Annotated in this window: 33 protein-coding genes and 2 tRNA genes; 17 read left to right on the top strand and 18 right to left on the bottom strand. The window is 67.2% G+C overall.

The genetic code is table 11. The features are described 5' to 3' along the window. Positions 1–60: 60 nt before the first annotated feature. The 6 genes from Q368_RS25975 (at position 61) to Q368_RS0121110 (ending at position 5,681) form a co-directional block, all read left to right on the top strand. Positions 61–186: transfer RNA gene (locus Q368_RS25975), tRNA-Val, on the top strand. A gap of 722 nt (positions 187–908) precedes the next feature. Then, positions 909–1,559, top strand: a complete 651-nt coding sequence (locus tag Q368_RS0121130) for a GAF domain-containing protein (protein WP_162179667.1) — start codon at positions 909–911, stop codon at positions 1,557–1,559. Continuing rightward, positions 1,510–1,830, top strand: coding sequence for an HD domain-containing phosphohydrolase (locus Q368_RS27355; protein WP_156955808.1), 321 nt, complete (start codon positions 1,510–1,512; stop codon positions 1,828–1,830). The genes Q368_RS0121130 and Q368_RS27355 overlap by 50 nt, the downstream gene beginning before the upstream one ends. A gap of 256 nt (positions 1,831–2,086) precedes the next feature. Continuing rightward, the gene (locus Q368_RS0121120) at positions 2,087–3,289 is read left to right on the top strand and encodes a hypothetical protein (protein WP_156955807.1); all 1,203 of its coding nucleotides are present in this window, start codon (positions 2,087–2,089) and stop codon (positions 3,287–3,289) included. Beyond that, a complete protein-coding gene (locus tag Q368_RS0121115) occupies positions 3,286–4,185 on the top strand; it encodes a hypothetical protein (RefSeq protein WP_029461025.1) in 900 nt (299 codons plus the stop codon). Before Q368_RS0121120 ends, Q368_RS0121115 begins: the two co-directional genes overlap by 4 nt. Positions 4,186–4,217: 32 nt before the next feature. Further along, entirely contained in the window at positions 4,218–5,681 is a 1,464-nt protein-coding gene (locus Q368_RS0121110) for an MBOAT family O-acyltransferase (RefSeq protein ID WP_029461024.1), read from the top strand. Positions 5,682–5,821: 140 nt separating this feature from the next. Here Q368_RS0121110 and Q368_RS0121105 read toward each other — a convergent pair whose 3' ends face one another. Next, positions 5,822–6,823: a DUF6976 family protein gene (locus Q368_RS0121105; RefSeq protein WP_029461023.1), complete on the bottom strand. Its 1,002-nt coding sequence runs from the start codon at positions 6,821–6,823 to the stop codon at positions 5,822–5,824. Positions 6,824–6,831: 8 nt separating this feature from the next. Continuing rightward, entirely contained in the window at positions 6,832–7,065 is a 234-nt protein-coding gene (locus Q368_RS25000; RefSeq protein WP_084158921.1) for a hypothetical protein, read from the bottom strand. A 199-nt stretch (positions 7,066–7,264) separates the two neighbouring features. Here Q368_RS25000 and Q368_RS25970 point away from each other — a divergent pair, with 199 nt between their 5' ends. Continuing rightward, a complete protein-coding gene (locus tag Q368_RS25970) occupies positions 7,265–7,615 on the top strand; it encodes a hypothetical protein (RefSeq protein WP_156955806.1) in 351 nt (116 codons plus the stop codon). A gap of 74 nt (positions 7,616–7,689) precedes the next feature. Here the strand turns inward: Q368_RS25970 and Q368_RS0121095 are convergent, their stop codons facing one another. Further along, on the bottom strand, positions 7,690–7,944 hold the full coding sequence (locus Q368_RS0121095) for a hypothetical protein (RefSeq protein ID WP_029461022.1): 255 nt from the start codon (positions 7,942–7,944) through the stop codon (positions 7,690–7,692). Between the two features lie 207 nt (positions 7,945–8,151). Between Q368_RS0121095 and Q368_RS0121090 the strand changes: the two genes are divergently transcribed. The 5 genes from Q368_RS0121090 to Q368_RS0121070 all read left to right on the top strand — a co-directional run bounded on the left by Q368_RS0121090 (position 8,152) and on the right by Q368_RS0121070 (position 13,017). Next, positions 8,152–10,269: a sensor histidine kinase gene (locus Q368_RS0121090; RefSeq protein WP_029461021.1), complete on the top strand. Its 2,118-nt coding sequence runs from the start codon at positions 8,152–8,154 to the stop codon at positions 10,267–10,269. After that, entirely contained in the window at positions 10,241–10,897 is a 657-nt protein-coding gene (locus Q368_RS0121085) for a response regulator (RefSeq protein WP_029461020.1), read from the top strand. The genes Q368_RS0121090 and Q368_RS0121085 overlap by 29 nt, the downstream gene beginning before the upstream one ends. 129 nt (positions 10,898–11,026) lie before the next feature. Then, positions 11,027–11,455, top strand: coding sequence for a TadE/TadG family type IV pilus assembly protein (locus Q368_RS0121080; protein WP_029461019.1), 429 nt, complete (start codon positions 11,027–11,029; stop codon positions 11,453–11,455). Further along, positions 11,452–11,853: a TadE/TadG family type IV pilus assembly protein gene (locus Q368_RS0121075; protein WP_029461018.1), complete on the top strand. Its 402-nt coding sequence runs from the start codon at positions 11,452–11,454 to the stop codon at positions 11,851–11,853. The genes Q368_RS0121080 and Q368_RS0121075 overlap by 4 nt, the downstream gene beginning before the upstream one ends. Positions 11,854–11,871: 18 nt before the next feature. After that, on the top strand, positions 11,872–13,017 hold the full coding sequence (locus Q368_RS0121070; RefSeq protein ID WP_029461017.1) for a pilus assembly protein TadG-related protein: 1,146 nt from the start codon (positions 11,872–11,874) through the stop codon (positions 13,015–13,017). Positions 13,018–13,132: 115 nt separating this feature from the next. On the opposite strand, the gene Q368_RS0121065 is transcribed toward Q368_RS0121070, so the two are convergent. The 10 genes from Q368_RS0121065 to Q368_RS0121020 all read right to left on the bottom strand — a co-directional run bounded on the left by Q368_RS0121065 (position 13,133) and on the right by Q368_RS0121020 (position 25,010). Beyond that, the gene (locus Q368_RS0121065) at positions 13,133–13,861 is read right to left on the bottom strand and encodes a Rossmann-like domain-containing protein (protein ID WP_029461016.1); all 729 of its coding nucleotides are present in this window, start codon (positions 13,859–13,861) and stop codon (positions 13,133–13,135) included. Between the two features lie 103 nt (positions 13,862–13,964). Further along, on the bottom strand, positions 13,965–14,288 hold the full coding sequence (locus tag Q368_RS0121060; RefSeq protein ID WP_029461015.1) for a DUF5320 family protein: 324 nt from the start codon (positions 14,286–14,288) through the stop codon (positions 13,965–13,967). Between the two features lie 92 nt (positions 14,289–14,380). Further along, positions 14,381–14,854 (bottom strand): DUF134 domain-containing protein, encoded by a 474-nt coding sequence (locus tag Q368_RS27470; RefSeq protein ID WP_084158920.1) that lies wholly within the window; start codon positions 14,852–14,854, stop codon positions 14,381–14,383. 170 nt (positions 14,855–15,024) lie between these two features. Continuing rightward, a complete protein-coding gene (locus tag Q368_RS0121050) occupies positions 15,025–17,589 on the bottom strand; it encodes a PEP/pyruvate-binding domain-containing protein (protein ID WP_029461013.1) in 2,565 nt (854 codons plus the stop codon). After that, entirely contained in the window at positions 17,586–19,865 is a 2,280-nt protein-coding gene (locus Q368_RS0121045) for a PEP-utilizing enzyme (RefSeq protein ID WP_052360321.1), read from the bottom strand. The genes Q368_RS0121050 and Q368_RS0121045 overlap by 4 nt, the downstream gene beginning before the upstream one ends. Continuing rightward, a complete protein-coding gene (locus Q368_RS0121040; RefSeq protein ID WP_029461011.1) occupies positions 19,849–20,268 on the bottom strand; it encodes a response regulator in 420 nt (139 codons plus the stop codon). The genes Q368_RS0121045 and Q368_RS0121040 overlap by 17 nt, the downstream gene beginning before the upstream one ends. After that, a complete protein-coding gene (locus tag Q368_RS0121035; protein WP_029461010.1) occupies positions 20,255–22,840 on the bottom strand; it encodes a PEP/pyruvate-binding domain-containing protein in 2,586 nt (861 codons plus the stop codon). The genes Q368_RS0121040 and Q368_RS0121035 overlap by 14 nt, the downstream gene beginning before the upstream one ends. Before the next feature lie 30 nt (positions 22,841–22,870). Next, positions 22,871–23,629: a TIGR02186 family protein gene (locus tag Q368_RS0121030; protein ID WP_029461009.1), complete on the bottom strand. Its 759-nt coding sequence runs from the start codon at positions 23,627–23,629 to the stop codon at positions 22,871–22,873. Next, a complete protein-coding gene (locus Q368_RS0121025; protein WP_029461008.1) occupies positions 23,629–24,567 on the bottom strand; it encodes a sulfite exporter TauE/SafE family protein in 939 nt (312 codons plus the stop codon). Before Q368_RS0121025 ends, Q368_RS0121030 begins: the two co-directional genes overlap by 1 nt. Beyond that, on the bottom strand, positions 24,564–25,010 hold the full coding sequence (locus Q368_RS0121020; protein WP_029461007.1) for a universal stress protein: 447 nt from the start codon (positions 25,008–25,010) through the stop codon (positions 24,564–24,566). Before Q368_RS0121020 ends, Q368_RS0121025 begins: the two co-directional genes overlap by 4 nt. 329 nt (positions 25,011–25,339) lie before the next feature. On the opposite strand from Q368_RS0121020, the gene Q368_RS0121015 reads away from it, so the two are divergent. Beyond that, complete coding sequence (locus Q368_RS0121015) at positions 25,340–26,773, top strand: sensor histidine kinase (protein ID WP_029461006.1); 1,434 nt, start codon at positions 25,340–25,342, stop codon at positions 26,771–26,773. Beyond that, the gene (locus tag Q368_RS0121010; protein ID WP_029461005.1) at positions 26,770–28,113 is read left to right on the top strand and encodes a sigma-54-dependent transcriptional regulator; all 1,344 of its coding nucleotides are present in this window, start codon (positions 26,770–26,772) and stop codon (positions 28,111–28,113) included. Before Q368_RS0121015 ends, Q368_RS0121010 begins: the two co-directional genes overlap by 4 nt. Before the next feature lie 288 nt (positions 28,114–28,401). On the opposite strand, the gene Q368_RS0121005 is transcribed toward Q368_RS0121010, so the two are convergent. From Q368_RS0121005 to Q368_RS0120995, 3 genes are all read right to left on the bottom strand, one after another. Further along, on the bottom strand, positions 28,402–30,189 hold the full coding sequence (locus tag Q368_RS0121005; RefSeq protein WP_029461004.1) for a hypothetical protein: 1,788 nt from the start codon (positions 30,187–30,189) through the stop codon (positions 28,402–28,404). Positions 30,190–30,494: 305 nt separating this feature from the next. Continuing rightward, entirely contained in the window at positions 30,495–32,510 is a 2,016-nt protein-coding gene (locus tag Q368_RS0121000) for an O-linked N-acetylglucosamine transferase, SPINDLY family protein (RefSeq protein ID WP_029461003.1), read from the bottom strand. A 107-nt stretch (positions 32,511–32,617) separates the two neighbouring features. After that, positions 32,618–41,062: a beta strand repeat-containing protein gene (locus Q368_RS0120995; RefSeq protein ID WP_029461002.1), complete on the bottom strand. Its 8,445-nt coding sequence runs from the start codon at positions 41,060–41,062 to the stop codon at positions 32,618–32,620. Between the two features lie 185 nt (positions 41,063–41,247). Between Q368_RS0120995 and Q368_RS0120990 the strand changes: the two genes are divergently transcribed. Beyond that, a complete protein-coding gene (locus Q368_RS0120990; RefSeq protein WP_029461001.1) occupies positions 41,248–43,005 on the top strand; it encodes an ATP-binding protein in 1,758 nt (585 codons plus the stop codon). 18 nt (positions 43,006–43,023) lie between these two features. Here the strand turns inward: Q368_RS0120990 and Q368_RS0120985 are convergent, their stop codons facing one another. After that, on the bottom strand, positions 43,024–43,332 hold the full coding sequence (locus Q368_RS0120985; protein WP_029461000.1) for a hypothetical protein: 309 nt from the start codon (positions 43,330–43,332) through the stop codon (positions 43,024–43,026). Between the two features lie 31 nt (positions 43,333–43,363). Next, positions 43,364–43,528, bottom strand: coding sequence for a hypothetical protein (locus tag Q368_RS26710; RefSeq protein ID WP_169740613.1), 165 nt, complete (start codon positions 43,526–43,528; stop codon positions 43,364–43,366). A gap of 198 nt (positions 43,529–43,726) precedes the next feature. Here Q368_RS26710 and Q368_RS0120975 point away from each other — a divergent pair, with 198 nt between their 5' ends. Together Q368_RS0120975 and Q368_RS0120970 are read left to right on the top strand one after the other, a co-directional pair. Beyond that, complete coding sequence (locus Q368_RS0120975) at positions 43,727–45,469, top strand: NAD+ synthase (protein ID WP_029460999.1); 1,743 nt, start codon at positions 43,727–43,729, stop codon at positions 45,467–45,469. Positions 45,470–45,617: 148 nt separating this feature from the next. After that, a tRNA-Thr gene (locus tag Q368_RS0120970) sits at positions 45,618–45,693 on the top strand. The last annotated feature ends 511 nt before the right edge of the window (positions 45,694–46,204 follow it).

Below are 46,204 nucleotides of genomic sequence, written 5' to 3'. Positions count from 1 at the left end.
TTTGGGGTTGACTTCGGGACGAGTTTGGGGCATTTAGCCTGTTCCCTGATTCTGTTTATAGGACCGTAGCTCAGGGGGAGAGCGCTTGCTTGACACGCAAGCGGCTCTTTACGAAGGAACCAAGAGGTTCCTTTTTTTATTTTGCATCCCGGTGGGAACGTTATGAGTATGGCCTTCTGATCTTCATCGGAAGCTCGCCGATCAGCCAATTCTTAATGCCTCCGTGTAATATTGAGTAACAGGGACTCTAACCGCCATGTTGGGACAATTTTACCCTTGTCGGAAGAGGGGCAAAGTGCTAGGTCCAAATTAGAGAGAATTTTTATCAACTGTTTTTGAAGTCTAGACATATCAAGCTGTTACCTCTTGCCGTGAGGTCCGAAGGTGCTGAGTCTCCCCTTCGGCACCACAAGAAAATCAGCGGGTTATCGCACCGGAAAGACCGGACGATGACCCGCTTTTTCTTTGCCGCTTTATAGTTGTGTCACTGTTGTGTCACATGATGCCAGCATTTCCCCTGCCTAACCGCCTGAAGATCCCCTCGAGGAGAGGAGGCGTGATGCCGTTGCCGAGACAGCGGAGTCGGTCCATCCAGTGGGGATTCCCATCATCCACTCCACAAACGAGGGGGCCGCGATAAGCCGCGACGGCGGCTTTGGCTCGCGGGCCTTCAAGCCGTAGACCATTCCAATCAACCGGGCCGTCAGGTTGCCGGTGGATGCCCAGGTCTCTTCCCGGCCCTGGCTCCCGTGCTTTTCCCCTGCTACGGGAATAAATACATGCAACCCGGAGCAAGGGGCGCCGGCGGTAGGACCGACATGGTTTTTGAGGAGGTATCGATGCCGTGTACGCATCTTCCCCAGGGACAATCCGGTATTATTTTCAAAATAATTCATATAATAAAAGGATTGAGGGAACTCAAAAGCCTGGACTCCATTCTGGACCGCCTGCTGCTGGAGGCGCGTCGCCTGGTCGGCGCGGACGCGGGCACGATCTTCCTCGTCGAAGGCAGCGAACTCGTTTCCAGCTATGTACATAACGACTCGCTTTTTTCGGCCGCGGCGGTCAATCGCCACGTCTACCTCGATGCCCGCTTGCCCATTGACGGGACTTCCCTGGCCGGCCACGTCGCCCGTACCGGCCAAATGATGGTCATCGAAGACGCCTACGCCATCGACCCCTCTCTTCATGTCGCCTTCAACGCCTCTTGCGACGAGCGCACGGGGTACCGCACCCGCGCAGTGGCCGTCTTGCCCCTGGTCTCCTCCCGGGGCAGGACCATCGCCGTGATGCAGTTGCTCAACCCCACGAGCCCGGCCGGCGATCCGGTCACGTTCGGCGAAAGGCAGGTTTCCTGTCTGAACCTTCTGGCGGATCAGGCTGCCGCAGCCGTGGAGGTGGGCCTTGTCACCGAGGAGTTCCTCTTGCGCATGCCACGCATGGCGGAACTGCGCGATCCAGCGGCACGCCATCCTTGGCGCGGGCCTTTTCGATTCGCCCTCGTCCGAGATGGACGCCTGGGCCCGGGATGTGGTCCTGCATCATCACCAGCGCTATGACGGCGGGGGTTATCCGGCCACGGGCGAACCCCCGCCAGGCTGCGGCTCCTTGGCCGGTGAGGACATCCCCCTGGCGGCCAGGATCACAGCCGTGGCCGATGTCTACGATGCGTTGGCCTCCAAGCGGGTCTACAAGCCGCCCATGTCGTACGAGGGAGCCTGTGACATCCTGCGGCGGGACGCCGGCAGCCATTTTGATCCCGTCGTGGTGGAAGCGTTTCTTTCCATTCAGGATGTCGTACTGGCCATCCGTGACAGGTACGCGGATTGACCTTTCCGATCCTCGTATTGCGATTCAAAAAGAAGAGTTATTCAAAACTGTTGCACACATGAAAAAGAGCAACTGCCTTGGTTGCGCAGTCACGCCGGGGAGGCGGCGATTGACTGAGGGGATTATACGTTGACGCATGTCTTGTTCAAAGGTAATGTCACGAAATAATATTTTTGGGCTATGTTCCCCGCAGATGGCTCGGCGTATCCCGTGTCCCCTTCTTATGAATGCCTACAGACGCTTTCTCTTTATATTTTTGATTGCTGTAACGGGCTGTCTCCTGATTCTCGCCGCCTTTTCCATTGCAGTCGATCCGTACGGCGTTTTCGGCACACCGCCTGTTGCCGGCCTGACGACAGCCAAGACACTCCCCGATCACATCACGAAACCCTATGTCGTGTTGCGCGGCAACTACGACACGCTGATCGTCGGCTCCTCCCGAGCCCGCGACATTTCCTGCCAGGACCTGGCCGCCTGCTACCCTGGCCAGAAGGTCCGTTGCTACAACGCCGGAGTGGCCCATGGCGATTTTCCCATGATCCGCCGCATGGTCGATCATGCCGACACGGTGACCCCGCTGGTCCGCCTCGTCATCGCCCTGGATTTCTTTGGCTTCAACGCCAGCGTTTCGCGTTTCGACAAGACCGATTCCGAGCGATTTCTCGGCCGCCCCGGTCGGCCCCCAGGTGATATCTTGAACGACATCGGCAGGATGCTCTTCTCGCACGCGGCCCTCGGCAAGGCCGTCGAGACGCTCGAACGCAGCCGCCCCCGACCCGTCGCCCCGGCCGCCGAAATCCCGCCAGCCAGGGCGGCTGCTGCCGCTGATGCGGGTGCCGCCGCGCCGCAACCTGCGCCGCCTCCCGCCGGCCACAATCCTTTCGTAGGTTTCTATCCCGCCGTGCTCCATTTCTATCGGGACTACACCTTCACCAATCCCCGCACAGGGGTCTCCACCCTCGACGCGCTACGCAGCCTCCTCGCTTCCTGCCGCAGGCGCGGCATTGAGACCTCCGTCGCCTTCAACCCTTTTCACGCGGTGCTGTTCGATATCCTGCGCGAAGCCGGCCTCTGGAAGCGGTACCTCGCCTGGAAGGCGGCCGTCGTAGGTATCGTCGCTGCGGTCAATGCCGACGGGAGCGGTCCCCGCATCGCGCTCTGGGATTTTTCCGATTACAACCGGATCACGACCGAACCCGTGCTGGTGGAAGGCGCATTGCGCGACAAGCTCGAATACTTTTCCGACCCTTTTCACTACAAACGCAATGTCGGCAACCTGATGCTGCGTCGCATGATGGCCGGCGAGGAGACCGTGCCCGGGTTCGGACATGCGCTGGTTCCGGCCGACGTCGCGGCCGATGCGGCCCGCCTCGAGGCCGGGCACGAGGCCTTTTTGCGCGACAACGCCGCCTACGTCGACAAGGTGCTCGGACGCGCCACGCAGGGCGGCAAGCCATGAAACGCGCGGACACGGAGGCCCGGCGGCGCGCGGCCAGGGAAATCGATGCCGCGTTCGCGTCGCTGGCCCGGCAGCGCAATGCGCTCGAAACCCTGCTGGATGCCGGCGATATGGCGGCCGCGGGAAGCGAGGCCGGTCGATTCGGCGAGAAAGCCGGGCAGCTGCGGCGTCTCCTCGCCGCCCATCTTCCCGAAACGGGTCCCCCGCCGGACGCTTTTGACCGCGAGGTTTGCTGCGACGACGACGAGCATGCGCTGCGCATGGAAATGCCCGAACGCCTCCATGCGGCCATGTCCTGGCTGGGGAAACGCCGCCGCGAGACGCTCGAAGCCCTGCGCGGGCATTCCCGCGCGTTTTATTTTCTGCGCGGCTGCCTTGTCCTGGCCCTGGCCGCGATGCTCGCCTTCGGCGGCCGCGCCGTGTGGAAAGCGGCCGTTCACCGGCAGGAACTCGCGGCGCTCTCCGACTTCGACGTGGACCTCCTTGCCGCTCCCGATGCCGTGCCCCGGGACTTCAAGACGGCGGGCCTGCTCTCTGTGGAGCGCGGCGAGGGCCATGTCTGGCGCTGGGGCGTCGGCCCACGAACCGTCCTGGCTTTCGTGCTTTACGAGCCGCGGGTCATGCGTCTGGCCTTGCGCCTGAGCAATCCCGTGCCGGGGCAGACCCTCACCGTCACCACGAACGGACAGGAAACATCCTGGCAATTGCCGCAGGCCAAGCCGTGGATGCGGGATCAGGACGATTTTTCCACGACGTTTACGGGGATCGTCGGCCTCAATACGGTCCTTGTCGACTATCGCCTCTACAATCAGCACGGCATGGCGTTCGCGCCGGACAACCAGACGCCCTTTGCCGCGGCCTACACCGAAATACGCCTCACCACGCGGCGACCGTAAGCGCGGCACGATCGGGGCAACGCCGGAAAATCATGCTCTTCAATTCCTCTATCTTTCTCTTCGCGTTCCTGCCCCTGGCCTTCGCCGGATTCGCCGCGCTGCATCGCTGCGAGGATCGCCGTTTGGCCAAAGCATGGATCATCCTGTGCTCCCTGACCTTCTATGGCTGGTTCAACCCCGCCGACCTCTTCGTGATCCTTGGCTCGGTTCTCGGCAACTACACCCTGGCGCGCCTGATCGTCGCCAGGGTCCCGGGGCGCCGCGGCATGCTCTTCGCCTGGGGAACGGCCGCCAACGTGGCGCTTCTTGCCTACTTCAAGTACACGCGCTTTTTCGTCGCCGAGGTGTTGTCCCTGGCCGGATTGTCCCTGCCCGCACCGCACATCGAACTGCCGCTCGGCATCTCGTTTTTCACCTTCCAGCAGATCATCTTTCTGCGCGACATCAAAAATGGCGAAGTCGCCGGTTTCCGTTTTCTGGACTACGTGTTTTGCGTCACCTTTTTCCCGCATCTCATTGCCGGGCCCATCATCAAATACAAGAATATCCTGGCCCAACTGGCATCGCGGGCTTTCTTCTCCCCATCGGCGGTCACCATGGCCTGGGGCTTCGCCTGGTTGACGCTCGGGCTCGCCAAGAAGGTGCTCATCGCCGACAACCTCGCGCCCGTGGCCAATGCGGTCTTCGGTCTGGCCGCCGCGGGGCCGGTTTCCGGGGCCGTGGCGGCCTGGGCCGGCACGCTCGCCTATACCTTTCAAATCTATTTCGATTTTTCCGGCTATTCGGACATGGCCATCGGGCTTGCGTTTCTTTTCAAGATCGAACTGCCCGTCAATTTCGATTCGCCCTACAAGTCGCGCAGCATCGTGGAGTTCTGGCGTCGCTGGCACATCACGCTGTCGTGGTTCCTGCGCGAATGCCTCTACATTCCTTTGGGCGGCAATCGGAAGGGCGTGCTGCGCCAGTACGTCAACCTTGTGGTCACCATGCTGCTCGGCGGATTGTGGCATGGGGCGGGATACGGCTTCATCCTTTGGGGAGGCGTGCACGGGCTTGCTTTGGCGGTGACCCACGCCGCAAGCCGTTCTTTCGGAAAAAGCCTCCGGGTGCCGGGATGGCTTGCCGTGGGCGGCACGTTTTTGCTGACGGCGCTGGCCTGGGTGCTGTTTCGCGCCGATTCGCTCGGCGCTGCCGGAAGGATCTATGCGGCGCTTGGCGGCGCTTCGGGCTTCACGGGGGAGCCGCTCTACGGCTGGACGGTCTGGTGCGGGCTCGCTGCGTGCGCCGCTGTGAGCTTTTTTGTGCCGAATACGCAGCAGATCATGGCCGCCGCGCGGCCACGCATCGAGGTGTTGCTTGCGCCGGGAGAACGGGCCGCACCAGCATTGTTGCTGTGGCGGCCTACCGTCGTGTGGGGTCTTCTCCTTGGAGCGCTTTTTTGCGTGATCGCGACCCAACTGTCCAACACGACGGATTTTCTCTACTTCCAATTTTGACTGTGGGCTCCCACGGAACACCCGGAAGAACCAAGGAAACAAGAGACCCGACAGCTTGGCTGCCGGGTCTCTTGTTTGGAGCAGAGCATAACGAGAAGAACTCCGCGACAGCTTGTCCCCCTGCCAGGGGGGGCTTTTTGTTAGACGTCCATTATTTCCAGATAGACCAGGGTCTGGTTCAGCAACTGATAGGCGATCTCGCCGAAGGTCACGGGCCCAACGAAGGGGTCGGTCTTTTTGCCTTCCAATTCGGAATACAGGTAATTCAGGATGCAGTTGCAAGAGAAGGCTACCCGGTCGGATTCGATGGAGCACTCTTTGCACAGACGGTCGTTGAAGACCTTGACGTAATCCGTCACGGGTTTGGCGTGCTTGTAGCGGATGCCGGAAAAAACCGGTGCGTAGAACTTCACTCGGCCTTCCACCTCGTCCACGTCCTGGAAGCTGATGTTGACCATGGCGCCGTAGTAGTCGGCTACGAGGGGCAATTTGGTGTCGAGCTTGTTTTTGACGATGTAAGCGGCGAAATTGCGTTTCTCGCCGTTGACCATCACGGTCTCGGCGGAAAAGTCGTCGGAGGTGAACGTCAGGATGTCGCCATCGCCCTGCTCGAACAGATTGACGATGCCGATTTCGGCAACCTTGTTTCCCGGCAGTTGCGCCTGGAGCACGAAAGCGCCTTCCTCCAGCACCTCGCCGGTCTGGCCGTTGATGACCTTGGGGGTCTTCTTGCCAAGGTCGCTGAGGTGGACGCCGGCAATCCAGCCGATCAGGGGGCGAATACCGAAATCCTTATAGTTCGGAGCGTTGAGGGCAAATGACAAGTGGGTTTTGCTCATGGCCGGAATGACGATAAAGCTGAATCCATGTTTTGGCCCTTCGGAATAGACCCTGGCCAGACTATTTTGATCATACTTGACGATCTCTATGGAGCTTACGAAGGAACTTATGTCAGTCGCGCAAATCAATTCGCGACTGACCATGCCGCCTTGTTCTTTCGATATAAAATACGGGATCGTTCCTGCAACCCAATCTCCTTTTGGCAACAGTATGAGGGTTTCTTCTTCCCCTGCAAGCAGGAGCTTTTTGCCATCATCTATCAGACTTTTGACATCCGTGACGCTTAAAATTGACTGTTTCATATTTGCTCCTATCCAAATATGGTTTTTATATCGTCCTGTACGCTTGGCATTTTTATGTTGTTTGCAAATATTGCATAGAGTTCATCTATGCAGTTCGCGATATTTTCCGGAGAAGGATCTTCTTTTGCCGCTCGCACAAGTCTGCCGAGCAGGATTTTTGTTGCAAGAAATTTGAGCTGGAATGTTTTCTTTCCTGTTATGATGTCATGCCATGTTTTGTTCGTCTTGCTAGGGATGTCCATGTTGCCCTCCTTTCCTGATTTTGATGTTGCAACTTTTGTATTATCGGCATGATATCTACTGGCATATTATTATTGGACAGGGTATGTTTCTGGCGTGATTGGCGTTCCTGTTGCAAGAATTTAGTTGCTTTTATAATGAAAATGACTCACGGAGATTCTAAAATTTGTGTAACTCTACGCCTCTCTTTGGGATGGCGCAATGGGGGGGCGGCGCAACGGCAGGGCGATTCAGCATTTTTTTGAAATCATCGCCAGCATTTCCCGAAGAAATGTATGCGCTCAGGATGTGTTTTTTTACAGTTGTAATAATGAAGATGTGATTTTTATTGATGTGTTAGGCCATAAGATTCTGCGAAAAATGCTCATTCCACGTTTTAAAAATAAAAATCAGCGGGTTGTCGTACCGAAAAGACCGGACGACGCCCCGCTGATTATTTTTCACAGGATATTGCGCCATTCCCGTGGCCCTGCGGATGGCGCGCATTCTTTGTTCCGTCCCGGAGCCTCCTTCTCCACGCCAGGAGGCACCCGCCGCGAAAAAAGAAGATAATTTTCAGAGTGGCAACACGGTTGAATAACTAATTTTCTTAAAAAATACTGACGTAGTTCTTAAGGATCACAACACTAATCCATTTCCGGGAAAATGATGGACGCCCGGAATTTGCCGTCCCCGCCGATTTCCACGCGCAACAGGCGGCCGCCGCTGTTGAGGATGGCGATTTCCAGGAAGAACACTCTGCCGTCGTCGGAGTGCCACGACCCCACGTCGCATTTGGGTTTGTCGGCGGATTTGTTCTCCTGGATGGCCTGCCAGATATCCGCCACGTCCTGGGCGTTGATTTCCCAAAAACACTGCATCAGCTTGTGAAAGTCCTGCATGCCGCGCCTCTTGTCCTTGTTGCGGGGGTTCCGGCCGGGAGGCCATACTTTACATGGTCATATAACAACAAGCACTGCCGAGGGGTAGTGGGAAAAGGGGAAGGGAAAGCGGCCGTCGTCGGACGCCTCCTTGTGGGCAACGTGGGCAACCGGGAGCGTGCGCGCGCCTGCGGTTTACAGCCCCACCGCCGGCGGGCATAAGGAGGCATGAGCCTGCGTCGCACCGCCGTCTGCATCATCTGCCTCACCTTTGCGGCGCTTTTCGCCGTGCTCTACGCCATTTCCAGCAACATCCTGCAGGCCAGTTTCAGCGCCCTGGAGCGGGAGGAGGTGGAGGAGGAGGTGACCCGGGCGACCCGGGCCCTCGAGGGCGAAATGCAGGGCCTCGAAGCGACCGTTGCCGACTGGGGCATGTGGGATGACACGTATCGCTTCGCCAAGGAACGCGACCCGGAATTTTTGCGCCTCAACGTCAATTTCCAGAGTCTCGAAACCCTCCGGACGGACCTGCTGCTCGTCTACGATGCGGGCGGCAACCTCGTGCTCGGGCGTATGCGCGACGCCGCGGCCCAAGAGCTGGCGCCGGTTCCCCAGACGTTCGCGGACAAGGCGGCCGCCGCGCGGCGGCTGGTCGACGGGGAAAAGGACCGCACGGCGTCGGGCCTCCTCGTGGCCGGCGAGGACATCTGGCTGCTGGCCGCCTGCCCCATCCTGACGAGCGTGCGCAAAGGGCCGGCGCGCGGCACGCTTCTCATGGGACGGCGGCTCGATACGGCCGCCGTCGCCCGCCTGTCGGAACTGATCATGCTCGACCTCGGCGTGGTCAACCTCCAGGCACCCGGCGTCGCGTCGCGCTTTGCGGACATCGCCGCCGCCCTGGGCCGCGCCGCACGCCCGTTGCTCGTCCCCGAGGGGGACGCGCGCATCCAGGGCTTCGCTTTGCTGCGCGACTGGACCGGCCGGCCCGCCATGCTGCTTTCCGTGACCATGGCCCGCCGCATCTTCGCCCAGGAGCGCATCGCCCAGCGCAACAACGTCGTGTTCCTGCTCGTCACCGGCCTGGCCTTCGGCCTGGCCATGCTCTATCTCCTGGAACAGCGCATCCTCTCGCGCGTGTCGCGCCTGCGCGGGCAGATCAGCGAGCTTGGCGAGGCCTCGTCCGGGCAGCTGCGCACCTTCATTGCCGGCAACGACGAGATCGCCGCCCTGTCCAAGGCGATCAATGCCATGCTGGCGGCCCTCGACCAGGCCCACGGCCGCTACGCCATGGCCACCCGCGCGGCCCGGGTCGGCGTCTGGGAACTGTGGACGGACAGCGGCGCGTACTACGTCGATCCCGAATTCCTCGCCCTGCTCGGCCACGATGCCGGGGCCGGCATGCCCCCCGGGCTCGACGCCTGGCTTGCGCACGTCCACCCCGAGGACCGCGGGCGAGTCCGGAGCGAGCTCGCCGCCTGGGCCGCCGGGGACGCGCAGGAATACGTGGGCGAGCAGCGCATGCTCACGCGCGACGGCGGCGTGCGCTGGATACTCGTGCGCGGCAAGGCCGTGCGCGACGCCTCGGGGCGGGTGACGCGCTTCGTCGGCACCAATACCGACGTCACCGAGCTCAAGCGGGCCGAGGAGAGCGTGCGCGAGCTGACGGGCGCGCTCATCAAGGCCCAGGAGACGGAACGAGCCCGCATCGCCCGGGATCTCCACGACAACGTGGCCCAGGACCTCTCCGCCGCCAAGATCGCCAGCCAGACCCTGCTCGACGGCGTCCTCCTCCCCGCGCCGGCGGTGGAAGGGCGGTTTCACGCCCTGACGGAGATGCTGTCCCGGGCCATCCGCGCGGTGCGGGAGATTTCCTACGACCTGCGCCCGCCGGACCTGGAATACCTGGGTCTCGTCCAGGCGCTCCAGCGCCTGTGCGACGATTTCGCCAGGACCTCCGGCCTGCCGGTCGATTTCGCAGCCTCCGGGATGGAAGGCGTGGCCGTGCCCCAGGACGTGGCCATCAACGTCTACCGCGTGGCCCAGGAGGCGCTTGCCAACGTGCGCCGCCATGCCGGGGCGCGCCAGGCGACGGTGCGGCTGGTGGAATCCTACCCCAGGCTCATTTTGCGCGTGAAGGACGACGGCCGGGGCTTCGACGTGGCCGAAGGGCTCGCGCGGGCCGGCAGGACGCGGCGCATGGGGCTGGCCAGCATGCGCGAACGGGTGGGACTTTTCGGGGGGACGTTGCGCATCGTGTCCGAACCGGGCAAGGGCTGCCTGTTGGCGGCGGAAGTCGTCTACGCAGGGGAGGCGAGGCATGGGAACGAAACGGATACTGATCGTTGACGACCACCCCCTGTTCCGCGAGGGGCTCAAGGCCATTCTGCGGCGCGACGCCGGCCTCGTGATCGCGGGCGAAGCGGGCGGCGCGGCGGAGGCCGTGCGTCTGGCGCGCGCCTGCGCCCCGGATGTCGTTCTGCTCGACATCTCCCTGCCGGACCGCTCCGGCATCCATCTGGCCCGGGACCTGCGCGCCCGGCACCCGGATTTGCGCATCCTCATGGTCAGCATGCACACGAAGGTGGATTACATCGTCGAAGCGGTCAAAGCCGGGGCCAACGGCTACGTGACCAAGGACGCCGCGGCCGAACGGCTGCTCGAGGCCCTGGCGCAGGTCGGGGACGGTGGCTTCTACCTCGACCCGGCCATTTCCCAGGAGGTCTCGCGGGAACTGCTCCTCGGCGCGCAGAAGCGGGAAGCCGCCCCGGCCAACGCCTACGACAGCCTGACCGCCCGGGAGCGCGAGGTCATGCGCATGGTCGTCGAGGGGCTCACCACCAAGGAAGTGGCCGACGCCCTCGCCATCAGCGTGAAAACCGCCGAACACCACCGCTGCAACCTCATGAAGAAGCTCGGCCTGCAAAACTCCGTCGAACTGGTGCGTTTCGCCTCGCGGCTGGGGCTCATCGACTGACGCGCCGCCGCCTCCCTGGGGGATTTCCCCGAGGGGGTGGGGAATCGAGTCCATCGACGCGTGCGTGCGCGATGGCTATCCCCTAATCGTGGCCCGGGGTGCGGGCGAAACACGACGCGGGGTGGCGGCATGCGAGCGGAACAAGCGACACAGGGCCAGCGGGGCGCTTCGGCAGTGGAAATGGCGCTGCTGTTGCCCGTGCTCTTGCTGTTGCTCTTCGCCATCTTCGAATACGGCCGCTTTTTCTACCTGCAATCCATGGCCGCCTCGGTGGCCGCCAGCGCCGTCCGCGTGGCCAGCCTGCCCGGCGCGACGGACGCCGACATCACCGCGGCCGTCACCGGTGAGCTCAACAACGGTTCCGACGGCACGCCGCCGGGGTTCGCCCTCGGCGTCACGCCGAGCATCTCCATTTCTCCTGTCGAGCGGACGGCCGGCGAGCCGGTCACGGTTTCCTTCAGCTATCCCTATCGTCCTTTGATCCTGCCGCAATTCGTCGGCAGCACGCTCTTTCCGGCGAGCATCGCCGCCGGCGCGAGCGCCATGGTGGAGCCATGAACACACGCAGACCGGACGACGCCCCGTCGCGACAGCAGGGCTCCCTGTCCGTGGAACTTGCCCTGCTTCTGGCTTTTGTCCTCATGCCGCTCCTGGCCGGCGTGGTGGATTTCGGCCAGCTCTTCCTCGCCCAGGCCGTGGTGACCCGCGCCGCGCGGGAGGGGGCCCTTGCCGCCTCGCGCAACCAGGATGTGGACCGGGCCGTCGTCCTGTACATCCAAAACGCCGGCTACAGCCCGGACCGCACTTCGGTTGCGACCAGCGGCGAGCGCAAGTCCGGCACGCCGGTAACGGTGGAAGTCCGCTACGACACCTCGAACATGGTCATCATTCCCTGGCCCGGCATCAACGCGAACATGGCCCGGGTCGTGGGCTCGGCCACGGAACGGCAATCCTGACACCAAGGGAGGCGCGACATGACGACGCAAAGAGCAAGTCGATCGCCGGCGCAGGCGGGTTCGGTGGCCGTTTTCGTGGCGCTGTCCATGATCGTCCTGGCCGGGCTCGCCACGCTGGCCGTGGATTACGGCTTCCTGGAGTACAAGCGCAGCCAGCTGCAAAACGCCGCGGACGCCGCCGCCCTGGCCGGGGCCAACGTGCTCGTGCAGTACGGTTCCAACCAGGAGCCGGTGATCGACACGGCCATCCGCTACGGCCAGGCGAACCTCGACGACGCCGACGGCAAGGACGTGGCCATTCGCAACTCGGATGTGACCTTCCCCGATGCCGTGACGGTGCAAAGCAGGGTCGGGCGCACCACGGAGCGCGGCAATCCCGTGGACATGTTCCTCGGCCGCATCCTCGGCTGGAACACCCAGGACATCGCCGCCACGGGCAAGGCCGCGCTTTTTTGTTCCAAGAGCACCAAGTGCCTCAAGCCCTGGTCTCCCCCGGCGAAGTTCACCTGGAACGACACGTGCGACGGGGACAAGAAGCTGAACAACAACGGGCAACTCGACGCGCAGAGCTCCTGCGAGATGCATTCGGTGGAGGTGCAGGGCTACGGCAACGGAGACGTCGGCACGCAGATCGTGCTCAAGTTCGGCGAACCGAGCGGCACGGTCACCCCGGGCCATTACCAGGCTGTGGACTATCCCGCGCTCGGCTCCGGCAACCCGGTCTCCGGCGGCGATTCCTACCGCGACAACATCGCCGGCTGCACCGGATCGAACGACAGCGCCGTCAAGGCAGGCGACGAACTCCAGGTCGAACCCGGCGACATGGTCGGGCCGACCAAGCAGGGTCTGGCGGCACTTTTGGCCAAGGACCCGGACGCGTCCTGGGACGAGGACACGAGTTCCATCGTCGACAGCGCCTACGCCGACGCGCTCGACAGCCCGCGCGTGGCCCTGATCCCCTTTTACGACCCGCGCTACCCCCAGGAAAGCGGGCGCAATTTCATCAAGGTCTACCAGCTCGGCGCGGTGTTCATCGAGGGAGCCGACGGGAACGGCACCGTGACCGGGCGTTTCGTCAAGAGCATGGCCGTCGATCCGGTCCGCCAGCCGGGGTGTGACGCCAGTGATGCCTACGCCCTCTACGGCGCGGGCCTGGTCCGGTAGCCGGGCGGTCGCGCCCGCCGCGCATGTCCGCCGTCTTGGCAAGGCGAAGCGGCCCGTCTCCGCACGGAGGCGGGCCGCTTCGTCGCGTGCGGACGGTTGTGCCGGGCTATCGGGGTCAGCGCGCCTTGGCGCAGAACCGTTCCCAGCCCATGAGCGCCGCCGCGCCCGCGACGGTGGTGCCGTAGAAGATGACCGGACGGTCGATGAGGAAGTCGCCGATGCTGTCGTTGGCCAGGGTCGAGCCCGTGACCACGAGGAGTTCGGCGCGATCGAGCGCCTCTTCCTGCTGCTGCGGCCCCAGGATCTCGGCCCCGTGCTGCACCGTGCCGACGTTGTCCGGGTCGAGGTCGAGCACCTTGAGGTCGAACGCGCCGCTTAGGGCCTTGATGATCTTCGGCTGGAAGCCCACCTGGGTGATGCGCACGTCGCCGTAGCGCTCGCGGATGTGGTCGCGAAACCTGGGGGCGCATTCGCCGGGCTCCTTGTCGCGGCAGTGGATGGTGGCCGTGCAGAGCCCGAGGCCGCGCATGACGGCGTTGAGCGAGGCCACGAACACGGCGCGGCGGAAGTTGTTCTGAAGGGGCATGGCGGCCACATCGGCCAGGGTGCCGGAAAAGTCGCCGAAACGGTCGGTGAAGGCCTGCCCCTTGGCCCCGCGGAACTCGGCCTCCATCAGTTGTTCCTTGCCCTTTTGCAGGGGGAAGTCATCGCCTTCCGGGTCGCCGATGGCTTCGTGCACGGTGAGCGTGCGGGCCTTGACCGCGATGGGTTCATGCAGCAGGTCGTGCTGCTCCCACAATTGAAGCGCCTTGCGGCGGACCGTTTCCAACATGCCGGATCCCATGGCGTCACTCCTTGTGCGGCTTATATTCCTGTGCGCGAAAACCTGTAAATAGAAGAGGCTCCCGCCGCCGTAAAGGCCGCGGGAGCCTCGTTTTCGTGCCGCGTCATGTGTTGGGCGACGCGTTTTCCCGGCCGAGCAGGGCGCTCAGGCGGTTTTTGACGGCGGCAAGTGAGGCCTCGAGAAACGTAGCCTGGCGCTCAAGCGCCTGGATGTCGCCGCCATCGCCCATGGAGCCCATCGGCCTGGCGCAGATGCCGCCGCGCCGCCGCCCGCGACCCATGCCGGGGGCCATGCCTGCGACCCTGCCGCGGCCCCTGCCACCGCGTCCCGCGCCCTGGCCGAATCCGCCGGGCAGCGGCGCACCGGCGTTTTCCTGCGTGGCAGCGCCCTGGCAGGCGCCCCTGGCCCATCCCGTCTGCGATCCCATCCCTGTGGGACCTGTTCCGTCACCGCGTGGCATGGCGTATCCTCCTTGTGTTGCTGTTCGCGCCGCGCCATGGCGGCGTAGCGCGCGTCCGGTTAAGAATCCGTTTCCGGCTCCGTCGCCCCTTCCGGCGCACTGCGGTCGGGGATGCCCCGGCCGTCATGCCCGAGGGCGGGTTCCTCGCCTGAGCGTCCGGCACCCCGGCCCTTGCCGTGTCTCCGGCCGCAACGGTGCGGGCCGCCGCCCTGGCGCGCGGGGCCGCAAGCGCCCACCGCGCCGGCCACGGCATAATGGCCGCCCGCGATGCGAAGCGCCGCGCCCTCCACCAGCGCCCTGGCCACCGCGGCCCGCGCCGCGGCGAGCACCCGGCCGAAGGTGTGGCGCGACACGCCCATGTGCGCGGCCGCCTCCTCGGCGGTCAGCCCTTCGAGATCGGCCAGGCGCAGGGCCTCGAGCCCCTCGACGGGGAGGAGGATTTCCTCCAGGTCGCGAAGCGGCGCGCCTTGCGGCTTGAAATACGTGGCCCGCGGCATGTCGAGGACCCGGCGGAGCAGGGGGGGACGGGGCATGCGGCCTCCTTGTTTTGCTCAATTGAGCAAATAAGCATTGCCGGTTCCGGGTCAAGTCCCGAGACGCGGTTTTTGCTCAAATGAGAAAAATAAAACGACGCGGGAACGCCCAGGATCGTGATCCGGCGCAAGGTGCACGAGGCGAAGGACGTTCGAAACCGGGTGGGGCGTTAGGCGGTGGGCACGCCGGCGGTGAAGGCCGCCAGGGCCGCGTCGCCGGCCAGGAAGGCGTCGGCGGCGCGGTCGGGCGCGTCGTCGTCGGTCATGGCCGCATCCAGGAGCCGGGCGAAGCCGAGCAGCCGGCCGAGCAGGACCAGGGATTCCGCCGTGGTCGCTTCCGGAGCGTCGGCCAGGGAGGCGCTCAGGAGATCGTCGCCGCGGCTGACGAAAAAGCCGGCGGACTTGAGGATGCGCTCCAGGCAGCGCGCCCGCCTGCGGCGTTTTTCCGGGGACGCGCCGCCGCCCTTGAAGCGCAGGCGCACGTGGTTGCCGCGCGCGCGCGGGCCGCAGACCGCGTCGATCATGGCGAAGTGGAATTCCACCCGGGCGTTGACGTTGACGTAGTCCCGCGCCGCCAGGGCGTAGTTGGGTTCGCCCACGGGGCGCTTGTTGCGGGCGTCGGCAAGGCCCCGGCCGAAGACGCCGGACGCGTCGGACCCGGGCAGGGGGGCCGCGCGCTGGCCCGGCGCGGACAGGCCGCGCCACAGGGCGGCCAGGGGGATCGAGGCCACGGACTCGGGCTTTATGTGCCGTTCGGGCGCGTCGTCGCGCAGCCCGCCGCCGAGGTCGATGACCATGACCTCGAACGGGCCGTCGCCGCGCAGGATGCGCACCTGGTCGAGGGACTGGGAAAGCAGCGCGTCGCCGGCCGAGAAAAGCGCCATCACGGCCACTTCGTGGGTGAAGCGGATGATGTCGTGCAGGGTGCGGCATTCGAGCACGGAAAAGGTCGGGCCGTAGGCTCCGGTCAGGGTCAGGGGCGCGAGGAGCTCGTGCAGGCGCAGCCGCGCGGGAGACAGGCACGGCGCGGCGCAGGCCGGGGCGAGGCGCACGGGCGGGCGCAGCAGTTCCGCGACGTCGCCGATGGCCGCCGGGGCCGCGGTCACGCGGCCGGCGTCGGCATCGAGCACGACCAGAGCCCCCGCCGGGATGGCCTCCACGGCCCCGGCGGCCCGGGTCAGCATGGGCCGGCCGGTTTCGCGGGCCACGGTGGAGAGGTGGTCGGCGGGATTGCCGCCCGCGACCACCGCGCCCTGCCACAGCGGCAGGCCCCTGGCCGCTTCGGGCGCGGCCGTGGGCAGCACGGCGACGACAGGCCCGTCCGGGGCCTGGCCGAGGTCCGCGGCATCGTCCACATGCAGCGCCCGCCCCAGGCAGCGGCCGGGCGTGGCGGCCATGCCGCCGCGGTAGAATTCCTTTGGCGGGGCCGGCGGCCGCTTGCCGCCCCACATGATGCGCGCGGGCCGGCATTGCAGGAGCCACAGCGCCCCGTCGCCGTCCAGGGCGAATTCCAGGTCGCTCCAGGTCCCGGCCAGGGCCTCGGCGGCCAGACACAGCCGTGCAAGGCGCGACAGGACGGCGTCGTCGAGCACGGGCACGTGCTTCTGGTCCCGGGGCACGGGTTCGCGGCGCAGGCCGCCGCCGGGCGCGGCCACGGCGCGGCGGGTCTTGCGCGCCACATGGGCGATCACGTCCCCGGGATCGGCGCGGTCGATGCGGTAGACGTCGACCGGGGCCGCGCCGCTGACGGCGAGCACCCCCAGGCCCGGCACGGCGGAAACGAGCATGCGCTCGGCTTCCGGGTGCACCGGGTCGATGGTGAAGACCACGCCTGCGGCAACGGCCGGCACCATGACCTGGACGAGCACGGCCATGTCCAGGGCGGCAGGCGGCAGCCCGGCCTCGCGGCGGTAGACGGCGGCCTGTTCGGTGAAGGCCCCGGCCATGACCGCGAGAAAGCCCTGCTCCAGGGTGTCGGCGGAAAGGTTCAGTTCGCTGACGAACTGGCCGGCGAAGGAATGTTCGGGCCGGTCTTCGGTCAGCGCGCTGCTGCGTGCGGCAAAGGCCGGGGCCGGTTGCCCGTCCCTGGCGAGGTTCCGGGCGGCCTCGCGCAGGTCGGCGCGCAGCCAGTCGGGCAGCTCGCTTGCAAGGATGTCCCGGCGTACGGCGGCGCAGGCCTCCGCCAGGGGGGCCTCGCCGGCCGGGGCCTGGCCGAGGCGGCGGCGGATGGCGTCCTCGAGGCCCGTTTCGCGCAGGAAGTCCCGGCAGGCGCGCACGGTCACGGCAAAGCCGTCCGGCACGGGAAAGCCGTTGCGGGTCAACTGCGACAGGCCGGCGGCCTTGCCGCCGACGTCCGCGGCGGCGAGCGGCGCGGCCAGGGGCAGGCAGGACGGGCCGCGCCCGACGTCGTCGAGGGTCTCGACGGCCGCGCGCAACGCTTCTTCCAGGCGCAGCTGCCTGTCGTAGAGCGCTCCGCCCTCGGGAACGTCCAGGCGCACCGCGCCATCGACCATCTCGAAGGCGACGGCGAGCAGGTCCTCCACGTCGGCGGCGAGCGCTTCCGCCGGTGCGCCCGCGGCGAGCGCGGTCTCGAACGCGGCCAGCCTGTCCAGGGCGCGCTCGTTGTTGGCCAGAAGCACCCGGAAGGTGTGGTAGCGCACCTTGAGGGCGTCGAGGCTCGCCTTGGCCCGCGTTGCCCGGCGCGCCGTGAAGGCGCGCCACAGCCGGCCGATCATGGCCGCGCCCCGGCGGTGTCCTTGGCCGCGGCCAGGGCGGCGCGGAAGGCGTCGGCCAGGGCCAGGGCGTCGTCTTCGCCGGAAAGCCCGGTGTCGCGCTGGCGGGCGAAGGCGCACAGCGCGCCGAGCAGGCGCAGGGCGTCCTCGGCTTCCTCGGCTTCGAGGAGTTTGCGCCGGGCCACGACCAGATCGCCGGCCGTTTCGACCTTGAAGCCGAGGCGGGCCAGGACCATGTGCAAAAAGGCCGCCCGGGCGCGCCGCGCGCCGCTTCCGGCCATGCCGCCGGCAAAGCGGAAATACACGGCGTTTTTGTCGGGGTTGCGGTCAAGGTAGGCGTCCACCACCGTGAAGTGCCAGCCCAGGCGCAGGCTCACGTTGCAGTAGTTGCGCGCGGCGATGGCCAGGTTGCCCGTGACGTCGGGCAGGGGCTTGGTCATGGCCCCGAGCATGTCGCCAAGGCCGAGCCTGGCCGGCGCGGCGTCCCACATGCCCGGGGTGAGCAGGCCGTCGAGAAAGGCGGCCAGGGGCCGCGAGCGCACGGCGGCGAGGTCCGCGCCGCCGGGGGCCAGCGCGCCGCCGATGTCGAGCAGGCGCAGGTCGAGCGGCACGGGCAGGGTGAGCCGGCGGGCGGGTTCGGCGGCGAGCTCCGTGCCGCGCAGTCCCGCCAGGGCGGCCACGGCCCGGTCGTGGGCGAAATGCAGGATGTCGTGCAGGCTGCGGCAGCCCGCGGCCGTGAACTCCGGGGAATCGGGATCGGTCAGGGTCAGCGTGGCCACGCGGCGCAACAACCGGCGCAGGAGCAGGTATTCGGGGGCGTCCGGCGCGAGCCCGGAATCGGAAACCGGGCGGTTTTCGAGCGCCCCGGCAAAGACCGCGCCGAGATCCGCGTCGACCGTGACGGGCGCGCCTTCGGCCAGGGCGCGCATGGCGTCCGGCGCGCCGAAAAGCGCCGGCACGCGCAGCTCCCGGGCCACGGCGGCGAGATGCCCGGCCGGATCGCCCACTTCCGTCACCACGGCCGCGGCGCGGCGCACGATCGGGGCCAGGGCCGGCGAGGCCGAGCGGGCCACGGCCACGCCGCCGCGCGGGAAAACGTCCGCCGGCGTGCCCTCGCTCACATGGACCACCGCGCCCGAAGCGGCCCCCAGGCAGGCGGCGTCGCCGCCGCGCACGAGCGCCGCGGCGAGCGGCGGCCGCACGGGCGCGTCCGCTGCGGCCGGGAGCTCGAGGCGCACGGCCTCGATGACGCTTTCCCCGGAGGCGGCGACGGCGACGCCGAGTGTCAGGGGCGCGCCGAGCAGCCGTTCGGCGGCCATGGCCCGGCCGGCGAGCAGGGCCGCGGCGGCATCCGTCAGCGGCGCGGCCTCGCCTTGCGCCGCATCGGTCCCGGGCAGGCGGGCGAAAGGATGGGCGCGGGCGAGCAGGCGTAGCGTGGCCGGGGCCGCGTCGCCGTCCGGGCGCAGGGAAAGGGCCAGACAGGCGCTAGCGTCCGTCTGCCGCCGCATGGTTTCGATCGTGCCCCGAAGCGTTGCGGGCGGCGCGGCGAGAAGCAGGGCGGCAAAGGTCGCCTGGTCCGGGCGCAGGCCGAGGTCGGCGGCCGCCGCCCGGGCCAGGCCGGCCAGGGTGGCCGCGACCGTTTCGGCCTTGGCCGTCAGGGAAAAGGTTTCCTGGCGCGCGGCGTCGCCGTGGGACCCCGTGGCCGTGACGCGGATCGTCGCCGGGCCGTGGAGGCCCGTGTCGGGGTCGCCGAGCGCGGCGGCCAGGGCCTGGCGCGCGGCGGGCGTGAGGCCCTGCGCGTCCCAGGCCGCGTGGGACAGGGCGAAGCCGCGCGGCACGGGCAGGCCGAGCTGGCCGGCCAGTTCGCCGAGCGCCGCGGCCTCCTCCCCGACCCGCCCCCGGTCTTCCAGGCGCAGCCGGGCGATGGGGCGCACGAGCAGGGCGTCGTCGGGCTCGGGCCGGCCGGCCAGGATGTCCTCCACGGCCGCGGCCACCTGCGTGAAGCGGTCGAAAAGCGCCACGTGCGCGTTGCCGGTCATGGCGTTGACGGCATAGACGGCCTGATGGGCGTAGTCCGCGACGGCGCGGGCCGAGGTTTCGAGAAAGGCCCGGTCGAAGATGTATTCGCCGCCGCGCATGCGTTCCATGGCGGCCATGGCCGTCAGGGCGGCGGTGTTGGCCTCGAGCAGCGCCCGGAACTTGGAAAATACAGAGCGCGCCGATTCCTCGGGCGCGACGTGGCCGGACGGACGGCGGGGCGGTTCAGGCGACATGGTCATGGCGCGGATTCCCCAGGAAGGTTTCCAGGCGGGCGACCACATCGAGAATGTCGGCCAGCTTGAAGGGTTTGGCCACGAAGTCGAAGGCCCCCTTGTGGAAGGATTCCTTGGCCGTCTCCAGGGTGGCGAAGCCGGTGATGACGATGACGCCGGTATCCGGGGAGACGGCCTTGATGCGGTCGAGGAAGGCGATGCCGTCCATGCCTTCCATTTTGAGGTCCGTGATGACGATGTGGGCCGGGTTTTCCTCGAAGGCGGCCAGGGCGGCGGCGCTGTCGGTGAAGACGGCCACGTCGTAACCGGTCTTTTGGAAGGCGGGCTTGAGGCGTTTGACCACGATGGGTTCGTCGTCGAGAATGAGCAGGCGTCTTCTGGCTGGCGCGGCGGCGTCAGGGGTTGTCATGGGCGTCCTCCATCACCGGTTTTATGGCGGCCAGGAATTCCTCGGCAAAGCAATGGCTGTCGTCGTCGCGGGCCATGCGCACGTCGAGCTGGCGGGTGAATCCGACCAGGCCGCCGAGCAGGCGCAGCTTGGCCCGCATGGCGTCCTTGTCGAACTTCTTGAGCCGGCCGATGACCAGGTCGCCGTGCAGCTCCACCCGGAAATCGGCCCGTTCCAGGATCTTGGCGATGCAGCCGGCCCGGCGGGCGCGGCGCGAGAAATCCGTTACGCCCCCGAGGAAGCGGAAGTACAGGGCGTTGTCGTTGATCACGTCCCCGACGTAGGCGTCGACCAGGACGAAATGGTAGCCCAGGTGCAGGTTGAGGTTCATGTATTCGCTGGAGACCACGGCGAGGTTGCGGCCGAGCTTTTCCGAACCCGGGCCGGAAACGCCCAGGGTGCGCGTGAGGCTTGCCATGAAGCTGCCCATGTCCACGGGCACGGGATCGGTGCTCCACATGCCGGAGTCGATGAGCCCGGTGAGCAGTTCGCGCAGGGGCAGGGAGTGCAGGCCCGCGATATCGAGTTCTTCCGTGTCGCCGGTGGCCTCGCTGTCGAGGTCGATGACCGAGAGGTTGAGCGGCAGGGGCGAGCGCAGCTTGCGCGCCGTGGCGTCGAGGATGCCGCGCCGGTCTTCGCTGAGCTCGATCAGCTCGGCCACGGCCTGCTCGTGGATGTAGCGCGTGATGTCGTGGTAGGTGCGGCAGGAGGACGGGGTGAACGACGGGGAGTGCGGGTCCACGAGGTTTAAGGGCGTGATCTTTTTCAGCAGCCGGCGCAGCAGCCGGTATTCGTAGGAATCCTCGTAGACCGTCTCCTCGGTCAGCTCGAAGTAGCGCAGTTCCTTGACGAGGCCGCGGTAGACCACGTTTTGCGTGGCGTCCACGGTGATCTCGTCGCCGGTTTTGAGCAGCTCCGTGGCCACGCCGCAGCCGACGACGGTCGGGAGGCGGAATTCCCGCGCCACGGCCGCCATGTGCCCGGCCGGGGAGCCGATGTCCGTGAGGATGCCTTGCGCCCGGGCCATGACCCGGGAATAGCGCGGCGAGGTGTGGTGGGCGACGAGGATCGCGCCGAAGGGGAAATCCGCGAGGTCGGCGTCGGTCCTGACCACGTGGACGCGGCCCATGGCCACGCCGCGCTGGACCACGTCGCCCCGGCCGGAAAAGACGATCTCGGCCTGGCTCGTGGCCGCGTCGATGGCCCCGGTGCGCCGCGCCGGCTCGCCGTAGAAGACCAAGGGCCGGCTTTGCAGCACGTAGAGCCGGTCCGAGGCGTCGAGCGTCCATTCCACGTCCTGGGGCCGCTTGAAATATTTCTCCAGGGAAAGCGAGACTTCGCCGAGCAGGGCGAGGTCGGCCTCGGTCAGGCAGGGCGCGTCCGCGGCCAGCGCCGGCACGTCCTCGAAGCCGGTTCCGCCCTTGGAGCCGAGGACCATGCGGCTGCCCTTGTGCGCGATCTCCCGGGAGAGCATGGGGAAGGGTGCGCGGCGGCCGATGAGGTAGGAATCCGTCTCGATCTCGCCGGACATGACCGGCGCGCACAGCCCCCAGGCCGCGCTGACGAAGATGCCTTCCTCTTTTTGCGTCAGCGGCGCGTAGGTGTAGAGGCCGCCGCTGGCCTTGGAGTCGATCATGACCTGGCAGCCCACGGCCATGACCGCCTCGTGCTCGCGAAAACCCCGCCGCCGGCGGTAGAGCCAGGCCTCGGGGGAATAGGCCCCGGCGACCACGCGCTTGAAGGCGTCGGCCACGCCCGAGGGGGGCACGCCGATGACGCTTTCGTACTGGCCGGCGAAGCTCGTTTCGCCGTCCTCGTTCCAGGCCGAGCTGCGCACGGCCAGGCTCTTGGGGATGCGCCCGCCGCGCCGGGCCAGATCCTCCAGGGATTCGGCGATGCCGCGCCCGAGCGAGCGGGGCAGGCTCGCGGCCAGGATGCGCTCGCGCACGCGGCGCGAGACCTCGCGGATGTTGCCCTCCTCGTCCGCGTCGAGGAGTTTCGTCTGCTCGCGGATGAAATCCGGCAGGCCGTTTCGCTCCATGAATTCGGCAAACGCCCGCGTCGTGACCACGAAGCCGTCGGGCACGGGCAGCTGGAGCACGTTTTTGAGCTCCCCGAGCATGGCGAACTTGCCGCCGGCCGCCTCGGCCATGTCGCCGCGCAGTCCCGAGAGCGGGAGTGTGGCCGGGGTGTCGGGGAAATGGTGGCGTCCGGCCAGTTCGTCGGCGATTTCCTGGCGCACGTTTTCGAAGGCGACGAACAGCGGCACGTTGCGGCAGCGGTTGAGGATGGACAGGTCGGAGACCAGCTTGAAGATCTGGTCGGCCAGCTCTTCGCAGGCCGACTCGATGTAGCGGCGGTCGAAGACGTATTCGCCGCCGAGCTTGTCGCCCATGTCGGCCATGAGCGTGAGGATGCGGTTGTTGCGCTCGAGGATGCTCTTGAACTTTTTGAAAAGCACCACGAAGGGCACCGGGGCCTTGCTCCGGATGGGGAGATGCAGCGCCTTGCCGATCCGTTCGAACACGCCCATGGCCGTCGCCTTGTCGCCTGCGGCAGGCGGTTAATGCGCTCCGCTTTTGGAGCCCTGGAAGATGCGGCTGATGACGAGGCCGCCGAGGATCGCGATGACCGAGGCCAGGACGCCGTAGAGCGTGGCGTGGCCGAAGGCCATGTCCGCCAGGAACGCCGGTGCGCCGACGAAGGAGGCGGCGATGGCGGTCTGGCCCCTGGCGACGACCGCGCCGTCCTTGATGGCCAGGGCTTCGACGCTGTAGGTGCCCGGGGAAAGGCGCGAGGGCACGTGGAGCACGGCGGAAAAGGGCGTCTGCCCGTCGGCTTCCGGGGCGAGCGTCACCTGGCCGGCGCTATCGCGGTAGAGCTTCTCCGCCTGCTGGAACTTGAGGAATTCCGCCACGAGCGCGGCCTTGTCCGGGTCGGACGTCTCGGCCTTGATGCGCTCGGCCAGGCCGGGCACGCCGTACCGGGCCGCCGTTTCCGGCGCGACGCCTTCGGAGGCGGCCTCCAGGAAGACCTTGGGCGCGTCGGAGAAGGCCACTTTCTCGCGGTTCATCCAGAGGATGCCGAAGACCTTGCCCTTCTCCTTCATGTGGAAGGTCGTGGGCTCGCCGGCCAGACGCACGACGACCTGGCTGCCGGCCGGGACCTTGCCCGCGACGGTCAGGTCCATGCCGTTGTAGAGGGAGTTGATGGCGATGGCCGGGGGCGTGGCCGCAAGCGGCGGCAGGGTGTCGGCCGCGGCCGCGCCGCACGGTGCGGCGGCGAGCAGCAGGCCGAGGGCGCAAAGGAGCAGGCGGCGCATTAGTGACCTCCGATGGCGGCCAGGAGCACGTTGGGCCGGGCCAGCAGTTCGTAGAGCATCTTGAACATGACGATCAGCACGATGCCGGAGAGGTAGATCTTGAGCTGGTCGCCCTGGAGCCGGCGGCCGATGCGCGCGCCGAACTGCGCGCCGATGGCCGAGCCGAGAAGCAAAAGCAGGGCGAGCACGAAGTCCACGGTGTGGTTTTGCGAGGCCTGCATGATGGTGACGTTGATGCAGGTGAAAAGCACCTGGAAAAGGCTCGTGCCGACCACGACGTGCATGGGCATGCGCAGCATGTAGACCATGACCGGGACCATGATGAAGCCGCCGCCCACGCCCATGATGGCCGAGAGCACACCGACGAGGCCGCCGAAGAAAAGGGGCGTCAGCGCCGACTGGCGGATGCCCGAGCGCGGGAAATCCGTCTGCCAGGGCAGGGCGGCCATGAACCGGGCGTAGGCCGAGGGGCCGGACGGCGCGGCCTTGGCCGGGGATTTGCCCTTGGCCTTGCGCATGGACCCGAGGGATTCGAAGAACATGTAAAAGCCCACGCCGCCGAGCATGAGCACGTAGGTGATGGCGATGCAGAAGTCGGCGTCGCCCATGGCGCGCAGGATTTTGATGAGTTGGACACCGAGCGTGCCGCCGATGACGCCGCCGATGAGCAGCAGGATGCCCATCTTGATGTCCACGTTGCCCAGGCGCAGGTGGATCAGCGTGCCCGAGGTCGAAGCGCCGACGATCTGGTTGGAGTCGGACGCCGCGGCGACCGTGGCCGGGATGCCCATCATCATGAGCAGCGGCGTCATCAGGAAGCCGCCGCCGACGCCGAAAATGCCGGAAAGAAGGCCCACGCCGCCACCGAGGCCGAGAACGGCCAGGATGTTCACCGAATTTCCGGCGATGGGCAGATACAGGGTCATGGGAATGCTCATGTCGCCTCACCGTTTCCTAGGGTTGCCGTTTCGTCCCTGCGCGGGGAGACCAGTTCCACCCGGCAGGAAATCCCGTGCAGGATCTGTTTGAGGGACTGGTCGTCCCGCTGCGCGCCGCGCCCGTCCCCGTCGCCGGACTCCAGGACGAGCAGGGTGATCCGGTGTTCGCGGGCGAACCGGATCACTTCCTCTTCGTAAGCGCCCTCGGTCATGAAACTTTCGACGCCGACGCCCTCTTGCGCCGCCTGCTGGGCGAGCAGGCGCAACCGGCGCTGCTCGGCCAAGGCCTTGTCGTCGGGCAGTCCGGAAGGGACGCTCCCTTCCGGCGGAGCGACGAAGAGGACATGGACCCGGGCCTCGATGCGTTTGGCCAGGGAAATCGCGCGCGTCAGCGCCGACAGGGCTCCGTGCCGCGGAGATGTGCCTACGAGTATGCGTTCCATGGTGTGTCCCGCCACTGCGGGTAGCAACCGGCGGGCCAGAACGGACTGTTTTTACAACACGCTGAAAACAGGAGGGAATTGCGACAGGATCAGCACCGAGGGGCGCTGCTGGCGTTTCAGATTGAAAAGCGCGGGCCGTCATGGAAAGGTATTTGTTCCAGAGTGGAACAAGTGCGGCGTGTCCCGTTTTCCGCGGTCAATGATTTGAGTGGGTTGGCGTTGGAACAGGGGTTGCTTGGGAGCGGAAGGCCCGGCCACGACGCCGATCCCCTTTCCCCGGGCGGGGAAAACGGGTAGCGTCCGCACGTTTTTCGACGAGGATACTGGGGATGTTACGCACCATCCGTTCCAAAATGCTCTTCGTTTTCGCCGCAAGCCTGTTCGCGGTGCTCACCCTCGCCGCGCTGCACGTGGCGAGCCTGTCCTCCCTGCGTGAACGCTACCTGGTCAGCGAGCGCATCGAGGACCTGCTCAATGACATTCTGGAAGTGCGGCGTTTCGAGAAGAACTACCTGCTCTACCACGACGCGGCGAGCCTGCGCGAGGGGCTCGACTACCTCGACGCCGTGGACCGGCTGGCCGGAGGGCTGGCCGGGGGCGCGGACAAGGAGCTCGGCGGGGCGGAATCCCGGGAGTTTCTGGACGAGTTGGCCGCCTACCGCCTGGCCCTGTCGCGCCTGCCCGAGGCCGGCACGCCCGACGACGGCGCGACCGAGGCCGTGCGCGCCAAGGGCAAGGCGCTCACCGATTTCGCCACGCGGCTGCTTTCGGCCAGGCGGCAGCGCATCCACGAGACCATCCGCCATTCGCTGGCCGTGCCGTTCGCGTTCGCCGGCGTGTTCCTGTTCGTGACCATCGCCGTGGTCGCGTTGGTTTCCACGCGGGTGCTGCGGCCGCTGGCGCTTTTGCGCGAGACCACGCGGCGCGTGGGCGAGGGCGACTACCGGCCCGTGCCGGTCCGGCCCGGGCTTTCCGACGAGATTTCCGGGCTCGTTGGGGCATTCAACCGCATGGCCCACCAGATCGAGGCCAACCAGGAGCATCTGCTCCAGGCGCGCAAGATGGCGGCGCTCGGCACGTTCACCGCGGGCGTGGCCCATGAGCTCAACAACCCCATCAACAACATCACGCTTACGGCCGACGCCCTGCGCGAGGATCATGCCGCGTCCCTGGACGCGGACGGCCGCGAGCTCGTGGACGACATCGCCGGCCAGGCCGACCGGGCTGCGGACATCGTGCGCAACCTCCTGGATTTTTCGCGCACCGAGCGCCCGACGCTGACGCCCCTGGCCCCGGGCGAGGTGGCGGCCTCGTGCGCCGCGCTCGTCAAAAACCAGATGCAGGCCGCGGGCGTCGCCTTCCGCATGGACGTGGCAAAGGACCTGCCGCTCGTGCGCGGCGACATGCGCAGCCTCCAGCAGGTGTTCGTCAACATCCTGCTCAACGCCGTCCAGGCCACGCCGCGCGGCGGCAGCGTGACGCTTTCCGTCGCGCCGCACCCGGGCGGGGGCGTCGATTTTCGCGTGGCCGACACCGGCCCCGGAGTCGATCCCGAGGTGCGCCAGCACATCTTCGAACCCTTTTACACCACCAAGGGCGTGGGCAACGGCACGGGGCTGGGTCTGGCCGTGGCCTACTCCCTGGTCAAGCGCCACGGCGGGCGCATCGAGGTGGAAAATCCCGAAACGGGCGGCGCGGCCTTCACCGTGCGCCTGCCCGCGGGCGAGACGGCCGCCGCGGCCGGAAAGGAGGGCCCGTCATGACCATCCGCATCGCCGTGGTGGACGACGAGACCATCGTGTGCAGCCGCCTGAGCCGCGCCCTGGGCAAGGACGGGGCCACGGTCGAGGCCTTCACCGAGGGGGGGACATTTCTCGCCCGCCACGCCGAAGTGCCTTTCGACCTGGTGTTTCTCGACGTGAACCTGCCCGACGGCGACGGCATCGCCCATATCCCGGCCATAAAGGCCGCGTCGCCCGCAACCGAAGTCATCGTCGTCACCGGCTACGGTTCCATCGAGTCGGCCATCGCGGCGGTCAAGGCCGGGGCCTTCCACTACGTGCAAAAGCCGGTCAAGCTGGCCGAGGTGCGCCATCTCGCCCGCTCGGCCCTGGAGCGCGCGGCGCTGCGGCGTGAAAACCGGGAACTGCGCGAGGCGCTGCGCGAGGCCGACGGCGAAAAGCCCATCATCGGCAGCGCGCCGGCCATCCGCCGGGTCTTCGCCATGATCGACAAGGTGGCCCCGGTGGACTGCAACGTGCTCCTCCTCGGGGCCAGCGGCACGGGCAAGGAACTCGTCGCCCGGGCCATCCACCGCCAGAGCGGGCGGGCCGAGCGGCCGTTCGTGTCGTTTAATTGCGGCGGGTTTTCGGAAGAGCTCATCAGCAGCGAACTGTTCGGCTACGAAAAAGGGGCCTTCACCGGGGCCGGAGCGACCAAGATCGGGCTGCTCGAGGCGGCGGCGGGGGGGACGGTCTTCCTGGACGAGATCGGCGAGATGCCGCTGTCCATGCAGGTGCGGCTCCTTCGCGCCATCCAGGAGCGGCGCATCCTGCGCGTGGGCGGCGTCCACCCCATCGACCTCGACATCCGCATCGTGGCCGCCACCAACAAGGACCTCAAGCACGAGGCCGCGGCGGGCGCGTTTCGCGAGGACCTCTTCTTCCGCCTCAACGTGGTCACCATCCACCTGCCGCGCCTGGACGAGCGCCGCGAGGACATCGCGCCCCTGGCCATGCACTTCCTGACCAAGTACGGCGCGGCCTTCCGCAAGGCCGTTGCCGCCATCGACCCCGAGGCCATGGCCATCCTCGCCAACTACAGCTATCCGGGCAACGTGCGCGAGCTCGAGAACATCATCGAGCGCGGCGTGGCCCTGGCCGACGGCGACACCCTGCGCGTGCGCGACCTGCCCTCCGACCTGCGCCAGCTCTCCTTCGACTCCATGGAAGGCGAGGGCCTGGCCTCGCTCGAAGACATGGAACGCCGCTACATCGCCAAGGTCCTGGAGCGCACGGGCTACAACAAGGGCCTGGCCTCGAAGATCCTCGACATTCCGCGCACGACGCTGTGGCGCAAGATCAAGCAGTACGGACTGGAATAGCGTTTCTTTCGCGCGTCTCCCCATGGCGGCGGCAACGTGCGTGGGCCGGAAAGCGGCAGCGGCGCGGCAATGCCGGGTGGCGGTTCCTGGCCGGTTTGCACTCAGGCGCGGCCGCAGCGCTGCTTGTCCAGAGAGCGCTGCGTGTCGAGGTGTGCATGCCGGCGCTTCGCCGCGGCCGGTCTCGAACAGGCCGGACGCACGCCGGCGCAGCACGGCCAAATCGCCTTGCCCCTTGCGAGGGACGCGAGGGGCAGGGCGTCGCGTGAACGCAGGCGGGCTGGGTGCGGACTACCAGATGTTGCGGGAGAGAAAGGGCAGCAGCTTGAACTGCGGTTCGCCGGCGGGTACGGGCAGAAGGCGGCCGAGGTCGCCCGCGCCCGCCTCGGGCGTGGTCAGGATGCCCACCGTGAAGGCCGGGACGTCGGCAGGTGGCGCGCCCGGGGTGATGAAGCGGCCGTAGCCCTTGTCGCGAAGAAGCTCGAGCGACGCGGCGGCCGTCGTCGGCCGCACGTACACGGCGTTGGGGATGTCGAAGATTTCCTTCAGGTAGACGGCCGGGCTGACGGCAAGTTCCTCGTTTTGCGTGTCGCCGACGACCAGGATCAGCGGCCTGTCCGGCTCCTTGGAGACCGCCTTGGCCACCCGCTCGAGGGAGGCGACGTAGGTGGCGTTTTTTTCGCACAGGATGCGGATGAGGTCCTTGGCGAAGGACGGGGTGGCGAGCACGTTGGAGCAGCACAGAAACACGAGCAGCATGCGCGCGGCGATGTCCGCGCGGGGCGAGCCCAGGCGTGACGCGGCCTGGAGGAAAAGTCGGCCCGCCGTGAGCCACAGCAGGGCCGGAATCGCCGTGAGCGGGATGGAATAGTGCTGGTTGTCGATGTCGCCCTGGTAGAAGACGTACTGGGAGAGGGCGAAGAGCAGCATGAAGGCGATGAGTCCCAGGCTGATCCAGGTGCCCCTGACGGCGGCCGCCGCCGGGGCGCGCCCGCGAAACGGCAGGAGGTTGGCGCAGGCAAGGACGGCCAGCGACCCGGCGTACCACGGCCAGGCGATGCGCCGGCCGAAGTCGCCGAGATAGGTGGCGAGGTCGCGCAGCAGCGCGGCATACCCCGCCAGTCCGCCGGAGGCGTCCGCGCCGAGCGCCGCAAGGGCGGCCACGATGCCGACCAGGACGTAGAGGCAAAGGGCGAGGTTGACGACGCCGAAGGCGACGGCCTTGCGGCGTTCCCTGGCGTCGTGCGAAAACGCGCGGCAGAAAAAGAAGCCCAGGGGCAGCAGCGCGGCCGGGGCGAAGGTCTCCTTGGTCCCGATCATGAGGAAGCCTCCGAGCGTCGCCAGCAGGCAGGCCCTCATGGACACGACCGCGCGGGAGCGGTTGCGGGCGATGACCCAGGTCGAAAGCGAAAGCCCGAGCAGGCCGTAGACTTCCACCACGCCGGTGTCGCGGAAAAGCCAGTACCAATGCAGGTGCGCGTAGATCACGCAGCCGGCCAGCACGGCCGTGACGCCGTCGAAGCAGCGCCGCAGGGCGAGCAGCGTCAGCGCGACGCTCGCCAGGAACAGCGCGCCGTACAGCATGTACCACAGCTGGATATGGTCGCCGAAGACAAAGGTGTTGACGGCGTACATGAAGACGAAGAGCGGCTGGAACCTGCCGGAAGTGTTGTCAAAAATGACGCCGAACGACTGCGAGACGCCAAGGTGCGCGATGAGGTCGCCGAAATCCATGCGTCCGGCTTCGTCGAGCATCATCGGGATGATGTAGTCGTCGGCCACGGCCCAGGTGCCGTGCGCCAGGGGCAGGCAGGCCAGCAGCACGGCAAGGCAGATGCCGGCCAGGCCCAGCCGGAAATACGGCCTGTCGTCGCCGGCTCTTGCCGCCGCCAGGAAAGGGAGGACAGCCAGCAGCAGCGCAATGAGGACGGCATACTGGGTGCTGATGTAATAATCCCTGCTGTACAGCAGGAAGAACACGGCGACGGAAAAAAGACAGGCGCAAAGCAAGTTGCTCAGGCGCCCTTTGCGCAACACGGTGGTCTGCGTCACTGTCGCCGCAACGGTCGATCCGGACATCGACAAGTATCCTCGCGGTTGTTCGTCACGGTGTCCGCAAAACGCGTGTTCCTCGGGAAAGAGCGGCCATGGCCGACGATAGGAGACACCGTGCGCGGCAGCAATACCCGTCCTTGCGGTCCACGGCAAGGCCGGACCGCGATGGTGCGTCCGGTTGCAGGCTGCGGCGTCCGATGGTCGCAACATACAACCCGGAGCATATCGGCGTCCAGAGCGGGATGTGGGCGCGCAGGCGACGGATGCGGCGGGAGCGGGAGCGCGTCTTCCGGTCCGTACGGGCGGCGCGCGGCCGTGTGGGCAGTCGCCTAGGGAAACAGTTCCGGATCGACGACCAGCCGATTGTCGCGGGGGATGGGGCGCAGGCGGTGCCGCCGGGCGAGCTGCTGCGTCCACCAGCCCCGGTAGTCCGCGACGGCCTGGACGTCGAGGGCCTCGTAGTCCACGGCGCAGGCGGTCTCCAGGTAGACGTCGAGGTTGGCGAGGTCCGGCCGCGGCAGCCGGCCTTCCCGGCAGTCGCGCCACATCCGCGCATACAGTCCTTCCAGGCCGCGCACGAGGCCCGGCATGTCGAAAAGCGCGGCCTGGTCGCGTCCGGTTTCCAGGCGCTGGCGCAGGGCGGCGAGGGCGGCTCGGTCGTTGCCGAGCTCCACGGCCCGTTCGACGTAGGCTTCGGGCGTTTCGCACACGAGCTCCGGCAGCCCGGCCGCGCGCACGAGGCTGCCGCACACGCGCGAGGCGAACGAGCGGCCGCTGGCGGTGAGTACCGGCACCCCGGACCAGAGCGCGTCCGAGGCCGTGGTGTGCGCCCCGTAGGGCGTGGTGTCCAGAAACAGGTCGGCCAGCGGATAGCGGGCCAGATGCGCGGGATTGGCGGCCTTGTCCGCGAACACGAGGCGTTCCCCGCCGATGCCGTGGGCCTTGGCGTACTCCCGCAGGCGGTTGACCGTGGCCTCCGGCCCGCCGAGCAGCCAGAGCACGCTGTCCGGCACCCGCGCCAGGATCGCCAGCCAGCGGTCGAAGGTCTGGCGGTGGATCTTGTGGCTGCCGTTGAAGCAGCAATAGACCATGGCCTCTTCGGGCAGGCCGGCCGCGGCGCGCGTGGGGCGCTGCGGGGCGACGGCGCGGTTGCGGTTGCTCGGCTGGTAGCAGGGCAGGCGCAGCACCTTTTCGGAAAAATAGGCCTCGTGCGCCTCGGGGATGATCCAGTCGTCGGCGATCAGGTAATGGTGGTAGGGGCTGGCCATGGTGCCGGGGTAGCCCAGCCAGTTGACGATGACCGGGGCCGGGCGCAGGGCCACGAGCTTCAGGCGCGCGTCGCGCGTGTAGCCGTTCAAGTCCACGAGAATCTGGATGCCGTCGTCGGCGATGCGGCGGGCGGCGTCCGCGTCGCTCACGTCCGTGATCACGGTGAAGCGGTCGGCCGTGTCCTTGAAGTGGGCGTGCAGGGCGTCGGTTGCGGGAATGCCGCAGTAGTAGGCGTGGACTTCGACCTTGCCCCGGTCATGGAGCCCGAGCACCTCGGTCATGAGGTAGCCCACGGCGTGCTCGCGCAGGTCCGAGGACAGGTAGCCGACGCGAAGCGGCCCTTCGTGCGCCATGGCGGCCGGCCAGGCGGTCAGCGCGCCTTCGGGCGTGCCCACGTCGCGGCGGTTGTAGCGGTCGGCCAGGGCCAGCTGCATGAGCGGGTCGTCGGCGTGGGCCGCGGCGGAAAGGGGCGACATGTCCGTGAACAGGGTTTCCCGGCTGACGCGCTCGCTTGGCAGCAGCACGGGCCATTCGCACTGCCGCTGGCGCAACGCGACCAGGTGCTGCACCACCTCGCGCTGGTCCCGGTCGAGCTCCAGGCTCTCGCGCAGCATCTTTTCCGCGGCTTCGTCCTGGCTCACCGCTTCCAGCGCCCGGGCGCTCTGGTTGAGGGCCGTGGTCTTGTGCATGACCGCCTGGGGGTTGACCGCCGCCATGCGCGCCAAGGCCGCGGACCATTGGATGATGGCCAGGCCGATCTTGCCCTGGCGCTCGAGGATGCGCCCGAGGTTGATGTAGGCCGGCATGAAGTCGGCGTTGAGCGCGATGGCGCGCTCCAGGCACTGCTGCGCCGCTTCCAGCTTGCCCGTGTCGGAGAGTGTGATGGAGTAGTTAAACAGCACGGCGTAGAGCAGCGGATCTTCGGAATTGGCCTGCACCCAGGCCGCGTAGGCCGCCTCGATGGACGCCGTCTGGCCGCTTTGCTTGAAGGTTTCCGTGGTCCGGATCAGGTCGGCGACGCTCAAATGCCCCACCATGGAGGCGATCAGTGCCGGGGAGAGGATGTCGGTAGCCATGGCGTTGGGCGCGCCCTCCTTTTAAACGGCTCAAGGATTGCATCGGCCGGCCGTCCTGGCGACGGCCGGCCGCAGTCAGGCGTCGGCAAGCGTCCTTTGCGCGCGCGTTACGCCAGCGCGTTGGCCAGGGCGCTCAACTGTGCCGTGGTCATACCGGCCAATTGCGTTGTTGTAAACGCGTCGATCTGCGTGGCGTCGAGCGCTTCCAGTTCCGTTGTGGTCAGGCCGGCGATGGTCGTTGTGGAAAGCGCCGCGACCGTGGTCGTGGTCAGGCCCGCCAGTTGCGTGGCCTCGATGCTGCCGAGCTGCGTCGCGCTGAAAAGCCCGATCTGCGTGGCCGTCAGCGCCCCGAACTGCGTGGAGGAGATGGCCAGGAACTGGGTGGTGGTCAGGGCGCGCAGCTCCGTGCCGGTCAGGCTCGCCACCTGGGTTTCGTTCAAGGCCGCGATCTGCGTGGCGGACAGCGCGGCGAACTGCTCCTCGTCAAGCGACCGGATCTGCATCCGTTCGAGCCCGCCGATCTGCGTCGTGGTCAGGGCCGCGATCTGCGTGGCGGAGAGGTCGCCGATCTCGTCCGTGGTCAGGGCGCCGATCTGCGTGGCGGTAAGGCCCGCAAGCTGCGTCAGGGTCATGCGCCCGAGCTGCGTTTCCGTCAGCCCCCGCACGCCGTCCGAGGACAGGGCCGCGATTTGGGTGGCGCTCAAGGCTTCGAACTGCGCGCCGCTTAAGGCCGTCACCTGGCTTGCGGTCAGGCCGCGTATGCTCGTCGTGCTCAATTCGCCGACCTGCGCCGTGGTGAGGCTCGCCAACTGGGTCGTGGTCAGGCCCGCAACGCCCGTGGCCGACAGGCTCTTGAACTGCGTGGTGGTGAGGCCGGACAGCTCCGTGGTGGTCATGCCCGAGATGCCCGAGGCGGAAAGGGCCGCGATCTGTGTGGCGGTCATGGCCGCAAGCTGCGTCGTGGTGAGCGAGGCGACCTGCGTCGCGGTCAGTCCGGACACAGCGGAGGTGGAAAGTTCGGCCATCTGGGTCCGGGTCAGGGCCGCGATCTGCGTCGTTCCCAGGGCCGCGGCCTGGGACGTGGTCAGGCCGCCGAGTTCCGTGGCCGAGAGCACGCCGAGTTGCGTCGTGGTCAGGGCGGCGACGACTTCCGTGGAAAGCGCGCCCATGCCCGTGGCGGAAAGCTGCGCCAGCTGCGTGACGGACAGCGCGGCCACGTCGTCGGCCGTGAGCCCTGACAGGGCCGTGGTGGACAGCGCCGCCATCTCCGTGGCCGTCAGCGCCCCGATCTGCGTCGAGGACAGGCTCGTGATCTGGCTGGCCGAAAGCCCGGAAACGCCGGTTGCGGACAGCGCCGCGACCTGCGAGGTGGAAAGCGCCGCCAGCTGCGTGGCGGAGAGGGTGGACAGGGCCGTGGACGTGAGGCCCGCGACCTGCGTGGTGGACAGCGCCGCGAGTTGCGTGGCCGTCAGATCGGCCGCCTGCGTGGTGGTCAGCGCGCCGATCTGCGTGGCGGTCAGCGCGGCCAGCTGTCGCGAGGTCAGGGCCGCGAACTGCGTCGTGGTCAGCCCGGGCACGGCCGTGGTCGAAAGTCGGGCGATCTGCGTGGTGGTCATGGCCGCCAGCTGGGTCGAACTCAATCCCGCCACCTGCGTGGAGGTGAGCCCGGCCACCTGCGTGTTGGTCAGGCCGGCGACCTGCGTCGTGGAGAGCGCCGCGGTCTGGGCGGCGGTCAGCGCGCCGATCTGCGTGGCGGTAAGTCCCGCGAACTGGGTCGCGGTCAGCGCGGCCAGGCGCGTGGTGGAAAGACCCTGAAGCTGCGTGGTGGAAAGCGCCGCCATCTCCGTGGCGGAAAGCGCCGCGAACTGCGTCGTGGAAAGCGTTTCCAGCTGCGTTTCGGTCAGGCCCTTGACGGCGCTGGCGGACAGCGCGCTGATCTGGGTTCTGCTGAGGGCTTCCAACTGGGACACGGACAGGGCCGCCACCTGCGTTTCGGTCAGGCCGCCGATTTCCGTGGCGGTGAGCAGCCCGAGCTGGGTGCTCGTCAGGGCCGTCGCCTGGGTGGTGGTCAGCGCGCCGATCTGCGTCGGGGTCAGGGCCGTCAGCTGCCTTGTGGAAAGAGCGGCTATTTCCGTGGTGGTCAGCCCTGTGACGGCCGTCGTGGACAGGGCGGCGATCTGCGTGGTCGCAAGCGCCCCCAGCTGGGTGGTGGTCAGGGCGGAAACCGCGGTGCTGGTCAGCGAGCCCATCTGCGTGGCGTCGAATGCGCCGAGTTGCGTGGCGTCGAGCGCGGCCAGCTGCGTCGTGGACAGGGACTCGATTTCCGTGTGCGTCAGGCCGGCGACCTGCGTCGTGGTCAGCTGGCCGATGCGGGCGGCGGAGAGCGCCGCGAACTGCGTGGTGGTCAGGTCGCCGATCTGGTCCGGGGTCAGCTGGCGGAACTGGGTTTCGCTCAGGTTCGCGAGCTGGGTGGCGCTGAGGCCCTGGATGCCGGTTTCGGTCAGGGCGGCGAGTTGCGTGGCGCTAAGCGCCGCGAGCTGCGTATCGGCCAGAAGCGCCACCTGCGTTTCGGTCAGGCCGCTTATTTCCGTCGTGGTCAGCACGCCGATCTGCGCCGTGGTCAGGGCGGCGAGCTGGGTGGCGGAGAGCGCGCCGAACTGGGTGGCGGAAAGCGCGCCGAGCTGGCGGGTGGTCAGGGCCGCAAGTTCGGTCGTGGTCAGCCCGGCCACGGCCGTGGTGGACAGGGCGGCGAGCTGCGTCGTGGTCAGCGCGGCCAGTTGGGTGTCGCCGAGGCTCTGCACTTCGGTGGCGGTAAGCGCGCCCACCTGCGTCGTGGTCAGGTTCGCGATCTGCGTGGGGGAAAGCGTCGCGACCTGGGTCGTGGTCAGGGCGGCGATGCCGGTCGTGGTGATGGCCCGCAACTGGGTCGTGGACAGGGCGGCGAGCTGGGTTTCGCTCAGGGCCGCAAGCTGCGTTTCATTGAGCGACGCCATTTGCGTGGAACTCAGTGCCGCGATCTGCGCGGTGGTCAGGCCCCGTATCGCCGTGGCGTCGAACCCGTCCACGCCGGCCACGGACAGGGCGGCCAGCTGGTCCGCGGACAGGGCCGCGAGCTGGTCGGCGGAAAGCGCGTCTATCTGGGTGGATTGCAGGCCGCTGAGCTGCGTGGCGGTAAGCGCCGCCAGCCGCGTCGTGGCGAGCGCGGCCACTTGCGTTTCCGTCAGCGCGCCGATCTGGCCGGCGGTCAGGGCCGCGAACTGGTCGCTGGAAAGCCCGGCCAGTTCCGTCCCGGTCATGCCGGCCACGGCGGTCGTGGACAGGGCGGCGATCTGCGTCGTGGTCAGGGCGGCCAGCTGCGTCTGGGACAGGGCCGCGACCTGCGTGCTGCCGAGCGCCGCGACGTCCGTGGCGGAAAGCGCCGCGATCTGCGAGGCGGACAGGGCGGCGATGCCGGTTTGCGTCAGCCCCTTGATGGCCGTGGCGGAAAGCGCCGCGATTTGCGTCGTGGACAGGGCGGCAAGCTGGCTGGCGGAGAGCGCCGCGACCTGCGTGTCCGTGAGCCCCCGGATTTCCGTCGCGGTCAGGGCCGCCCACTGCGTGTCGGCAAGGGCCGCGAGCTGGGTCGTGGCGAGCGCGGTGATCTGGTCGGCGGTCAGGGCCGCGATCTGACGCGTGGACAGGGCGGCCATACCCGTGGCGGTCAGCCCGGCCACGGCGGTGGTGGTGAGGTTCGCGAGCTGGGCCGTACCCAGGACGGCCAGTTGCGTGGCGTCGAGGCTGGCCACCTGCGTCGCGGTGAGGCTGGCCATGCCGGTGGTCGAAAACGCGGCGAGCTGGGTGGTGGTCAGGGCGTCGATCTGCGTGGGGCTCAGGTCCCCGACCTGCGTCGCGGTCAGGGCACGCAGCTGGGTGGTGGTCAGGCTCTGGATCTGGGTTGCGGACAGAGCGGCGATCTGGCTGTCGCTCAAGGCCTTGATTTCCGTCGCGCTCATGGCCGCGAGCTGGCTCGCGGACAGCGCCGCCACCTGCGTCGTGGTCAGGCCCCTGACGGCCGCGGCGGACAGGGCGGCCACCTGGCTCGTGGACAGGTCGGCGAGCTGGGTGGTCGTCAGGGAGCCGAGCTGCACCGCGTCGAGTCCGGCCAGGGCGGTGGTGGACAGCGCCGCGAGCGCGGTCGCGTCAAGGGCGGCCAATTGCTGCGTGGAGAGCGCGCCGAGCTGTCCGGCGCCGAGCGCGCCGAGCTGGGCCGTGGTAAGTTCCGTCAGCTGCGTGCTGGTCAGGCCCTTGATGGCCGTTTCGGACAGCGCCGCGATCTGGGTCTTGGACAGCGCTCCGAGTTGTGTTTCGGACAGCGCCGCGGCTTCCGTGGCGGTCAGCCCGGCCAGGGCCGTGGCGGTCAGGGCCGCGACCTGGGTCGTGGACAGGGCGGCCAGCTGCGTTTCGGTCAGAGCGCCTATGGCCGTGCTGCTGAGCCCGGCGACTTGCGTGGTGGTGAGCAGGGCGATCTGCCCGGTGGTCAGTCCGGCCACGGCCGTTTCGCTCAGGGCCGCGAACTGGGTGGCGGTCAGGGCGGCGAATTGCGTCTCGGTCAACTCGCCCACGTCGGTCGCGGTCAGCCCGGCGATCTGGGTGGCGGTCAGGGCCTTTACCTGCGTGCTGGTCATGGCCGCGATTTGTGTCCCGGTCAGGGCGCTGACGCTTTGACTGCCAAGGCCCTTCACCTGGGTGGTGCTCAGGGCGGCCACCTGGGTGGTGCTCAGGGCGGCCACGGCCGTGCTGGTCAGCCCCGAGACCTGGTTTGCGCCCAAGACCTTCAACTGCGTGGTGGTGAGCGCAGCCGCCTGGGTTTCGTTCAGGCCGGCCAGGGCCGTGACGGTCAGGGCCGAAATCTGGGTGGTGGTCAAAGCCGCCAGTTGCGCCGTGTCCAGTTCGTTGAGCTGCGTGCCGGTGAGGCCCTTGATGGCCGTGGCGGTCAGGGCGGCGAGCTGCGTCGTGGACAGGGCGGCCAGCTGCGTTTCGGCAAGTGCGCCCGCGGCCGTGCTGGTGAGCCCCTTGAGCTGGGTTGTCGTCAGTGCGGCGGCCTGGGTGGCGGACAGCCCTTCCAGGGCCGAAGTGGTCAGGGCGGCGATCTGGGTGGAGGTCAATGCCGCGAGTTCCGTGAGGGTCAGCTCGCTGACGTCGGTGCTGCTCAAGCCCTTGATCTGCGCGGCGGTCAGGGCTGCCAGCTGGGAGGTGGTCAGGGCGGCCATCTGGGTTGCGGACAAGGCGCTGACGTCGGTTGCGGTGAGGCCCTTGAGCTGCGTGGTGGTCAGGGCAGCCATCTGGGTGGTGGTCAGGGTTTCCACGGCCGTATCGGACAGGGCGGCCAGTTGTGTGGAAGCAAGCCCGGCCAACTGCGTGGTGGTCAGCCCCGCCAGTTGCTCCGCCGTCAGTCCGGACAGGGCGGTGACGGTCAGGGCCGCGATCTGGGAGGACGACATGCCGGCCAGCTGCGTGGCGGTCAGGGTGGCCACGCCCGTTGCGGTCAGGCCGGCGAGGGCTGTGGTGGGCAGTGCGGCCATCTGGGTTGCGTCAAGCGCAGCCAACTGTTCCGTGGACAGGGCCGCGCCCTGGGTCCGGGTCAGGCCGGCCAGCTGGGTCGTGGTCAGGCCGGCCAACTGCGTGGCGTCGAGGCCGGCGAGGGCGGTGGCGGTCAGGGCGGCGATCTGGGTTGCGGTCAGGACCGCGAATTCCGTGAGGGTCAGCTCGCTGACGTCGGTGCTGCTCAAGCCCTTGAGCTGTGTGGCGGTCAGGGCGGCCAGCTGGGTGCTGGTCAGTGCGGCCATCTGGGTTGCGGACAGCGCGCTGACGGAAGCGCCGGCCAGGGCGCGCATCTGGGTCAGGGAGAGCGCTCCCAGCTGGGTTTCGGTGAAGCCCGAAGCGGCGCTCGAGGACAGGGCGGCGAGTTGTGTGGTGGTCAGGCGTGAGACTTGCGTGGTGGAAAGGCTCGCCAGTTGGGTGTCGGACAGGCTTGCGACCTGTGTCTTGGTCAGGGCGGAAACCTGCGTCGTTTCCAGGGCTGCGATCTGGGTCGTCGTGAGGTTGCCGATCTGCGTGACGGTCAGTCCGCTTAGGGCCGAGGCGGAAAGCGAGGCGAACTGCGTCACGGACAGGGCCTCGAGCTGCGTCTCGCTCAGGCCCTTGATGGTGGTGCTGGTCAGGGCGCCCACTTGCGTGGTGGTCATGGCGGCCAGTTGCTCTTCGCTCAGTCCCGAGGCGCTGGTGGCGGTCAGGGCGGCGATCTGCGTGACCGAAAGGGCTCTGACGACCGATGTGGGCAGTTCGCCGAGGTCGGTGCTCGAAAGCCCGCGTAGCTGCGTTGCGGTCAGTGCGGTGATCTGCGTGGTGGACAGACCCGCGAGCTGGTCGCTGGACAGTTCACCGAGGCTGGTGCTGGTGAGGCCCTTGATCTGGGTGGTGGACATGGCGGCCAGCTGGGTGGACGCCAGCGCGTCCACGACCGTGACGGTCAGGGCCGCGATCTGGGTGGCGGTCAGGACCTTGACCTGAGTGGTGGTCAGGGCGGCGCTCAGGGTTGTGGTGAGGCCCTTGATCTGGGTGGCGGTCAGGCTGGAAAGCTGTGTGGTGGTCAGGGAGGAGAACTGGTCCACGGTGAGCCCGCTTATGGCGGTGCTGCCGAGCTTTTGCAGCTGCGTCGTGGTGAGTGCGGCCATCTGGGTGGTCGTCATGGCCGCGATCTGGGTGTCGGTGAGGCCGCTGATGGCCGCCGTGGACAGTCCCTTGATCTGCGTCGTGCTCAAAATCGCGATCTGGTCCTCGCTGAGGCCCGCCACGGCCGCACTGGTCAGTGCGGCGATCTGGGTCCGGCTGAGGCAGGCCAGTTCCGTCAGGCTCAATTCGGAGACGTCGGTGCTCGTGAGGAGCTTGAGCTGGGTGGTGGTCAGCGCGGCGACCTGGGCCGCGTCGAGCACCGAGAACTGGGTCATGCTCAGGCTGCTGACGGCCGTACCGGTGAGCCGCGCGATCTGCGAGGCCGTCAGGGTGTCGAGCTGTGTGGTGGTCAGGGCGGCGGCGGCGGTCGGGGTCAGGGCCGCCATCTGGGTGGTGGTCAGGGCCGCGAGTTGCGTCGTGGTCAGCAAGGGAATCTGGTCCGCGGTGAGGCCCTTGATCTGTGTCACGGTCAGGCTCGCGACTTGCGTGGCGGCCAGGGCGGCCAGCTGCGTCTCGGTCAGGCTGCCGATCTCCCCGGCGCTTAAGCCCCGCAGGGCCGTACCGGTGAGTGCGGCGATCTGGGTGGCGGACAGGGCCGCGATCTGGGTTTCCACCAGAGAGGTGACCGCCGTCGTGCTCATGGCGGCGATCTGGGCTTCGCTCAGGCCGGCGATCTGCGCCTCGGTCAATCCCTGTGCCTGCGTCTTGGTGAATGCCGCGATCTGGGTGGTGGTCAGGGTGGCCAGTTCGGTCAGGGTCAACTCGCTGATGTCGGTGCTGGTGAGCGTTTTGATCTGCGCCGTGGTCAGGGCCAGGACCTGTGCCGTGGAAAGGGAGGCGGACTGGGTTTCATTCAAGGCGCTGATGAAGGTGTTGCCGAGCGAGGCGATCTGGGTTCCCGTCAGGCCGTCGAGCTGCGTCTCGGACAGGGCTGCGATGCCGGTGGTCGAGAGTGCGCCGAGTTGTGTCCCGGTCATGGCCGCGATCTGGGTGGCGGACAGGGCCGCGACCTGTTCGACGGTCATCTTCTTGAGCTGCGTGGCTGTCAGCACCGCGACCTGGGTCGTGTCCAGGCTTTCGATGTGGGCGGTGGTCAGGCCGGAGAAGGAAAAGGCGTTGATGGCCTTGAACTGCGTGGTGGTCAGGGCCGCCAGTTGCTCCAGGGAAAGACGCTGGATCTGGGTCGTGGACAGCGCCGCGACCTCGGTCACGGTCAGGCAGGCGATCTGTGTGGTGGACAGGACGTCGATCTGGGATTCGGAAAGCGTCCTGATTTGCGTGGCGGAAAGCGAGGCGATCTGGGTGGCGGACAGGGCCGCGAGCTGTGTGGCGCTCAAGGTGGCGATATCGGTCGTGTTCAAGCCCTTGAGTTGCGTGGTGGTCATGGCCGCGATCTGTGTGGCGCTCAAGGTGGCGATTTGGGTGTCCGCAAGGGCTCGGACCTGGGTGGCGGTGAGCCCGGCGAGCTGGGTGGTGGTCATGGCCGCGATTTGCGTCGTGGTCAGCTGGGACACCTGCGTCGTGGTCAGTTCGCCGATGTCCGTGCGACTGAGGCCGGCCAGCTGGGTCAGCGACAGGGATGCAATTTCCTCCGCGGAAAAGACCGCGACCTGCGTTTTGGTCAGGGCGGAAAATTGTGCCGCGCTGAAGGAGACGATCTGGTCGATGGTCAACGCGGCGGCCTGTGCTGTGGTCAGGGAGGCGATCTGCGTGGCGGAAAGCGCTGCGACCTGGGAAGCGACAAGGGAGGAAAAGCCCGTCGCACCGAGACTTTTTATCTGGCTGGCGGTGAGCGTCGTGATGGTGTCCGGAGTGTAGGTATCTATGGATGCAACCGTCATGGGACTCCTCCTTCGCCGTTGCGCCTTGCCTTGCAGACCGGAAATATTTGCCCTGCCGCCCCTGGCTGGGAGTGGTAAGGCAAGAAAAGCGCCACAACGTCCGTCCGTTGCGTCGCCCCGTCCATGTTTGCGCGCATTGCGCGGCCGGGGGGAATCCGCTATCGGGTTCGAATCCGGAGGGGTCGATGACGCGGAAGCACATCCTCATCGCCAGCCTGGTTTTCGTGCTGCTGACCGTGGCTGTGGGCGGCATGGGGTATCGGGCCAAGACGGACGCCCTGGCCGTGGTCACGGCGCAGTTCAACCAGCAGCAGCTGCTGCTGGCCGAAAAAATCGCCGGGGACATCACCGACCATTTCGCCTTTCTGCGCACCTGCCTGGAAGGGCTTTCGCTGATGTGGCGCGAACAGGCCGTGGAAAACGGCCGGCCGTGGCTGCACGTCCCGGCGTTTTCCGGCATCCTCGCCCAATGGAACGTGGCGGCCGTGGGCGTGCTGGCGCCGGGCGAGTCGTTGCCACGCTTTTTCGACGCCTCCGGGACGCCCCTTCCCGACGCGGGCCTGTGCCCGGCCGCCTGCGGCGACATCCTGGCCGCGACCGGGGCGCCGGGCCGCATCGGCCTCGGCCGGGTGTTTTCCCCGCAAAGCGGGGTCTTCGCCGGCCGGCGGCTCGTGGCCATGGCCATGCCCCTGGCCGACGACCGGGGCCGCGCCGGCGGGCTCGTGCTCCTTGTGGACGCCGTGGCCGTGGCCGCGCGCTACGCCCACGACGTGCGCTCCGGCCAGACCGGCTACGCCTGGGTCCTGGACGACCGGGGCGTGTTCCTGGACCACCACGAAAGCGCCTTTATCGGCCACGAATCCCTGGCCGTGCGTCGCGAGCGCGATCCGAACATCGACTGGGCGCGGCTGACCTGGCTGATCCACAACCGGGTCATGGCCGGCGAACGGGGCACGGACTGGTACGTGTCGGGCTGGCACCGGGGGCGCATCGGCGAGGTGATGAAATACGTGGCCTTCTGCCCCGCGCCCCTCGATCCGGGCCGGTACCCCGGCAACCGTTGGGCCGTGGCCCTGGCCGCGCCCCAGGACGAGGTCCAGGGCCTCATCGGCCGGCTGGTGGTGCGGCAGTGGCTGCTGGTGGGCCTGTTCGAGCTGATTGTGTTCGTGGGCTTCGCCACGGTCATGCACTTCGCCCTGCGCTGGAACACGACCCTTTCCCGCGAGGTGGACAAGACGGCCCGGGAACTGCTCGGCGCGCAGGAAAAACTCATCCGCGCCGAACGCTTCGCCGCCATCGGCGAGGCTGCGGCAAGGCTCTCCCACGAGATCAAGAATCCGCTCATGCTCATGGGCGGCTTCGCCAACCAGGTGCGCCGACACATGGCCGAAGGCGACAAGGACGCCGAAAAGCTCGCGATCATCGAGTCCGAAGCCAAGCGCCTGGAAACGCTTTTAAACGAGGTGCGCGATTTCACCCGGCCGGCCGCGCCGCATATCGAGGCCCGGGACCTCAACGAAACCGTGCGCGCCTCCCTGGCCGTGATGCGCCCGGCCCTGGAAGCGCGCAACATCGAGGCCGCCATCGACCTCGACGCGGCTCTGCCCCCGGTGCCTCACGACGCGGACCACATCAAGCAGGTCCTGCTCAACCTCATGAAGAACGCGGCAGAGGCCATGGAACAGGGCGGCCGGCTCGCGGTACGCTCCGGCATCCGGGACGGCAAGGTTCGGCTGACCGTCGCCGACACCGGCGGCGGCATCCCCGAGAACGTGCGCGCCCGCGTGTTCGACCCCTTCTGCACCACCAAGGAATCCGGCACGGGCCTCGGGCTTGCCGTGTGCCAGCGCATCGTCGAGGACCACCACGGCGAGATCCGTTTCAACACGGGCGAGACGGGCACGACGTTTACCGTGGAGCTTCCCTTGTCGCCCCAGGCATAAGCCCCGACCGGGCTCCCGTCACGGCGCGTCGGCCAGGAACGCCTTTCTCACGCAGGCCAGGATGTTCGCGTGGGTCTCGTCGTCGAGCATGCTGTCCGGCTCGGCCGCGTCGTAGTAGCCGATCCAGATTTCCTCGTAGAGGCTTCGGGGCAGGTGCGAGAGGTCGCCCACGCCGAGGCGGCAGATGACGGGTTGGCCTTTCCAGGCCGTCCTGCCCTGGTAGAAATGCTGTCCCCGGTGGTTGCTCACGGGCCGGAAGCGGTAGCCCGCGAGCAGGGCGTCGATGCAGGCCGCCTCGTCGCCGAAGGGGAAGCGCATGTCGGTCATGGCTGTATCTCCTTGCGCCGTGTCACGGCGGTCATCGCATTTCGCCGGGAGCGACGGTTCGCGCGGCGCAGGGCTGCTCGCCCGCCGGCGGCTCCGGCCGCGCGGGCGTCTGGGGGGGCTGGCGCGGGGTTCCGAGAAAGCTCTTGGCCCAGCTTGCGGCCTGGCGACGCGAGGAAATCGAGGTGTGGGAGGACATGGCGGCTCCTTGATGCCCGGCCGCGGGGACCGGGCGGGTTTGCTGCGGCCAGTTTATAGCGATAATGAAAATCATTGTCAATGAAGGTCTGCGTGATATTCAGCTGCGCCATTTCAGGCGACCCGGGCGCGGCTGTTGCCGGGCGCGGCGAGACAGGCTAGGTATTCACGCAGCTTGGATGGGGGAAAGGAGGCGGTCATGGCCGGTATACGCCTGGCGCTTTGCCAGTTAAATCCCACGGTGGGGGACATCGGCGGCAATGCCGGCAAGGTGCTGGCGGGCCTCGCGGCGGCGCGCAAGGCCGGCGCGGAGCTTGCCGTATTCCCGGAAATGGTGCTCTCAGGCTATCCGCCCGAGGATCTGCTGCTCAAACCCGATTTCGTGGCCGCTTGCATGGAGCGGGCCCGGGAGATCGCCCGGGAGACCCGGGGGCTGACGGCCATCTTCGGCTGCCCGTGGCTGGAGGGCGACCTGCAAAACGCGGCCGTGGTCGCGCACGACGGGGCCGTGGCCGGCATCGTGGCCAAGCGCTACCTGCCCAATTACGGGGTCTTCGACGAGAACCGTTATTTCGCCGCCGGCCGGAGCAGTGCGGTCTTTGACCGGGACGGGTTCGTGTTCGGCGTGAGCGTGTGCGAGGACATCTGGTATCCGGGCGGCCCGCCGGCGGAACAGGCGCATGGCGGGGGGGCGCGGCTGCTCATCAATATTTCCGCCTCGCCCTATCATCGGGGCAAGGGCGCGGCCCGGGAGCGGATGCTCGCCACGCGCGCCTCGGACAACGGCGCGTTCGTGGCCTACGCCAACATGGTCGGCGGCCAGGACGAGCTCGTTTTCGACGGCCACAGCGTGGTGTTCGGGCCTGACGGGTCGCTGCTCGCCCGGGGCAGGCAGTTCGCCGAGGACATGGTGCTGTGCGAATTGGACCCGGGGCTGCCCACGCGGCGGCGGCTGCTCGATCCGCGCTGCCGCAAATGGGAGCCGCAGTTCGAGACCTGTCCCGCCCATGTGCCGCTTGCCCCTGTGGCCGGCTGCACGCGCGCCGCGCTTGCGCCCGCGCCCATCGCGCCGCTGCTCGACGATGTGGAGGAAGTCTACCGGGCGCTGGTGCTCGGCACCGGGGATTACGTGCGCAAATCCGGTTTCCCGGGCGTGGCCATCGGGCTGTCCGGGGGCATTGATTCGTCGCTGACGGCGGTGATCGCCGCCGACGCCCTGGGCCCGGAAAACGTGCTCGGCGTGGCCATGCCCACGCGGTTTTCCTCCGACGACAGCCTGGAGGACGCCCAGGCCCTGGCCGAGGCGCTCGGCATCGAATTCCACGTCGTGGCTATCGAAGAGGTGTTCAAGGCGTTTCTGGGCGCGCTTTCCCCGCTTTTCGGCGACCGGCCCTTCGACGTGACCGAGGAGAATCTGCAGCCGCGCATCCGCGGCACGCTGCTCATGGCGCTTTCCAACAAGCTCGGCCGGCTGGTGCTGACCACGGGCAACAAGTCCGAGGTGGGCGTGGGCTATTCGACGCTCTACGGCGACACGGCCGGCGGCTATGCGGTGATCAAGGACGTGCCGAAGACGCTGGTCTACGCTCTTTCACGGTGGCGCAACGCAGAGGCCGGTCGCGACATCATTCCGGAGCGGGTGCTGGTGAAGCCGCCCACGGCGGAGCTGCGGCCCAATCAGAAGGATTCGGATTCGCTGCCGGAATACGACGCCCTGGACCCCGTGCTTGCGGCCTATGTGGAGCAGGGGCTTTCGCCGTCGGCGATGATCGCCTCGGGCATGGACGCGGCGGTGGTGGACCGGGTGACGCGCCTTGTGGACCGCAACGAGTACAAGCGGCGTCAGAGTCCGCCGGGGCCGAAGATTACGACGCGCGCGTTCGGCAAGGACTGGCGTCTGCCGATCGTCAACCGCTACGCCCCGCCGCGCGGCGGCGACTGAGAGGCCGCGCCGCAGCCAGACGGTGTGCCGCCCGCGACTCGACCGCACAATGCGGTCAAAAGTGGCCTAACATGCCCAGTTATGACCGGTTTGTAAAACCCGCTTGACTGCCCGCGAAGCCGCGTGTATCAAGCATTTCCTCGCATAGGCCAGCGTAGCTCAGTTGGTAGAGCAGCTGATTCGTAATCAGCAGGTCGGGAGTTCGAGTCTCCCTGCTGGCTCCATTAAAAGTAAGGGGATTTAGGTGTTTGCCTAAGTCCCCTTTTCTTTTGCTGATTTTTGTTCCTGGTTTTTTCGGCAATGGGTCCAATATAGGTACAAATCATGATTGGGGTAATCTATACAGAAAGAGTATGGAAATTGCTCAAGAGAGTTGTATTCATTGTTCCTGAAATATTGCAAAAAATTAATATAATGGAAAATATAAAAAGAGATGTCCCGACGTGGACTTTAGGAACCGCCGGGTCTGCCTCAGGACTTCCAAGCGAGCAGGCGATGGACCGAAAAGCATCCGGTCAGTGAATCCAGGTAGTTCAAGCGGTTGTTTCATCCAAGAGCATCCAGACAGCATACTTTCACCCGAAAACAACCACAAAAGTATGCCCAAGGGTATGCTTGGATGGACAACCTACTCTACAACTACGCCCAAGTCCCACCACCTTCGCCCCCGAGGGGGTTTGAACCAGATCGTGCCAGCGTCCAGTGTGAGAGAGCGACCGTAAGCCAAAATCTAGC

This window comes from Solidesulfovibrio alcoholivorans DSM 5433 (genome assembly GCF_000702665.1).
In the GTDB taxonomy this organism is placed as follows: Bacteria; Desulfobacterota; Desulfovibrionia; order Desulfovibrionales; family Desulfovibrionaceae; genus Solidesulfovibrio; species Solidesulfovibrio alcoholivorans.
Note: the sequence above shows the minus strand (reverse complement) of the source record. Positions and strands in the feature narration are given on the sequence as shown.

What these genes read in the sequence shown, in the direction of transcription:
- Q368_RS26710 (WP_169740613.1), bottom strand. Translation starts at nt 43,528, where the DNA reads ATGTCCTCCCACACCTCGATTTCCTCGCGTCGCCAGGCCGCAAGCTGG.
- Q368_RS0121030 (WP_029461009.1), bottom strand. Translation starts at nt 23,629, where the DNA reads ATGCGCCGCCTGCTCCTTTGCGCCCTCGGCCTGCTGCTCGCCGCCGCA.
- Q368_RS0121020 (WP_029461007.1), bottom strand. Translation starts at nt 25,010, where the DNA reads ATGGAACGCATACTCGTAGGCACATCTCCGCGGCACGGAGCCCTGTCG.
- Q368_RS0121095 (WP_029461022.1), bottom strand. Translation starts at nt 7,944, where the DNA reads ATGCAGGACTTTCACAAGCTGATGCAGTGTTTTTGGGAAATCAACGCC.
- Q368_RS0121070 (WP_029461017.1), top strand. Translation starts at nt 11,872, where the DNA reads ATGACGACGCAAAGAGCAAGTCGATCGCCGGCGCAGGCGGGTTCGGTG.
- Q368_RS0121110 (WP_029461024.1), top strand. Translation starts at nt 4,218, where the DNA reads ATGCTCTTCAATTCCTCTATCTTTCTCTTCGCGTTCCTGCCCCTGGCC.
- Q368_RS0121050 (WP_029461013.1), bottom strand. Translation starts at nt 17,589, where the DNA reads ATGATCGGCCGGCTGTGGCGCGCCTTCACGGCGCGCCGGGCAACGCGG.
- Q368_RS0121010 (WP_029461005.1), top strand. Translation starts at nt 26,770, where the DNA reads ATGACCATCCGCATCGCCGTGGTGGACGACGAGACCATCGTGTGCAGC.
- Q368_RS0121000 (WP_029461003.1), bottom strand. Translation starts at nt 32,510, where the DNA reads ATGGCTACCGACATCCTCTCCCCGGCACTGATCGCCTCCATGGTGGGG.
- Q368_RS0120995 (WP_029461002.1), bottom strand. Translation starts at nt 41,062, where the DNA reads ATGACGGTTGCATCCATAGATACCTACACTCCGGACACCATCACGACG.
- Q368_RS0121085 (WP_029461020.1), top strand. Translation starts at nt 10,241, where the DNA reads ATGGGAACGAAACGGATACTGATCGTTGACGACCACCCCCTGTTCCGC.
- Q368_RS25000 (WP_084158921.1), bottom strand. Translation starts at nt 7,065, where the DNA reads ATGGACATCCCTAGCAAGACGAACAAAACATGGCATGACATCATAACA.
- Q368_RS0121075 (WP_029461018.1), top strand. Translation starts at nt 11,452, where the DNA reads ATGAACACACGCAGACCGGACGACGCCCCGTCGCGACAGCAGGGCTCC.
- Q368_RS27470 (WP_084158920.1), bottom strand. Translation starts at nt 14,854, where the DNA reads ATGCCCCGTCCCCCCCTGCTCCGCCGGGTCCTCGACATGCCGCGGGCC.
- Q368_RS0120990 (WP_029461001.1), top strand. Translation starts at nt 41,248, where the DNA reads ATGACGCGGAAGCACATCCTCATCGCCAGCCTGGTTTTCGTGCTGCTG.
- Q368_RS0121045 (WP_052360321.1), bottom strand. Translation starts at nt 19,865, where the DNA reads ATGACCATGTCGCCTGAACCGCCCCGCCGTCCGTCCGGCCACGTCGCG.
- Q368_RS27355 (WP_156955808.1), top strand. Translation starts at nt 1,510, where the DNA reads ATGGACGCCTGGGCCCGGGATGTGGTCCTGCATCATCACCAGCGCTAT.
- Q368_RS0121080 (WP_029461019.1), top strand. Translation starts at nt 11,027, where the DNA reads ATGCGAGCGGAACAAGCGACACAGGGCCAGCGGGGCGCTTCGGCAGTG.
- Q368_RS0121015 (WP_029461006.1), top strand. Translation starts at nt 25,340, where the DNA reads ATGTTACGCACCATCCGTTCCAAAATGCTCTTCGTTTTCGCCGCAAGC.
- Q368_RS0121025 (WP_029461008.1), bottom strand. Translation starts at nt 24,567, where the DNA reads ATGAGCATTCCCATGACCCTGTATCTGCCCATCGCCGGAAATTCGGTG.
- Q368_RS0120985 (WP_029461000.1), bottom strand. Translation starts at nt 43,332, where the DNA reads ATGACCGACATGCGCTTCCCCTTCGGCGACGAGGCGGCCTGCATCGAC.
- Q368_RS0121060 (WP_029461015.1), bottom strand. Translation starts at nt 14,288, where the DNA reads ATGGGATCGCAGACGGGATGGGCCAGGGGCGCCTGCCAGGGCGCTGCC.
- Q368_RS0120975 (WP_029460999.1), top strand. Translation starts at nt 43,727, where the DNA reads ATGGCCGGTATACGCCTGGCGCTTTGCCAGTTAAATCCCACGGTGGGG.
- Q368_RS0121090 (WP_029461021.1), top strand. Translation starts at nt 8,152, where the DNA reads ATGAGCCTGCGTCGCACCGCCGTCTGCATCATCTGCCTCACCTTTGCG.
- Q368_RS0121005 (WP_029461004.1), bottom strand. Translation starts at nt 30,189, where the DNA reads ATGTCCGGATCGACCGTTGCGGCGACAGTGACGCAGACCACCGTGTTG.
- Q368_RS0121065 (WP_029461016.1), bottom strand. Translation starts at nt 13,861, where the DNA reads ATGGGATCCGGCATGTTGGAAACGGTCCGCCGCAAGGCGCTTCAATTG.
- Q368_RS0121105 (WP_029461023.1), bottom strand. Translation starts at nt 6,823, where the DNA reads ATGAAACAGTCAATTTTAAGCGTCACGGATGTCAAAAGTCTGATAGAT.
- Q368_RS0121115 (WP_029461025.1), top strand. Translation starts at nt 3,286, where the DNA reads ATGAAACGCGCGGACACGGAGGCCCGGCGGCGCGCGGCCAGGGAAATC.
- Q368_RS0121040 (WP_029461011.1), bottom strand. Translation starts at nt 20,268, where the DNA reads ATGACAACCCCTGACGCCGCCGCGCCAGCCAGAAGACGCCTGCTCATT.
- Q368_RS25970 (WP_156955806.1), top strand. Translation starts at nt 7,265, where the DNA reads ATGGGGGGGCGGCGCAACGGCAGGGCGATTCAGCATTTTTTTGAAATC.
- Q368_RS0121035 (WP_029461010.1), bottom strand. Translation starts at nt 22,840, where the DNA reads ATGGGCGTGTTCGAACGGATCGGCAAGGCGCTGCATCTCCCCATCCGG.